Below are 57,671 nucleotides of genomic sequence, written 5' to 3' on the forward strand. Positions count from 1 at the left end.
CCGATGCCGGGACCGCCTCGGCTGCATCCGGAACGGCCCGATCGCTGGAAAGCGTCCAGATGGAGGGGGCTTACCGGAAAGGAAGCTACGACGAATACCGCTCGCAATTTCCAGTAGGAGCGTCGACCGGTCAAGCCGGCTTGACGATTGAAGGCGAAAGCTACATAAAAGCCGAGAATATGCAGGTCTCGCTGGCGGACGACGCGGCCGGGCGGCCAGGGAAGGCGATTGTAACCGGGGAGTCCGGAACGGTGGAATGGCGCTTCGAGGTCCCTGCGGAAGGGCTGTACAATCTGCGGCTGAACTACGATACGCCAACAGGAAAAGAGTCGGATATCGAACGGGAGCTGCTTATCGACGGCAAGCTTCCATTCTCCGAAGCCCGAAGCATCGTACTGGCCAGAAGCTGGAAGAACGATACGAACGACTTTACCCGGGACGACCGGGGCAACGAACTGATTCCCGGACAGCTGGAAGTATCCGGCTGGAGGGAGACGCTTCTCAAGGATACGACGGGTTATTACACCGAGCCGTACTTGTTCTATTTCACGAAAGGGAATCATACCCTCTCGCTGAGATCGGTCAAGGAGCCGCTCACGATCGATTCGATCCAGCTGACAAGCGAAGACTTGCTGCCGTCTTATGAAGAGGCGGCGGCTCAATATAAGGAGGAAGGGCTCCGCAGCGTCCCGGATGTGATGCTTAAGATCCAAGGAGAGCATGCGTCCCTCAAGTCATCGCCGACGCTGCTGCCGTATAACGACCGCTCCAGCCCGCTCGTCGAGCCTTTCCATGTCTCCAAGCTCCGCAACAACGCCATCGGCGCATGGTCATGGAGAATGCCGGGCCAATGGATCGAATGGGAAGTGGATGCGCCTGAGGACGGCCTCTACCAGATCGCGTTCAAGAACCGTCAAAACTATCTGCGCGGCCAATCCGCGCTCCGTACGCTGTCGATCGACGGCAAGGTTCCGTTTGCGGAGGCGAAGAGCGTGGCTTTCCCTTACGGCCGCGACTGGCAAATGAACGTAATCGGGAAAAGCCCCGGAAGTCCGTACTTGTTCTATCTGAAGAAAGGCGCCCACAGCGTCAGGCTCGAGGCGACGCTCGGCGAGATGGCGCCAGTCATACGGGTCGTCGAATCCAGCATTCTCGAGCTCAATGCGATGTACCGGCAGATCATCAGCTTCACCGGCACCGTTCCGGACACGTTCCGCGATTATCAGCTGGAGGAACGGATACCGGACATGACAGCGTTGTTCCGGAAGCAAAGCAAGCTGCTGCGCGAGGTCGCAGCGGTCGTCGAAGGCCCGGGCGGGGAGAGCAGCGAGCGCTCCGCCATGCTCAATACGCTGGCTTACCAGCTTGAAGACATGGCGCGCAAACCGGAGTCTGTGCCCTCCCGGATCGACCGCTTCAAGACGAATGTCGGAGGCTTGGGAGACTGGCTGTTTTCGTTCAAGGAGCAGCCGCTCGCCATCGACTACTTGCTCGTAAGCACGCCGGATGCCAAGCTGCCGGATCCGAAGGCTTCGGCCTGGAAAAAGCTTGAGGCCGGCTTTCAATCGTTCTTCTCTTCGTTTACGGAAAATTATGACGATTTCTCGAGCGAGGATGACAGCAGCGGATCGGTCACGGTGTGGATCACCTCCGCCCGCGACCAGGCGCAGGTCGTCAAAAGGCTTATCGACGACAGCTTCACGGCCAAAACCGGCATTCGCGTCAGCCTGAAGCTCGTCTCCTCCGACGTCGTGCTGCCGGCGACCGTAGCGGGCAAAGGGCCCGATGTGGCGCTGCAGATGGGCAACGAGACGCCTGTCAATTACGCCACCCGCAATGCGGTCCAGGATCTGTCGGCGTTTCCCGATTTTAGCGACGTCCGGTCCCGCTTCCTGGACAGCGCCATGGTTCCGTATGCGTACAACGGCAAGGTGTACGCGCTGCCGGAGCAGATGACGTTCCCGATGCTGTTCTACCGCCGCGACATTGTGGTGGATGAGCTGAAGGAGAGCATTCCGCAAACCTGGGATGACGTGTATGAGCTGATTCCGCGTCTGCAGAAGCATAATCTGGAGTTCGGGCTGCCGCAGAAGCCTCTCAATATGTTCGGCAACGACATTGCGACGACCGACATTATGACGCTGCCGCCGAGCCCGTCTCTGGCCATGCTTCTCTACCAGAATGACGGCCGGTTCTACTCCGAGGACGGACAGGCTTCCGGCCTGGATTCGGAAACGGCGATCCAGGCATTCAAAACCTGGACGGATCTCTATGTGAACTACAAGCTGCCGATCAGCGTCGATTTCGCCAACCGCTTCCGAACGGGCGAGATGCCGATCGGAATCGCGGATTATACGATGTACAACAAGCTGAGCGTGTTCGCTCCCGAAATCAAGGGCTTGTGGGAATTCGCCCCGGTTCCCGGCACTCCGACGGCCTCCGGAGGCGTGCGGCGGGAAACCGGAAGCGGCGGCTCGTCGACGGTCATGTTCAAGCATGCCAAGGACAAGGATGCGGCCTGGACGTTCATGAAATGGTGGACCAGCCCGGATATCCAGCTTGCCTTCGGCAGGCAGATGGAGATCCGCCTCGGCACGTCGGCGCGTTATCCGACAGCCAACATCGAAGCTCTGTCGCAGCTCCCATGGCCGAGCGCGGATTTCGCCATGCTGCAGGAGCAGATGAAGTGGGTGCGCGGAATACCCGAGGTGCCAGGGGGTTACTTGACCGGCCGGCATATCGACAACGCGTTCCGCAGGGTCGTCGTCCAGGGGGATGACGCCAGGGAGTCCATGGACAACTACGTACGCTACATGAACGAAGAAATCACGCTTAAGCGGAAAGAGTTCAAACTTCCCTACAAGGAATGAGGGGATCGTCATAAAAACGGTTGTCGAGCTCAACAACTCCAAGCCTGATGCTGCCTGGCTGGCGCCGTTCAAAAGAACGGCCGTCGAAATGAGGAAAACGAAGCACGCCTATATTTTGATGGCGCCGTATTTTCTCATCTTCCTTACTTTTACCGTCGTTCCCGTCGTCATGTCGCTGGCGCTCAGCTTCACGCATTTCAATATGCTGGAGCCGCCGCAATGGGCCGGCCTCGACAATTACAAGCGGCTGTTCGTCCAGGACGACATCTTTTTGATCGCGGTCAAAAATACGCTGCTGTTCGCGGCGATTACCGGACCGATCAGCTATATGGCCTGTTTTCTGTTCGCCTGGCTGATCAACGAGTTTCCGCCCAAGGTGCGCGCGGTGCTGACGCTGGTGCTGTACGCCCCGTCCATCGCAGGCAATACCTACCTGATCTGGCAGCTGCTGTTCGCTGGAGACTCCTACGGGTTTGCCAATTCATTCCTTATCAAATGGGGCTTCATCCTCGAGCCGATCCAGTGGCTGCAGGATCCGAGATACATGCTCGGCATCCTGATCCTTGTCCAGCTGTGGCTCAGTCTCGGAACGTCGTTCCTGGCGTTCATCGCCGGCCTGCAGGGCGTCGACCGGACGCTGTACGAGGCAGGCGCCATCGACGGCATCCGCAACCGCTGGCAGGAGCTGTGGTTCATCACTCTTCCGGCCATGCGGCCGCAGCTGCTGTTCGGCGCGGTCATCCAGATATCCATGGCCTTCTCCGTCGCGGAGATCTCGATCTATCTGATCGGCTTTCCGAGCGTCGACTACGCCGCGCATACGATCGTCACCCATCTGATCGATTACGGCTCGATCCGATTCGAGATGGGCTACTCTTCCGCGATCGCAACAACCTTGTTCTCGATCATGCTTCTGACGAACCTGGTTACCCAGAGGCTGCTGAGGAAGGTGGGCGAATAGATGGCGATCATCAAAGCCAAGGCGGCCAAGCGGCTGAACCGTTCCTGGGGCGTCGACCTGTTCCTGTTCGCGCTCATCGGCGCCGTAGCCGTGTTCATGTCGCTGCCGCTGGTGTTCACGGTCAGCAATGCGTTCAAGCCGATCAGCGAAATCTACCAGTTTCCGCCGAAGCTGATCGTGCGCAATCCGACGCTCCGCAATTTCAGCGATTTGAGCGGCATTTTCGCGGATTCATGGGTGCCGTTCTCGCGCTACGTGTTCAATACGTTCCTGATCGCCGTCATCGGCACGGCCGGGCATGTCGTGCTGGCATCGGCTGCGGCGTATCCGCTGGCCAAAATCAAGTTTCCCGGGCGGAGCCTCCTGTTCGGCGTCGTCGTTTTGTCGCTCATGTTCACTTCCTATGTGACGCAGGTTCCAAACTACATGACCATATCCTGGCTCGGCTTGATCAATACCTACTGGGCGATCATGCTGCCGGCGTTCGGCATGACGCTGGGGCTGTATCTCATGAAGCAGTTCATGGAGCTCATTCCCGACGCGCTGCTGGAGGCGGCCAAAATCGACGGCGCGAGCGAGTACCGCATATTCTGGCAGATCGTCATGCCGATGGTGAAGCCCGCCTGGCTGACGCTGATCATCTTCTCGCTGCAAGCCCTATGGACGAACGGTTCCGTGACGAGCCACAAATACATCTACAGCGAGCAGCTGAAAACCGTCGATTATGTGTTCAGCCAAATCGCAAGCGGCGGGCTTGTCCGGACGGGGCCGGTGGCGGCGGTCACGCTGCTCATGCTGCTCGTTCCCGTCACCGTGTTCATCATTACGCAAAGCAACATCATCCAGACGATGTCCACATCCGGACTGAAGGATTGACAGGGGGGAGCTGCTTGAGGAGAACAATCGCGCTGCTGTTCATGCTGGCGCTCTTGGCCGGAGCGGCCGCTGCTCCGGTGTCAGCCGAACCGGCGGACAGCTATACGTATGACTATTGGGGGAAGGCCGCCCCTGCGCCCAGCCCTTACGTGCTGCAGCGGACCGTGAGCGGACGCGAGCTCGGCATCGCCTCCTTCTCTTCGCCGAGGGATCTGTTCGCCGGACCGGGAGGTAGGCTCTTTATCGCGGATACCGGGAACAACCGGATCGTCGTCCTGGATGCGGAATTCCGGGTGGAGCGGATCGTATCGTCCTTCGATCGCGGAGGGGCGAAGGATTCGCTGAAGCAGCCGGAGGGCGTGTTCGCGGATGAGAAAGGCCGCATCTACGTGGCGGATACGGGCAATCGAAGACTGGTCGAGCTGACGGCCGAGGGAGCGTGGGTCCGCGAGATCGGGGCGCCGCAGTCGACGCTGCTGCGCCAAGGCTTCCAGTACACTCCCGTCAAAGTGTCGGTCGATCGGGCCGACCGCATCTACGTCGTCAGCCGGGGCTCCTATGAGGGGATCATCGAGCTCGATTCGGACGGCGCGTTCGAAAGCTTCGTCGGAACGAACCGGGTCAAGTTCTCTCCCGCCGATCTGTTCTGGAAGCGGATCTCGACGAAGGCTCAGCGGGATCAAATGGCGTTGTTCGTGCCGCTGGAATTCAACAATCTCGATCTGGACGAGGAAGGCTTCCTGTATACGACGACGTCGGAGGAGAACGCCGATCGGCCGCTGAAGCGGCTGAACCCGGCCGGAGCGGATATTTTGCGGAGCCGGGGCTATTTTCCGCCCAAGGGAGACGTCTATGCGCCGGATGCAGGCAGTACGCCGGGAAGCTCGATCCTCGTCGACGTAGCGGCCGACGAAGGCGGCATGTACAGCGTGCTCGATAGTAAGCGCGGGCGGATATTCGCCTACGACAAGGACGGCAACCTGCTGTATGAATTCGGAGGGCTCGGCAGCCAGCGCGACAAGTTCCGCACCCCGTCGGCGCTGGACATGCTGGGAGACCGGGCCGTGGTGCTGGATCAGGACAACGCCCGCATCTCCGTATTCGAGCCTACGGTGTACGGCAGCATGATCCGAGAAGCCGTCGTCTCGCTCTACAACGGCCAGGCGGAGGCGTCAAGCAAGGCTTGGAGCGAAGTGCTGCGGATGAACGCCAACATGGACGTCGCCTATATCGGACTCGGGAAATCCCTTCTGAAGCGCGACGAGAGCCGTGAAGCGATGGCCTACTTCAAGCTCGGCGGGAGCCGGGACTATTATTCGGAAGCGTTTAAGCGCTATCGTCAGGAATACGTGCTGGATCATTTCGGCAAAATCGTGCTCGGGATCGGCGCTGCCGCCGTCGTCGCGATGGCTGCCATCCGCATCGGACGGCGGCGTTTCGCTGGCCGGCATTACGAGGAAATCGGCATCATCCGCAATCCGTTCTATACGATGACACATCCTTTCAACGGCTTCTGGGAGATGAAATTCGAGCGGAAGGGCAGGGTCAAGGTCGCGCTCGGCATCCTGCTGCTGCTCACCTTTTTTGCGATTCTGAAGGCGCAGTACAGCGGATTTGTCGTGAACGGCAGCAACCCGAGAGAGTTCAACAGCCTGAACGAACTGAAGTTCATCCTGCTCCCGTTCGCGCTCTGGTGCGTGGCCAACTGGTCGCTGACGACCCTAATGGACGGGGAAGGGAAATTCAGGGAAATCGTGACCGCGACAGGTTACGCGCTGATGCCGTTTGTGGTCGTCTACATGCCGCAGCTGCTGTACAGCCGGGTCATCACCGCAGACGAGAGCTCGTTCTATTATCTGCTCGACGCCATCGCGATGATCTGGTTCGTCTGGCTGCTGTTCGTCGGCACGATGACCGTCCATCAATACTCCGCCGCCAAAACGGTCGTGACGATGCTGCTGACGCTGGTCGTGATCGGGATTCTGATGTTCCTTGGCGTGCTGTTCTTCAGCATGCTGCAGCAGATGCTGTCATTCGCCGTGTCGATCTACAAGGAATTGTCGTTCCGCTACTAGCGGTAAGACCGCTGCGCAGGCGGAGTGTTCAATCGCTGCGCAAGCGGAGTGTTCAATCGCTGCGCAAGCAGAGTGTTCTTCCGATCGCTGTTAAGCCCGGATTTCTTGGAACGATTTCCTTGCATGGGAAATCCGGGCTTAAAGGCGAGCGCTGACGCTTCTCCAGAATCACTCCGCCTGCTCCGCATGGTGGTTTTAAATCTAGAAGCAATCCGCTCAACAGCGATCTGAAGAGCCATCCGTTTTTCGATGTTGTTTATGGAAGGAGGGATCGCCGTGACGAAATGGAAACAAACGGCGGCGGGCCTGCTCTGCGCCGGCCAGCTGCTCGGGGGAATCGCCGGGCTGGGGAGCTGGGGACGCGGCACGGATGACAAGCTGCCGGCCGAGTCCGCTATAAGCGCCTCGTCCTCTGCGTCCGTCGGAGAATCGAAGGCGACGGTGCTGAAGGCCGGCAGCGCCTCATCTGCGACATCCGGCCCGGTGCCGGCAACGGCGGCTATTGGAACAGCGGAGGCTGCGCCGGCGGACCGCCGGATGTTGTCGGCGAATACGAAGGAGGAGCTGGCCGCGCTGGCGGCCATGGAGCCGGCGGCGGACAACGGAACGCTGGCGCTCTATGTCAACAGGGCTACCGCCGAAATCGCGGTGAAGGATAAGCGGGACGGCTATGCGTGGTTCTCGAATCCTCCCGCCAGGGACTCCGATCCCAAGGCGTCGGGATTGTACAAGGCCGAGCTGGCGTCGCAGGTGCTGCTGGACTACTACAATGACAAAGGGCAGAGAAACAGCATGAACAGCTTCACGGACAGCGTGCAGAAGAACCAGTTCACGATCGAGAAGACGGATCGGGGACTGAAGATCCTGTACCGGATCGGCATGGTGTCCTCGGATTACGGCAATATCCCCCGCAGAATCGGCAAGGAGCGGTTCGAGCAGGTCATTTTGGCCAAAATCGCCGATGAAGCCGAGCGGAAGGATGTCGGCTACAAGTTCCGCTACATCGAGGCGGAGCAGGTGTACGAAATCCGCAAGCTCCAGGATTACTCGCTCAAGGCCTTGTCGGAGAAGCTGGCCTCGATCGGCTATACCGCGGAGGAAGCGGCGCGCGACAACGGAGAAAGCGCAGGGAGCGCCGCCTCGGCCGACAAGCCGGAATTCACCGTTCCGCTTCACTACGAGCTCGACGGGGAGCATCTGCTCGTGCGCGTCCCCGCCTCGGAGCTTGAGTTCACGAAGACATATCCGATCGCTTCGCTGCAGGTGCTGAAATATTTTGGAGCTGCGGATGAGAAGAAGGAAGGCTATATATTCGTCCCTGATGGCTCGGGCGCGCTCATTCATCTCAACAACGGCAAACTGAACGCCGAGCCGTACATCATGCCGGTATACGGAGAGGACAGCGCGTTCGACGTCGAGGAGAAGGTGCAGCGGAACGAAACGACGCGTCTGCCGGTATACGGCATGAAGCAGAACGACCACGCCTTTCTCGGCATGATTGAAGGCGGGGACGCCATGGCGGACATAACGGCGGATATCGGCGGGCGGAACGACTCCTACAACACGGTGAGCCCGAAATTCCGGATCGTGTCCATGGATTTCTATACGATGACGTCGGGCACGAAGAGCAGCTCGGTGCCGATGTTCCAGCGGGCATCCCATCAAGGGGACTTGCAGGTGCGCTACGGCTTCCTCGGCGGAGCCGCAGCGAGCTACAGCGGGATGGCCGCCCACTACAGGGACTTGCTGGTCAAGGCATACGACCTGAAGAAAAGACCGCAAACGGACGCGCCTTTCCTGCTGGAAGTAGCGGGCGCCATAACGGACCGGCGCTCGTTTCTCGGCATCCCCTATGAATCGACCGTGCCGCTGACTTCCTACCGGGAGGCGCAGAGCATGCTGAGCATGCTGAAGGAGAGGGGAGTGGAGAATATCGCCCTCCGTTATGCGGGCTGGTTCAACGGGGGCATCCGCCACGACTCGCCCTCGAAGATCACGCCGGTCGGCGCGCTTGGAGGAAGCCAAGGGCTCCAGGAGCTGGCGGCCTACGCACGGCAGAACGGAATCGGCTTTTATCCCGATGTCGCGTTTCTGGAAGCCTATGAAAAGCCCGCGAAGGCCGCTTCCTTCCTGGATACGCGGCAGGCGAAAATCTATGACTACGATCCGGTCGCGCATGTAAAGGACATGAGCTCATTTTCCCATTATCTGCTGTCCCCGACGGCGGCAAGCGGGCTGGTCGACCGCTTTCTCCGCGCCTACGGGCGGCTCGGCATCGATGGGATATCGCTGAGGGATCTCGGGGATGAAGTCCATTCGGACTTCAATCCCTCGCATCCGGCCAGCAGGCAGGAAGCGAGGACTGCCGGGACGGAGGCGGTGAAGCGGTTCAAGGAGCAAGCGATAGACGTCATGGTGAACGGGGGCAACGGCTACAGCCTGCCGCTTGCGTCCATCGTCGTCAACGCACCGACCGGAAGCAGCCGCGCGAATATCACCGACGAGGATGTCCCCTTCTATCAAATCGCACTTCACGGCTATTACGATCTCGCAGGAACGCCGTTCAATGCGGACGAGCGGATGGATCCGCGCTTCGCGATGCTCAAGGCGCTCGAAACGGGCTCGAATCTCTACTACCGATGGTCTTACAGCCCGTCTTCCTCGGTCAAAGGGACGCGTTATGACGGACTTTACTCCCTCCATTACGCTGATTGGCTCGAGGAGTCTGCGTCTCTGTATGCGGAAGCGAACCAATTCTTGAAAAATGTTCGGGGCATGGCAATTGCGGATCACCGCAAGCTGGCCGATCAGGTGTTCCGGACGACGTTTGAGAACGGGGTCACGATCATCGTCAACTACAACAAATTCGAGGTTCAGGTCGAAGGCGCGCCAATCGCCGCCCTCGGCTACCGGCAAGGCGGTGGATGACAGCATGCTCAGGAAACCTTTGAAGCTGACGCAGGCCAAGGCGATGTGGGGCTTTGTTTTCAGCCTGCCGCTCCTCTTGGGCATGATCATGCTCTTTATTTTGCCGATGATCCAGTCGTTCCGCTTCAGCTTGAGCTCCATCGAGCTTGTGGCGGAGGGGTTCTCCGTCCGCCACCGAGGCTGGACGAATTACAGCAGCCTGTTCACGTCCAATGCGGATTTCCCCCGTGCCTTGACGGAGTCGGTCGCCAACATGGTCGTCAACGTGCCGGTCATCCTGATCTTCAGCCTGTTCGCCGCCGTGCTGCTCAACCAGAAGTTCCACGGGCGCGCTCTGGCCCGGGCGATCTTCTTCCTGCCGGTCATTCTCGCTTCAAGCGCGATCGCGAATCTCGACATCAGCAGCTTCGTCGGCTCGGCGGCTTCGTCGGCCGGGGACGGGGCTTCCGGACTGCTGGAAAGCTTCGAGCTGAAAAAGACGATGCTGGACTCGGGCTTCGCTCCGTGGATCGTCGATTATATTACGGGCGCCGTCGACCGGATCTATGAAATCATCAGCTCGTCCGGCGTCCAGATCCTTATTTTCCTAGCGGGCCTGCAATCCATCTCGCCGTCGCTTTACGAGGCTTCCCGCATCGAAGGCGCTACCGGCTACGAAATCTTCTGGAAGGTCACCTTTCCGATGATGACGCCGCTCATTCTGACCAACCTGGTGTACTCCATCATCGATTCCTTCAGCAGCAACGACATCAACGTCCTGATCTCCGAGACGGCGTTCCGGCAGTTCGAATTCGGACTGAGCGCGGCGATGTCCTGGATCTACTTCGCGGTTGTCGGCGTCATCCTGGCCGGCTCGACGGCCATCATCTCGAGGAAGGTGTTCTATTATGACTGACGGGAAGCCAAACGCCGTGAAGCGGCCGGCCGCTTACGCCGAACAGCTCGTCATCCGGTACAATCCGCTGGAAAAAGCGAAGAATTGGGTCTGGAAGATAGTCAGGGCGCTGCTCGTGACCGGCTTCTGCTTCATCATCCTGTTCCCCCTGTTCCTCAGGCTCTCCGTCGCTTTCCGCAGCAAGGTCGACATCTATGATCCGACCGTGCTGTGGATCCCGCGCCACTTTACGCTGGAGAACTTCAGAGTGGCGATGGAATCGACCGATTACTTCTCGACGCTGCTCAATACGCTGCTCCTGGCAGGCGGGACGACGATCGTGCAGCTGATGGCCTGCGCGCTTGCCGCATACGCCTTCGCGAGACTGAAATATCCCGGCAGCAGCCTCGTGTTCGGCCTCGTCATCTTCACGATCGTCGTGCCGCCGCAGACGATCATGGTTCCGCTGTACTTGACCTACCGGTACTTCGACGGCTTGGGGCTGGTCGGACTGCTTACGAACAGGAGCAGCTTCAATCTCATCGACACGTTCTGGCCGTTCATCATCTCATCCGCGACGGCTATGGGCTTGAAAAACGGATTGTACATCTACATCTTCCGCCAGTTTTTCCGCGGCATTCCCAAGGAAATCGAAGAGGCTGCGCTCGTCGACGGAGCGGGCGTGGCGAAGACGTTCTACCGCATCATGCTTCCGAACGCCGTTCCGGCGGTCGTGACCGTGCTGCTGTTCTCCTTTGTCTGGCAGTGGAACGACAGCTATTACGTCTCGTTGTTCCTGAGCAAGGTGAAGGTGCTGTCGACCGGCCTAATGGACATGGGCGTGGCGGTCAGCGCCGAGCCGGATCCGGTGTACCAGTCGATGCTCCTCAACACCGGCGTGCTGCTCATGATGGCTCCGCTGCTGATCTTGTATTTGTTCGTGCAGCGTTATTTTGTCGAGAGCGTGGAGCGCACGGGCCTTGTCGGCTGAATTCCAAGACATCATCGATACAACGATAGAATTGAGGTTATTGCAGATGCCGCAGCCAAAAACCGTGCATGTCATTTCCCATACGCACTGGGACAGGGAATGGTACCTGCCGTACGAGAAGCATCATGTCCGGCTGGTCAAGCTGATGGATACGCTGCTTGAGACGCTGGAGCGGGATGCCGATTACCGGAGCTTCCATCTGGATGGCCAGACGATCATGCTCGAGGATTACGTGCAGATCAGGCCGGAAAAGAAGACGCAGCTGGAGCGGCTCATCGCCGAAGGCCGCATCCATATAGGGCCATGGTACATTCTCCAGGACGAATTCCTGACGAGCAGCGAGGCGAATGCGCGCAATCTGCTCATCGGCCACCGCGATGCCCGGACTTACGGAGCCGTCACGAGAATCGGGTATTTCCCGGATTCGTTCGGCAATGTAGGGCAGGCGCCGCAGCTGCTCCGGCAGGCCGATATCGGCAACGCCATCTTCGGGCGCGGCGTCAAGCCTACGGGCTTCAACAACGAGGTGATCGAGACGCAGGCGTACGAGTCGCCTTACTCCGAGATGTTCTGGGAAGCCCCCGACGGATCGCGCGTGCTCGGCATCCTGTTCGCCAACTGGTACAGCAACGGCAATGAGATCCCTGCAGAGGCCGAAGCGGCGCAGCCATATTGGGACAAGAAAATCGCTGAAGCGGCCCGGTACGCGTCGACGCCTCATCTGCTGCTGATGAACGGCTGCGACCATCAGCCGGTGCAGACGGACCTGCCGCAGGCGCTGCGGACAGCAAGCAAGCTGTATCCCGAGATCAGGTTTGTCCATACCGGCTTCGAGGATTATTTGGCTGCCGTCGCCGCAGAGTTGCCGGAAGGGCTGTCGGTCATCCGCGGCGAGCTGCGCAGCCAGCATACCGACGGCTGGTCGACGCTCGTGAATACGGCGTCATCCCGCGTCTACATCAAGCAGATGAACCAGCGATGCCAGGCTCTGCTTGAAAAAGCGGCCGAGCCTCTGGCAGCGCTCGCTCATATGCGGGGAACGCCTTATCCGCATCATTTTCTGACCTACGCCTGGAAAACGCTGATGCAGAATCATCCGCATGACAGCATTTGCGGCTGCAGCGTGGACGAGGTGCACCGCGAGATGGTGACCCGCTTCGATAAGAGCCGGCATGTCGCCGAGTCGGTCATCGACGCCAGCATGGAGGCGCTTGGCGCGAGCATCGATACAAGCATTTTCGAGGCTTACGGGAGCAATCCGCTGCCGCTCGTCGCGGCCAACACGACCGGCTGGAGCCGGACCGGCGTCATTACGGCACAGATGCAGCTGGCAAGGGGCTACTTCCGGGATGGAGACCTGGAGGAAACGAAGTCGAGGCTGAGGGCCGTCCCGCTGGATGGCCTGGCGCTCGTGGACCCTGAAGGGCATGAGATCCCGTTCCGTCTGGAAGACAAGGGAATCGGCTTCGGCTACGATCTCCCGGAAGACCGGTTCAGGCAGCCTTATTTCACACGGAGCGCGCTCTTGACGTTCGAGGCGGACGATGTGCCGGCGCTCGGCTACAAATCGTATGCGCTTGTCCGGCGCGCCGGCGCTGCGGCTGCAGCGGGATCGTCGCTCCTGACCGCCCGCCATACGATGGAGAACGGAGTGCTGTCCGTCAAGATCGAGGAGGACGGCTCGCTGTCCGTGAAGGAAATCGCGACGGGGCATGAATACCGGGGACTTGGCGTATATGAGAATACCGGCGACATCGGCAACGAGTACATGTACCGGCAGCCGCCCGGAGACGTTCGGATCACGACCCGCGGCGTTCCGGCCGAGATCCGGGTTGCCGAGGATACGCCGTTCCGCGCTGCTGTCGAGATCGTTCATCGGCTTGAGATCCCGGCATCCGGAGACGAGCTTCTGGACGAGGAGCGAAGGGAGATGGTGTGGTTCACCAGCCGCCGTTCGGGCCGCTCCTCCCGCATGCTGCCGCTCGTCATCCGCACTCTGGTATCGCTGGAGCGGAGCGGCAAGGGAGTCTCCGTCCAGATCCGGTTCGACAATCAAGCCAAGGACCACAGGCTTCGGGTCTTGTTTCCGACCGGCCTGGCCGCTCAATCCCATTATGCGGACTCGGTCTTTGAGGTTGTCGAGAGGCCTAACAGACCTTCAGCAGAGTGGAGGAATCCGAGCAACTGCCAGCATCAGCAGGCGTTCGTGACCGTAGCCGACAGGGAGCGCGGGATTACGATCGCGAACCGCGGGCTGAACGAATACGAAATTCTGGGAGCGCCGAATGCTGCCACGATTGCGGTGACCTTGCTCCGCGCGACCGGAGAGCTCGGCGACTGGGGAGTGTTCCCGACTCCGGAAGCCCAGTGCATCGGAGAGCAGGCAGCGGAATACTTGATCATTCCCCATTCCGGCAGCGCCAGCGGGTCCGAGCTCGAAGGCGACATGCCCGCCCACATGCATGCCGCCATCATCGAGGCTTACCAGTACCAGGCGCCTTGGACCGTACGCCAGACCGAAGCGCATGCCGGCGAGCTCCCTGCGGCTCATGCCTTCTTCGCCTGGTCGGGAGAAGCCATTGCGTTCTCATCGCTCAAAATCGCCGAGTCTTCGGGCAGCCCGGTCATGCGCTGGTACAATCTGTCCCGCACCAGCCGGGCGCTGGCGGTGCGGGAGCTCGCAGCCGGAGGCGCCGCTTATCGAAGCGATATTCTCGAGCGGCGCGGAGAAGAACTGGGGAACGGAACGATCGACATGCTGCTCCGTCCGGCCGAGATCGTCACGATAGGCTGGGAGCAGCCAGACAAGGAGGACGGGAAATGAGCAACCGCAACCATATGCTCGGGGGTTATGTCGGCTTGTCCTCGCTCTCTCTCGTGACGCGGGAGGATGCGGTCAAGCTGACGCATCTGTTCGTTGCCTTCGGTCACGTCCAGAACGATGAAGTCGTGATGCCGCCATGGGAAAATACCGGCGTGATCGCCAAGCTGAAAAGGGACAATCCGGAGCTGTGCATCCTGCTTTCTGTCGGAGGGTGGGGAGCGGGGGGCTTTTCGGAGGCGGCTGCGACCGGGGAAGGGCGGATGCGGTTCGCGGCATCGGCAGCGAGAATAGCAGTCAAGTACGGCTTCGACGGCATCGACCTGGATTGGGAGTATCCTTGCTACGGCCAGGCGGGCATCGCAAGCAGTCCGGACGACAAAGCCAATTTCACGCTGCTGCTGAAGGAAACGCGGACCGCATTGGACCGCTCGGGCGAGGCTGCGGGCAGACGTTATCTGCTCACGATCGCTGCCGGCGCCGACCAGTATTACGTGGATGGAACGGAAATGGACAAAGCGCATCTCTATCTGGATTTTGTCCAGCTCATGACGTACGACATGCGGGGCGGGTTCCAGACCCTTACCGGACATCATGCCAATCTGTTCACGTCCACCGGGGACCTGTTCCGCATCAGTGCGGATGTTTCCGCCACGATCTTCATGAAAGCCGGCGTACCGCCGGAGAAGCTAGTGCTCGGGGCGGCCTTCTACTCGCGCATGTGGAAAGGAGTGCCCGACCGCAATGACGGCTATTTGCAGATGGCCGCTTCCTCCGGAGGCTACGGTCCCGACTACACCGCCTTGGAGTCGGACTATATCGGCAAAAACGGATTCATCCGGCACTGGGACGACGAGGCCAAGGCGCCTTATCTGTTCGACGGATCCACCTTCATCAGCTATGAAGATTCCGAATCCCTGCAGAACAAAGCGCGATACGTGAAAGAAAAGGGCCTTGCCGGCATCATGTTCTGGGAATACAGCTGCGACCGCACCCATCGGCTGCTCGACACTCTCCACCGCATGCTGGCGGCGGATCCTATGGAGGGCCGGCTGTAAAGGAATTCAACCGAGAAGCGTGCTCGACCTGTTCATCGATTCAGGATGAACCCGGTCGGCACGTTTTTTGGCATTCCGGGAGAACTTTATTTGCATCCGTTGAAATTCAATGCGCCCCGGTTCACATTCAGTTCACATAGACAAAAAAAGCATTACGATTAAGTGTGATTCAGGATACAAAGAAGCTCGCCCATACAGAATGATTCGAGGACTAGACCAGGAGGGAACAGATATTACTGAGTCGTAAAAAAATCGTCTTGGAAGACCCTCCGAGAAGAATATGAAGTGCGTTATATGATGTAGGAGATCAAGGCAGATTTACTGAAATCCATTGGAGACGGCGCGACGATCTGGGGGTAGGCGGAGGCGGTGGAGTTGCGGAAGATCGACAAGGTTCATCCGGGACTGGTTCAATTCCTGACGGTGAAAGAACTGGAGGATAAAACAAAGAGTCCGGTGACTTTTTCCGGTAGCTCGTACTAAGCAGCGGAATAGTCGGAATCGCATCGTTGGAATAAACTCTTCCGTAAATTCTTCATTCGTGTAGAGGAACGGACTTACATCTGTCTATCAGAAGGGCCTTTCAAACTGTTTGCAACTTTCAGAATTTAATCAATTCTTGGCCATCCGAGCCGCCAAATAGATAGACAGCATAATTACGTGTATAATACATCTTAGACATATATTGTTAACTTAAATATAATATAAAAAATGAGAGGTGTATTTATGAAGTCAAAGTTTTTATTAGCTATTGTTTCTTCCGTATTATTTTTTTCCTTAGTGAGTACGATTGAAGCAGAGAGTATTCAAACTAAAAATGAAACGAGTACTGATTTTAAAAACACGATGGTTCTTTCCCTTGACAGTTCCGTGGCATTAATCAATGGGCAAAAGGAATCGGCTGTAAAACCGATCGTTAAAGATGGCAGAACATTAGTGCCGCTTCGTTTGATATCTGAAGGATTTGGTGCAGTAGTAGATTTCAATACAAAAAATCAGAACATTAGCATTCAGTATTCAAATAAAACAATTTTAATGAAAATTAAAAATAAAAACATCACTATAGACGGTAAAACCGTTGTTATGGATGTACCTGCAAACATCTACAATGGTTCAACCTATATTCCTCTAAGATACGTTGGCGAGGCACTGAATAAAAATGTAGTATATCAAAATAGTACAGATACTCAGCCCTATAGACTTATTATTATAAAAGATGTCAGTACTTCAACGATTGAAGAGTTCAAACTAATTCGCGTCTATGGGCTAACCTACGAAGGGGAAAATGTAATTTATAGTGATAGATATATGGTGGTAATAAAAGAGAACGATAAACTACGGGTAAGCAATGATTTCTATACGTTTAAGGACTTTAGTTATCATGTAACAATTGACGACAAGAACACAGTTCATCTTGGAGATATATGGTTCAAAACTGAGAGTAGTGACTTCTATCTGGATTATGACTATAGTACAACACAAAAATTTATTTTATATCAAGTAAATGGGATATCAATTTCAAGAGTAGCTACTGAAAATATGCCTATAAAGTCGGTAAAAACATATTTAAGCAATGTCTATTATCTAACTCAGTATCAGCGTGGCTTGCTAGATGCCGATCAAACAACCAATTTGAAATATGCAACACAAAATAATGGACAATGGTCTTCAGATTATTTAGGTAAGCCTGGATTTTATTATGGGTTTGACACCTTAGGTAAGGTCTATGATTGGACCATTAGTAAAGATGGGATCTCTACATTCGGTTATCAACGCGCTGGAAACTTAAGTTCAGATGAAAGGGAAAAAACGTTTGGACAGTACAAAATTAAGCTGAGTGGGCACCAACATGAGCTTTTGTCGCCATAATGAATTACCATTTTGAGTGAAATTGGTTACCCACGAGTTTGCCGCAAGGGAAGTTACAATTAATTAGGATTCGACGCTCTGCTTTGATTCAACTATGAAGGCTCTCCAATCGGAGAGCCTTTTTCTTTTGACTTGCTGTTTAGCCGCCCAAGGACAGATGCGCCAATTTGATGCACCGAGTCCGGGAGGTCTTTTCTTTTCCGCTCTTTTGATTCGGCCCCGCCGCTGCCTCCTCAGCACTTCACTCAACCCAGCTGAAACCTCTCGCCACGAATTTCACTTGAGCGCCCCGGCAGAATGCGTCTTGGATGCAGATGCCTTTTTAGAAGTGTGGTGAAAAAGTCTCCGAAATCGCAGAACGAGAACCAATCCATGGTTAAATAGAAGAAACAGAATCTACGAAATGAGGACAGGAATGCGAGCTCCTAGACGATCCGGCGTACAGCCTCAACTCTTTCAAGTCATTGATATGGACGCGCTTGTGCCAGAACGGCATATCCTTCGTCGTACTGATGACATGATTGATTGGTCGGTGATAGGGCCGTGGATTGCGCGGTTATACTCGGAAACGAAGGGGCGACCGGCGGCGGATCCCAACTGATGGTACGCCTGATGTTGCTGAGCTACCTGTTCAATCATAGCGAAACGCGCAATCTATGGCGCGACACATGGCGGTTACCGCCACGTCCAGACAAAGAGGGCACGCTGCGAGCATGTATTTGCAGATCCCAAAACAACCATGGACTGGACCGAGCCAGAAGTCGGGGGCTAGATCGCATGCAGGAACAAGCCACTTGGACGGCCATTGTCCAAAATCTCAAACGTCTATGCCGGTTCAAGGCCAGTCGGAGCCACAGTGGCTTTGCACACGCCTCGTTTCTTCAATTTAACATCGGACGGGTCCCTACGGTTTGGCGGTTCCAGCGTCCCAGCGGTTTTCTTGATTCGGGACGACTCTAAGGCTGCGAAGTCCGATACTGGGTTGACTTCTGATATCATGCTCGTCTATTCCGCACCCGGTTCACATTCAGTTCACAGAGATGTTTTATCCTTCATGCAGAATCATTTGGAGGAGGAACCTGCTGTGAACCATAAGGATAGGAAAGAGCCCAAAGGCGAATGGGCTGTCGAGGCCAGGGGGCTCGTCAAGACGTTCGGCGACAACCGGGCTGTGGACGGAGTCGATCTGAACGTGCGGGCCGGGTCGATCTACGGCGTTCTCGGGCCGAACGGAGCGGGCAAGACGACGACGATCCGCATGCTGGCCACGCTGCTTAAAGCCGACGCCGGATCGGCGAAAATATTCGGCCACGATACGGTGAAGGAAGCCCAGATCGTCCGGCAGCTGATCGGCGTGACCGGGCAGTACGCTTCGGTCGACGAGTCGCTCAGCGCGACGGAGAATCTCGTGATCTTCTCCCGCCTGCTCGGACTCGGGCGCAAGGAGGCGAAGCGCAAGGCGGAGGAGCTGCTGGAAGAATTCGGCTTGACGGAAGCCGCCAGAAGGCCGCTCAAAAACTTCTCCGGCGGCATGCGCAGGCGGCTCGATCTGGCGGCAAGCCTCATCGCGCAGCCGCCGCTCATCTTCCTGGACGAACCGACGACCGGCCTCGACCCGCGCACCCGCACGCAAATGTGGGATACGATCCGCCGCCTCGTGAAAACGGGATCGACGGTGCTGCTTACGACTCAATATCTCGACGAGGCCGATCAGCTGGCCGACCGGATCGCGGTCATCGACCGGGGCTGCGTCGTCGCTGAAGGCACCGTCGACGAGCTGAAGGCCTCGGTCGGCACCTCATCGCTGCATCTGAAGCTTGAGAATACGCTCAAGATCGGCAGCGCCCGCAGGATCGTCGACCGCGTGCTCGGCGTCGCATCCGTCCTGTCTTCGGAAGCAGGCAAAATCACCGCGCCGATGGCCAACGCCGATGTCATCACCGACCTGCTCACCGAGCTTCGCGCAGAGGAGATATCGCTGTCGGAGCTCAGCGTGCAGAAACCGACGCTCGACGAGGTGTTTTTGACGATTACAGGCCATGAGGTCAAACAGGAAGCGGAAGCCGCTTCCGCCAAGGAGGCAACGGCATGAGCCAACCAACCGCACGCAGGCTCAAAAACCATACGAGCTTGGGCCAAACGATCCGCAATTCGCTCACGATGGCCTACCGGGGGCTGCTGAAGATCAAGCGCACTCCGGAGCAATTGTTCGACGTCACGCTTCAGCCGATCATTTTCACCCTGATGTTCACCTATATATTCGGAGGCGCCATCTCGGGCGATGTGGCGAGCTACCTGCCGATCATCATTCCCGGCATCCTCGTGCAGACGGTCATCGGCACCTCTGTCGTCACCGGCGTCCAACTGCGGGAGGATATGGACAAAGGCGTATTCGACCGGTTCAAATCGCTGCCGATCGCGCGCATCGCGCCGCTGGCGGGAGCGCTGCTCGCCGATACGATCCGCTATACGATCGCAACCGTCCTTACCTTTACGATGGGCTTCATCATGGGCTACAGGCCCGAGGGCGGCCTGGGGAGCATCGTCCTTGCCGCGCTGCTGGTCATCGCATGCGCCTGGGCAATCAGCTGGATCTTCGCCTTCTTCGGCGTCATCGCGCGCACCGCATCCAGCGTTCAGGGCATCTCGATGCTCGTGCTGTTCCCGCTGACCTTCCTATCCAATGCTTTCGTCCCGGTCGACACGATGCCGAACTGGCTGCAATTTTTCGTGAAGATCAATCCCATCACCCATCTCGTCAGCGCTGTCCGGCAATTGGCCAACAACGGGACCGTGGGCTGGGATCTAAGCCTCTCGCTTATCGGGGCGGCCGTCATCGTCGCCGTATTCGCTCCGATCACCGTCCGCGCGTATATGAAGAGGACCTAAAGGCGCGAGCCGCTTGAATTCCTTTATGGACAGCTTGACATTTAGGACGGCGATTCTTTAAGTGGGAGTAAAAGAGGGACATAAAAACCGCCGCTTGCCGTGGCGGTTTTTTTGCATCCATTTGAATCCATTGGCCATGGAAGACCGGCACAAGCGCAGGAGACATGCCGGATTCACCCATGCATAGCGGCTATCGCGGAGGGCAACCTAGCTGTGTTCGCTATTATAAGATCAAATGGAGGTCAACCAATGAAAAAACTCGCTCTTACGCTCGTGGCTGCAGCCGGCATCGCCGGAACGCTCGCCAGTCCCGCATTCGCCAACAACAACGATATGATGCGGAATACTGAACGGGGAATGAATGCCGATTGTTACCATGCCGCTGGGACGAACATGATGGACGGCAAGGGCGTCAACCGTATGGGCATGAACGACATGGGCATGAAACGTGCAGCCACGAACGGAGTCGGGTTGAACGCCACTCCCTGCTATCCGAGCACTTACGGAACAGGCTTGAACCGCACTGGCACCGGCACTGGCACTAGCACTGGCACTGGCACCGGCACTGGCACTAGCACTGGCACCGGCACCGGCTACGGAATGAATGGCGTCTCCTCGTATGGAACCGGGTTGGACGGCACCCGCATGAATGACTACCGGAACAACAGCTACAACACAAACTTTGCCGCCAGAAATTACACGGCCAAAGCCGCCACCGGCAAAAGCGGCTCCAACTGGGGCTGGCTCGGCTTGCTTGGCCTGTTCGGCCTTGCGGGCATGAGAAGCCGCAATCCGGAACGCCATTAATCAAAAGCAAAGGCCGCAGCGGACGCTGCGGCCTTTTTGGCTGAGTTCATCTGGAACAGAAGGGCAGGGCAAGGAGGACAACCTGCGCGAATGAAAGGCAGAGCAGAGCTCGGAGTCTTTCAACTATTCCACCGGATCCGCTTTTCTTGTAAAGGAAAGAACGATGTCCTGAGCATGGTCTCCAAAGTCCGAGCCGAACAGGTTGAGTCCACGCGCGTTGGCGGCATCCTCGGCGATCTCGAAGCGGATGCGGACGGGCTCGCTGAAGGAAAGCCCCAAGGCATCGATGGAAAGGTCTCCGCAAGGAGCTCCATTGATCAGGCTTCCCGTACGGGTTACTTTCCATTCCGTCAGTCGGCCATACTCGGTATTGCCTCGCCATTTCTCCGGCGTGAACCGGCCTTTGCGGTCGCCGAAATCGCCTGGGCTCGTCCAGGTTCCGACAAGCAGATCATTCATATAGAGCGATATGTCGGAGGGCCATTCTTCGCGGAAGCCCGGCGCCTCCGAACACAGCTCCGCTGTCAGGCTGATTTCCTCCAGCTCGGTACCAGGCGGCATCGGATTGGCGAAGCGGTACTCGAGGCTCCCGCTGCCGGAGAACCATACCACAGAGGCATGAATGCGGTCCGGCATGTAGAAAACCCTCGGATCGTCCGGCGATCCGATTCCGGAGCCGTCGCGTGAAGCCATGCCGCAGGGCGGCTGGACGGAGCAGGCGGAGAACATGCCGATCGGCATGCGGATTTGTTCCGTACGGTGCAGGGCATCGCCGGCTCTGGCAGGCATTTCCAGCAGGATGGAGCGGTAATTGACCGAGCAGATCTTCTCCCGGGCGGAACCTTGGCGGCAAGCGATCAGCTCGGCCTGTTCCAGCGTCTGCACGTTGATGGATATGGTCGGCTGCGCCGCGCCGAGCACCTCCGCCAGCTGGCTGACGCTCATCGCCTTCTCCCCGAGCGCCTCCAGAATTCGCAGCCGGACGTCGCTGGAGAGAGCCTTCGCCACGTCGATCATCCGGGAAGCCGGAAAGCGGATCAGTTCCTGTTTGGTTTCGCTCATGTCAACGCTTCCTTTACATAATTGGATAGCTTCAGTCTACAAGGAATATGATATATTGTAAATCCATAATGTACATTGCCTAATTAATATATACCTGCTAGAATGGGGTCAATTCCCATTCGAAAGGTGTGTGCCGAATGCTTGAATCCTTTACCGCCCATGCAGGCCTCATGATTCCCCGTCCTGAATACCCCCGCCCGGATTGGGAACGGGGCGATTGGCTCAATCTCAACGGATCCTGGTCTTTCCGGCTGGATCAGGAAGGAATAGGCGCATCGGAAGCCTGGCAGTTCAAGGATGAGAGCCACTTCGGCTCGACCATTATGGTACCGTTTTCATGGGCAAGTCCCTTATCCGGAATCGGGGAGAACGTGAAGGGTACCGGATGGTATCGCCGCACAGCAAGCTGGGCTCCCTCGGAAGCCGGCTCCCTCGTGTTCCTCCGCTTCGGCGCGGTAGATTACGAATGCGATATCTGGGTGAATGGGGAGCATGCCGGTTCCCATCAAGGCGGATACGGCACGTTCGAGTTCGATGTTACCTCTGCATGGAAGACTGCGGAAGAGAACGTGATCGTCGTGCGCGCGCAGGATGAGGATCATAACCACCAAGCGAGAGGCAAGCAAGGCTATGGAGAAATTCGCGGCATCTGGCAGACGGTATGGCTGGAAGCACGTCCCGAGGCCTATATCCAGAATGCGGAATTCCATACCTTCGTAGATGGACGCGTGAAGATCAACGCGCGCATCAGCGCCGCACAGGATGGCGAAGCGCGGCTTGCGCTCGATTTCGCGGATGGCTGCGTCACGGCTCAATCGGTGCATCAGCTGAAGAAGGGCGACAATGAAGTCTCGATGTCCTTCCAAGTAGCGGAGCCTCAGCTGTGGAGCCCGGAAACGCCTCATCTGTACGAAGGGGCCATCACCTTGACCTCCCTCTCCGGAGAGGACAGGGTGTCCACGTACTTCGGCATCCGCGAGATCGGAACGGCCCGGTTCGGGGAGCGCGGCTACCGCTGGCTGACGCTGAACGGCAAGCCGGTCTATTTGAACGGAACGCTGGACCAGGCTTATCACAAGAGCGGCTACTTCACCTATCCGAGCGACCAGGACATGCATGACGAGATCTATATGATGAAGCGGCTAGGCCTGAACTTCGTCCGCATCCACATCAAGCCGGAGGAGCCCCGCAAGCTGTATTGGGCCGACAAGCAGGGCATTCTCGTCATGGAGGATATGCCCTGCTTCTGGGGCGATCCGGACGAGACGGCTCGGGCGTCGTATGAGCGCGAAGCGCTGGAGACGATCCAGAGGGATTTCAATCATCCGTCCATCTTCTCGTGGGTCATGTTCAATGAAACCTGGGGGTTGAAAACGGACAGCAGGACGGTATCCGTGACAGGAAACGCGGCGCAGCGGCAGCTGTACCTTCCCGAGACGCAGGAGTGGGTCAGGGAGCTCTACCGGTGGGCCAAAAGCATCGATCCGACGCGCATCGTGGAGGACAACTCCCCGTGCAACTGGGACCATGTGGAATCGGATATCAACACCTGGCACTTCTACATCAACGGCTACCGGCAGCTGCGCGACCACTTGGAGCATGTCGCCGCCGGAACCTTCCCGGGGTCGGAGCTGAACTATATCGGAGGCAACAAGCAGTCGGACGCGCCGCTGATGAACAGCGAATGCGGCAACGTCTGGGGCATCGAGGGAGGGGCCGGGGACAGCGACCTGGCCTGGCATTACCGGTACATGCTCAACGAGTTCCGGCGCCACGACAAGCTGTGCGGCTTCGTGTTCACGGAATTCCGGGACGTCACCAACGAATTCAACGGCTACTATCGGCTGGACGGCTCGGCCAAAGACTTCGGCTATGACGGCATCGTGCCGGGCATGACGCTGCGCGACCTGCATGCGGCAGACTTCATCGTCGTGGATGCCGCTCCGTGCTTGACGGTGGATGCCGGAGCGGAGGCGACGGTTCCGCTGCTTCGCTCCAGCTTCTCGGACCGCTATCATGGCGAGAGGCTGACGCTGGAATGGGAGCTCGCCTATGACGAGCTCGGGGTCCGCCGGGTCGAGAGCAGCGGCGCCGTCCAGCTGGAATGGGACGGCTACGGAACCTCCGAGCTGCAGCCGCTCGTTCTGACGATGCCGCAGCGCGACGCTCTGGCGATCCTTGGCCTGCGTCTCGTGGACGGCCAAGGGACGGTCGTGACGCGGAACTTCACTTCGTTCGACGTCCGGAGCGGGCAGCAGGGCGGCGGATACGGAGCGGACGGCGGCACGCTCAGCATTCCGGTCGGCTCGTTCTCGGAGCACAGCTTCGCTTATCAATGGGAGGCGATCGGCGGCCACAAGCAGAACGGAGGCAAGGAAGGCTCGTTCGTCTTTGACGCGGTGCTGCCGGATTCCGGAGAACAGGCCTTGATCACGGATGTGGACATCTGGTTCGAAGCCAGCTCCAAGCGGCTGCTCGCCCGCAACTGCGAAGGAGACAAGGAGCAGCGGACCGACATCAATTATATGCACGGGGATTCGGCGGACGCCGAATGGAACAAGAACAGCTACCCCATGACGGGAGAACAGAAGCATGAATCCCGGGTCGAGGTGCTGATCGACGGCGAATCAGCAGCGAGCTTCGCGTTGCCGGACGATCCCGCCGACGCGCGCGGCATTCTCTCCTGGCATCATCAGCCCGTTGACAACAAGCTGGACGAAGCCGGTTCTTACGGCTACCTGTGCCGGGCATCACTGCCGCCGAGGCTGGCGGCCAAGCTGAACTCAGCCCGCCGCTTCAAGCTGGAGGTGAGGGCTGCGGAGGGCGGCCTCGCCCTGTATGGACGCAACGCCGGCCGGTATCCGATGGATCTGGTTGTCCGCTATCGTTAAGGATCGGCTGAACCTGAAGGGGCATCCGCCCGAAAAGAGGGGATGCCTCCGTTGAAGGAGGAGACATGCATGAGAGGAATCGTGAACCCGGTCATACCGGGTTATTATGCCGATCCGGAAGCCCGGATCTATGAAGGCAAGTTTTGGATCTACGCGACCCGTTCCTTCACGGCCTACACCGACCAGATGAATCTGGACGCATTCAGCTCCGACGATCTGATCCACTGGCACAAGCATGAAGGCATTGTCGAGATGGAAGGCTTCCCGCATATCTGGAGGGCGGTCTGGGCGCCTACGATCATCGAGCGCGCCGGAAAATACTATCTGATCTTCGCCAGCAACGACATCCAGTCGGACGAGGAGACCGGAGGCTTGGAGATAGCGGTCGCGGACAGTCCGGCAGGCCCGTTCCGGGCCTATCTCGGCCGGCCGCTCGTCGACCGCTTCGTTCATCGGGCGCAGCCGATCGACGCCCATCTGTTCAAGGACGACGATGGAGCGGTCTATCTCTACTACGGCGGCTGGAAGCATTGCAACGCGGCCCGCATGAATGAGGAGATGACCGGCTTCGAGCCGCTTGAAGGCGGGAAGGAGATCCTTTCCATCACGCCGCCGGGGTATGTGGAGGGACCCTGCATGCTGAAGAAGGACGGCCTCTATTATTTGATGTGGTCGATGGGCGGCTGGACCAACGGCACTTACCGCGTCGCATATGGCACGAGCGGCAGTCCGCTGGGACCGTTCGAGAACAAGGGGACGATATTGGAGAGCCAGCCGCCGGTCGCCGAAGGTCCGGGCCATCACGGGTATCTGCATCTGCCGGAAGAGGACGAATGGCTGATCGTGTACCATCGCCGGATCATCGGCAACCGCGATCCCGGCAGCCGGATTGTCTGCATCGACCGGATGCGGGTGGAGGACGGCATCATCAGGCCGGTCGTCATGACGGATGCCTGGCAGGAGGCATGAAGGCCGAAGATCTGACGGCAGCTCGTGTCGATCTTCAGCAGCTTGGTCTCCGTGCAGCGGTCGTAGACCGGAACGAATTCCATCTCGTATCGGCCGTCGTCGCTGGTGGCTCGATTTTCAAGCCGTTCAAAAAAGGTCTGACAGCAGAACGCAGCCCATATAGACGCCAGTTCCCCACATCATCAGCGCGGAAATACGGTTGATCCCCGTCCGCATTCGTCCGGATGAATCCAGCCTCGCCGCCGATCTGCCGGCAACGCCAAGGCCGATGAACCAGAACCAGGAGACGGCCGCGCAGACGAACGTGAAGGCGGCCTTCTCATAACCGGCGTAGCCGAGCGAGCTCGTGCCGACGACGCCCACGGTGTCGAGCAGGGCATGCGGGTTCAGCAGCGAGACCGATGCGGCGAAGGCGATCTGCTTTTGGGCTGGCATCGCGCCGCCGGCTGCCGCGCCTGGGACGGCGGGCTTGGTTCTCCAGGACGCGGCGCCCATATACATCAGGAAGCAAATGCCGGCGAGATAAAGGATGATCTTGATCTCCTGATTGTCGAAAATGATGACGGAGACGCCCCATACGGCGAGCAGAATGAGCATCGTGTCGCATAGTCCGGCGGCGATGATGGCGGGCAGCGCCCGGGCGAACCGGGCTTGAGAGGCTCCTTGATTGAAAATGAACACATTTTGCGGCCCTAAAGGCAGAATGAGCCCAAGCGCCAGCAGAAATCCGTGAATGGCTGCAGTCAGCATATGATCCTCCCGATTGGTGATAGAGCCATTGTAAGAGCAATCCGGCCGGGAGTCTCCATCCAATCGGTTGGCGGCAGAGCCAACCAATTGCTATAATGTCCCCACTGAAGCGGATGGAGAGTGGGGTATTCATGACAGAGGATTGGAAGCTGGACAAGCGCGGGGCCGGGCCGCTCCACCAGCAGATCTACGATTTCGTGAAGGGAAAAATCAGGAGCGGCGAATGGCCGGTCGGGATGAGGATTCCTTCCCAGAGAGAGCTGGCAGCGGCGTTGGCGGTCAATCGCAGCACGGTGGTCCATGCGTTGGACGAGCTGGCGGCCGACGGGCTGGTCGAGTCCGCCGTCGGCCGGGGAACGGTCGTGGCGAACAGCACCTGGAATCTGCTTGCCGGTTCCAGGCAGCCCGATTGGGGGCGCTATGTCCGCTCCGGCGCCTACCGGCCGAACTTGTCCTTGATCCGGCGGATCAATGAAGCCGAGCCGGATCCGGGCCTGATCCGCCTCGGAACCGGAGAGCTGTCGCCGGAGCTGCTGCCGTCGAGCCGGATCGCGGAGCTGCTGGCGGGCAGCGTCTCCGGACCGCTCAGCCTGGGGTATCCGGAGCCGAAAGGCAGCTATCCTTTGAGGCAGGCTTTAAGCTCGTATCTGAAGCGAAAAGGGATCGCAGCCTCGCCATCCTCCATTCTGATCGTGTCGGGGGCGCTTCAAGGCCTGCAGCTGATCTCGCTCGGGCTGCTGCGCCATGGTTCCGTGATATTAGCCGAAAATCCGACCTATTTGAATTCCGTCCATGTCTTCCAGTCCGCAGGCATGGAGCTGAGAACCGTCCCTATGGACGATGACGGCATCCGGCCGGATGCCGTCGGGAGACTGATGCGCCAGCACGGAGCTTCCTTGCTCTATACGAATCCGACTTACCGCAATCCGACCGGCGGCGTGATGACGCAGAAGCGCAGGGAAAGCTTGATGCAGGCATGCGCCGAGGCGCGGCTTCCGGTCGTCGAAGACGATGCCTACGGGGATCTGTGGCTGGACGAGCCGCCTCCGTCTCCGCTCAAATCGCTGGACAGCCAGGGACTTGTGCTGCATATGGGGAGCATGTCCAAATCGCTGGGACCGGGGCTGCGCATCGGCTGGATTGCCGGACCCGAGCCCGTCATCGAGCGCTTGGCCGATATCAAGATGCAGACGGACTATGGATCCAGCACCCTTTCGCAGCATGCCGTCGCAGAATGGCTGGCGGCCGGCTGCCATGAAGAGCATTTGTCCTTCTTGCGCGGCAAGCTGAGGGAGCGCAGGAGGATTGCTTTGGCAGCCCTGGAGGCCTCCTTCGCCGATCTGGCGGATTGGACGATTCCGCGGGGCGGATTCTACATCTGGCTGCGGCTCCGCAAGCCCTTGGACATGAGGCGCCTCTTCGAGCTTGCGCTGCAAGCCGGAGTCCTGCTCAACCCGGGCAGCATCTACGACCGGGAGGACCGGCAGCATTTGAGGCTGTCCTATTCCTATGCATCCTTGAGCCAGCTGAGGGAAGGCTTGGCGGCATTGTCCAGCCTGATCCGATCGTTGGCTGCCGCCGGATAATACAATGCCTGCTCAGCTGTCTATCACCTCGCTGATCGGCGCCAGCTCTTCGGCGGATTCTCCTGCGCCCAGCCGAACCTCGCTTTCCTTTCCTTCCAGGCGGTGGGTCGAATTGGTTTGAAGTCAAACTGTACCTGTACAATCCGACTTGTAAGTGGATACAATAAAAGAACTGCGCGCGGCAAATCTCCATGGATGGAGGAGCGCGCCCGATAGGAGGTGAAGCAGGTGAACCGCGAATTGGCCCATTCTATCGTCAGCCGGCTGCCCATTGCCATGGCTGGCATCGTGCATGATTTTTCCGCGAACGGGATCACTCTGTCCATTTTGCCTTGTATGAACCACCCAATCGCGAGAAGACGCCTGCCCTAACCTCTACGGATCGCCATGCCATCCCGAAGAGCCGCGGCCAGCTGCGCGGCTCTTTTTTTGCGCTGTGGCGCAGCGTCTTCCATAACCAGGAGGATGAATGCCATGATTATCGTCAACGCTCAGAACGTAAGAAAATACCACGCCGCCCATCTTGTGCTGGACGGAGCCGCTTTTCAAATCCAGGATGGAGAGAAGGTAGGCCTGATCGGCCGCAACGGCAGCGGCAAATCGACGCTGCTGCGGCTCATATCCGGCCGGGAGCATGCCGACGAAGGCATGCTGACGGTGCGCAGGGATGCGCGCATCGGATATTTGCCGCAGATTCCCGAAGCGTACGAATCGATGACGGTGTACGAGGTGCTCGCCAGCGGATTCGGCAGCTTGATGAAGGCGAAGGAAGAGCTTGCCGGGCTGGAAAGCCGGATGGCCGATCCTGCTCTGGCTCCTTCCGCGCTGGAGCGGCTGCTCGTCCGCTATTCCGAGGTTCAGGAGATGTTCGAGCAGGGAGGAGGCTATGACATGGATACCTTCATCGATCAGGTCGCGAGCGGCCTGCAGATCGACCGCAGCCGGGACGGGCGGACGCTCGGGAGCTTGTCCGGCGGGGAGAAGACCCGGGTCGTGCTGGCTTCCCAACTGGTGACACGTCCCGATCTGCTGCTGCTGGACGAGCCGACCAACCATCTGGATCTGAAAGGGATGGAGTGGCTGGAGCAGTTTTTGCGAGGGTATGCCGGCTGCTGCGTGATCGTCTCCCATGACCGCTATTTCCTGGATGCCGTCGGGACGAAGATGATCGAGCTGGAGGACGGCGAAGCCCATACCTATCTCTCCGACTACAGCGGATACCTCAAGCAGAAGGAGGAGCTTCTGCTGCGCCAGTTCGCCGAATTCCAGGAGCAGCAGAAGGCGATCAAAAAGATGAAGGAGACGATCCGCAAACTGGAGGAATGGGGACGGATCGGGGACAACGAGAAATTTTTCAAGCGCGCGGCTTCGATCCGCAAGGCGCTGGAGAAGATGGAGGCGGTCAAGCGCCCTGTCCTGGAGCCGAAGACGGCGGAATTCAGCTTGAATCCGCAGGACCGGTCGGGGAAGCAGGTCATCGCCTTCGAGCGGGTTTCGAAGCGGTACGGTGACCGCATCCTTCTGCAGGGGGCCGAAGGAAAGCTCCTCTATGGGGAAAAGGCGGTGCTGATCGGGGACAACGGCAGCGGAAAGACGACTCTGCTGGAGATGCTCCTGGGCCGGGAGTCCGCGGATGAAGGCGAGCTGAAGCTCGGAACCCGGCTGGAGATCGGCTATCTGGCCCAGCAGGAACCTGCCGCGGAGCCGGAGAAGTCCGTGCTGGACTACTTCCGGACCGAAGCGGGCATGGAAGAAGGCGAGGCGCGCCATCTGCTGGCACGTTACCAGTTCTACGGAGCCGCCGTATTCCGTCCGCTCAAGGCTCTGTCCGGCGGAGAATGGTCGCGGCTTCGGCTCGCCTTGCTGGTGCGGAAGCGGCCCAATCTGCTGCTGCTCGACGAGCCGACGAACCATCTCGACACCGCCTCCAGAGAAGCATTGGAGGAGGCGCTCGAGGAGTTTCCGGGCACGATCCTGGCCGTGTCTCATGACCGGTACTTCATCAACCGCATCGCCGGGCGCGTGTGGGAGCTCTCCGGGGGCCGCATCGTTTCCTGGAATGGAAACTATGACGGGTATAAGGCGGAGCAGGTCAAGCTGCAGGCAGCAGGCGATTTGTTCCGGGAAGATAAGGCTCCGCATCGGGGAGAAGGCGCGGCTCCACAGGTCAAGCCGACCCTCTCCGGAGAGAGGATGGCGGCCAAGAGCGGCAGCAAAGAAAACGGAAAGAAAACGGAGCAGCTCGCAAAGCAAAAAGAGCAGCTCGAAAAGGATATCGCTCTTCTGGAAGCCAGGATCGCGGCAGCAGCCGCGGAGCTTGAGCTGCTTGCCGTGAACGGCAGCCCGGCGGAGCTGGAGAAGCGATGGAAGGAGCGGGAGATGGACGAGCAGCAGCTGGCCGGTCTGATGGACCGCTGGCTGGAGCTGGCCGGAGAGTAAGGCGATTGCTGCCGTTTTTGTTTTGGCAGAGAGATACGGCTCCAGGCGTATGGACTCGAGGAGGCAGGCCTGCGCCATGATAGCCGCATCCGCCAGATCGAGGAGTCCCATCCCGAGCTTGGGAGCGTACCCGATGCGAATCGGTCCGCGGTCCCTAATCGGGCAACTCTCTGTACCCGGCGCTCAGACAGGGAATAGACCTGGGAAGGTCCTTCGGGGTGGGGGAGATTCCGAAATCCAACTGCTGCTTGCCAAAGCAACCGGCCATTTCAAGCATGGCAATGAACGCTGATCGAAGGCGCCATTCAAGATGGCGCCTTCTTGCATTCCATTCCCTGAGAATTGACGTATAATAGTGTTCGTTCCAGCAAGTCTTTCAGCAGTAATCGGAAGAGTCGTTCATTTTCGGAGCGGCTCAAGCAAAACGACATTTTAACTTGCATAGCCGCAGAGAGGAATGGATCCAGTGCTTCAATGGGCAAAAGGGAAAATAGGACGGGGAACGGCCGTTCCGCCGGAAAAGAAGCTGAGCCGGGATGCGGTCACCTCGCTGATCATCCACAGCTGCTTCCAGTTCGGGGCTTCGATGTCGGGCTTGTTCCTCAACCTGTACTTGTGGAGGCTGACTCAGGATCTAGCGATCAACGGGCTGTACAACATCATCTGCTTCGCAATAACCCCGGCGGCGTTCGCCGCGGGAGGCTGGCTTGCCAAGCGTAAGGACCGGATGGCGGCCTACAGGCTTGGCATCGTCATGATCGCCGTCTTCTACCTGCTCGTCGTCATTGCTCAGGAGCGGGTGGCGGAATATTATGTCCTGTTCGCGCTGTTGAACGGAATATCGTCCGGCTTCTATTGGGTCGGCTATCTCGTGCTTCAATACGACGTATCTACGGAGACGAACCGAATCCGATATCTGGCGATCAACATGATCGCCTTCAACTCCGCCGGGCTCGCCGGGCCAGCGCTGGCCGGCCTCATCATCCGCCGCAGCGAAGGGCTGCAGGGATACATCATGATCTTTGCGCTTGCTTCCGTCATGTTCGCCGCCGCTGCCGCGATCAGCTTCCGGATCCCGATGCAGACCGTGCGCCACCGAACCTATTATCTGAACCTGATGGGCTTGCTGATGTCCAAGCACAGTCGATGGCGCAGGGCGCTGTACAGCTTCTTCGTCTTCGGCCTGTTCCAGGGAATCATGCTGTTCCTTCCCAATATCCTGCTGTTCCGCACCGTCGGCCGCGAGGATTGGGTCGGCTATCTCGGCGTGCTGTTCTCCGCCTTGACGGTCGCTACCGGGTATGTCATTTCCCGCTCCGCCCAGCAGGAGCATGTGCGCCTCTACCTGCTGATCTCCTCGATCGGAGTCACGCTCGGGGCGGCGCTCTTGCTGCTGGACGTGAAGCTGTGGTCCGTCGCGGCCTTCATGATCCTGTTCTCGGTGTTCAATCCGCTCGCGGTCAACACGCTGACCTCGTATTATTACCGGCTGATCGGACAGCTGCCGCTCAAGGGGCAGCTGCGCGTAGAGTCGGTCATCATGAGGGAGCTGTTCCTCAACGCCGGGCGTGTCGTATCGATCGCGCTGCTGCTCCTGTGCGCGGCCGACATGCGGCCGTCGTTCATGGCTGCGGTGCTGTTCGGCATGGCGGCTCTGCAGTTCACGCTGCTGGGACTGGTGAAGGAGCGTCAATGAATGGAAATGGAAGGGTGTTCGACTATGCCCTTGCTGCATCCGCATCGCGGAGGCGACCGCGCTGCCCCCAAAGCCGTTGTTTTGGAGACAGCGACAGCGGATTGCCTGACAAAAGCGCTTTGAGCTTTCTTTCATCCATAGAAGTCAACATCAATCCATCCGTCCGTAGATGTCTACTTGTCATTCATCCATAGATGTACCTATCAAGGGCAACTCCATCGGGAGGGGCTCTTTTTTTGATTGCCGCTTCTTTTCCCAGCCTGGTGACATGCAAGCGCGCCGCTCCGGTCCAGCCTGCCGTGATGATGAAGAAACCGGAAATGCCTTTTGAAAATGCCGCTCAAACGCATGGCTACTTCCTTTCATCCGGAGCCGTCAGCCGGATAGCTCCATCCGCCAGCTCCAGCTTGACCTTGTTGCGGTCCTTGGCACCGATGGACTCCAGGTAGGAGGCCGGAACCTGCAGCCGTCCGGCTTTGTCGAGGACGGCGTATTCGACATGCGAATCGTCTTCGTCCCGCGCGCCGGGAGGAATGCCTTGCTCCAGCTCCAGCAGCTCCTCGGCATAGGATTTGCGGCGGATCATTTCGGAGGAGGTCTTGCCGTCGCGGATGGCGACGACCCTCTCCACCTTCCGGGCGAGCAGCGGATCATGGGTGACGATGACGATCGTGATTCCCGTCGTCCGGTTCAGGTCGCGGAACAAGTCGAGAATCTGGTCCGACATCCGGGAGTCGAGCGACCCCGTCGGCTCATCCGCGAGCAGCAGCCTCGGTCCGCCTGCCAGCGCGATCGCGACGGCGACCCGCTGCTGCTCGCCGCCGGACAGCTGGTGCAGCTTGCTGCCGCGGCGATGGCCGAGACCGACCGCCTCCAGCAGCTCCAGCGCGCGTTCGCGGCGCGGCTTCCCGCCGAGCAGGAGAGGCAGCTCGACATTTTCCTGAGCGGTGAGGTAGGGAATCAGGTTGCGGGCATTGTTCTGCCAGACGAAGCCGACGCTGCTGCGCTTGTATGCGACGAGATCACGCTCGCTCATCTTGAGCATGTCGCGCCCGTTCACGACCAGCTTGCCTGCAGAGGGGCGGTCCAGTCCGCCCAGCATATTGAGCAGAGTCGACTTCCCGCTGCCGCTGTTGCCGATGATGGCCATCAGCTCGCCGGCCTCGACCTCGAGATCGAGGCCTTGCAGGGCGAATACCTCCAGCTCGGCGGCCTTATAGATTTTGACCAGCCCTTCGCAATGAATCATTCCAATCAATCCTCCCCGAGCTTGAGCGCTTGATGGATCCGGCTTCTGGACAGCATGATCCCGAGCACGGCCAAGCCGATCAGCAGCGTCATGCCGACCATCCCGTACAGCTTGGCGAAATCGCCGGCGGCAAGGATGACCCGGAATGGCGGGACGAGAGCCGCCGGATCGAATGCCAGCTGGAAATTGGGGACGAACAGGCGGCTCGCCGAATAGCCTGCGGCCATGCCGATCAGGACGGCCGTTCCCGAAGTGAGCAGCTGCTCCAGGGCGAGCATGCCGATCAGCTGGCGCAGCGACAGGCCGACGGCGCGCAAAATGCCATTTTGAAGCGTACGCCCTTTCAAGGTCAGAATCCAGTACAGCATGAACCCGGCGAAGGCGACGAGAATCGAGATCAGGAACCCAAGCGTCAGGATGCCGTTGAGCGCCATGAAGAAGGGATCGTTTTTGGCTCGCGCGAGCTCGTCTCTCGTATTGACGATGCTGGTCAAGTTCAGGCCGGCATGGGAAATGCCCTCGTAGAGCCGTGCCGTGGAGGCGCCGGGCTTCATCTTCAGCCAAACCTGATAGGGCTCGAGCGCGAGCTGGAACTGAATGCGCGGCAGATGGCCGACGATGAGCATCGGCGTGCTGCCGGAGGCGGAGTCTTGTGAGGCCTGCCGGCCGCCCGACGCTCCCGGATTGGGATTGAAGGATGGAAAGAAAGGCAGGATGCCGTAAACGACGAACGGCTGCGGATCGATCTTGTCCCAGCCGGCCCAGATCGTGTCGCCGGGCTTCACCTTCTTGTCTTCGGCCAGCGTCTGCGAGATCAGAACCGCGCGCGGATCCGGGGCGATCAGATTGAGATAATCGGCCAGCGGATAACGGAGGATGTAGTCGCCGAACCAGGCCGTCTCTCCGAAATCATCCGTATCGATGCCCATGAGCTCGGCGGTTCCGCCGCTTCCGCCTGCAGTGAAGGCGGCATCCTTCTTGATGAACACTTTCGCCGCGTGCTCGACTCCGGGCAGGGCCGGGTAGGCGTCGAAGGGAGGCTCTGTGTAATGGACGACGGGGGAATCGGCACCGGCAGCCTTGGCTTCTCCGCCGCCAGGCGAGTAAGCCGAAGTGTCTGCCGGCACATCGGTCTGCCATGGGCCGGAGAGGACGAAGTCCGCTCCGTTGCGATACCGGATCTGTTCCTCGCGGTTGTTGTTGATCGTTCTGGCCGCCCCCGCGCTGAACACGCCGGAGGCGATGGTCAGGATGAGGAAGAGCATGAGGAACTGGTACTGGACGAGAGAGCGGCCCACCTGGATCAGGGAAGCGTACCAGGCCGGCGGCCACCAGCGGCGTCCCAGCCTGTAGACGGCGGCGAGCAGCAGCGGATAAAGGCGCAGCAGCAGCAGGCCGGCTCCGATCATGAACAGCGCGGGCACGACGAACTGAAGCGGATCGATCCGCAGGTCTTCCGAGCCGAGGCCGAGCGTCTTCAGGCTGTCCAGCCGTTCCCGGAACGTATAGAGGCCGTAGAAGGAAACGAAGATCAGGATGATGTCCACGAATGCTTTGCGCCATAAAGGCGCCTGGCCGGCTCTAGCCAGAGACTGCTTGTGGCCGACGATCGTGACGCGCGTGGCGCGGATGACGGGCAGCAGCGTCATGGCGAAGGCGATGGCGGCCGCCGCTCCCGAATAGGCGAACGCCTCGGCGCCGACATGGACGGGAAGCCTGGAGCGTTGGACGAATTGCAGGAAGCCGCTCGATGCGCCGAGCAGCTCCGTCAATCCGGCTGCGAGGTACGGTCCGGCCGCGAAGGCGGCTCCGGCTATCATCAGCCCTTCGGCGGCAAACGCAGAGATGATCTGCAGCCTCGAAGCGCCGCGGCTGCGCAGGACGGCGATCTCGTTCCTCTGCCTGCCGGCGATGAGTTCGGACACCATGTACATATAGAAAGCCAGCATGATCAGCACCGGGATGTCGAGGGACCACATCAGCGTCGCGAGGCGCTGCGACCGCTCTCCATAGCTGTCGATCGCCTCGGCTGCCGGGACGTCGAACTTGGTTTGGCTGACCGGGACGAGCTTGCCTGCGGCGCTTCGGATCGCCTGATCGGTGTTCAGGAAAGGCTCGATATCGCGCAGCGTCATCTTCGTGTAGTCCAGCACGAAATACCAGCTGGCGGAGAATAGGGGAGCCTTGCGGGCAGTCAGCATCTCCTTGGCGAACAAGCCTTCATCCATGACGAAGACGCGGTTGTAATCATCGAGCGACGGGTCGCGGAAGAAGAGGTCGCCTTCCTGCTTGACGCCGAAGCTGCCGACGGGCTTCAGGCGCAGATGCAGGTTGCGGCTGTCGTCATCGAGCCTGACGATCCGGCCGAGCACGAAGTCGAGCTCCTGAAGCGTCCGCTGGTTGACCATGACCTCATAGGCGCCGTCCGCATCCGGCTGTGGTGAAGGCAGCCGGCCGTCGATCAGGCGGATATGATCCTGGATGCCGCTGACGGAGCGGATGGCACCGGTAGGCTTGAGCTGCTTGGGATCGGCGGCGGAGCCTTCCACCTCCAGCACGAGCTGTTCGGTCTGCAGCTCGTACGCAGCCTGCTGGAGCGGAAGTCCGAAGCCGGGGACAGCCTCTTCATTCATGAAGCGCTCCAGACTGGAGACGGCCTGGAGCTTCTTGTCCGCCTTCATGTCCATCAAGGTGATTTTGGAGAAATAGGTGCCGGAATGCATGCCCGAATCCTGCTGCCGCCTCTCCAGGTCCTTCACGAGCATGCGGGAGAGGATGGCGTCGGAGTAGACCGGCATCGTGCTGACGAGGCCGGTCGTCAGCACCATGCCGAGAAGCAAGCTGACGGCCAGCCATTTGTTGTTCGCCATCTTGCGGAAGATCATCGTCAGCAGGGCCATGTCCAGGCCTCCTCTATGAGCGGGGTGAGAGAGCGGTTATTGCAGGACAATGACCTGCCCCTCCTTCAGGCCTTTCAAAATCTCGACGTCGGTGGAGCTGGAGATGCCGGCCTCGACATCGGCTTCCCGCAGCCGCTTGCCGTCCTCCAGCAGCCGGACGAACGTCCGTCCCTGGTAAGTCCGCAGGCCGCTCTTCGGAATGACGAGCGTATTTTTGCGCTGCTCGGTGATGATGAGGATGCTTGCCTGGGTGCCGATCTCAACATTGCCGGGCAAGCCCTGGACGCTTAGGTACAGGGTGGAGGCGTATTTGTCCGCCAGCGCCTTGTTCGGCGTCTGCGGAGCCGAATCCGGCGTCTGCACGACTTTGGCGGCATAGGTCTTGTCCTCGATCTTCACTTCGGCCGGCGAGCCGAGCTTGACGCCGCCGAGATCTCCTCCTGAATCGAATCCCATCGCGAGCCGCAGCCTGGACGGATCCGAGACGACGGCCAGCGTCTGGTAGGGCGCGACGAGATCTCCTTCCTGGAGCGAATCGGCAAACGTGACGATGCCGCTGAGCTTGGAGCGGATGACGGTATGGTCCAGCTGCTCCTTCAATCTCGCGTATTTGAGCCTTTCGATATCCAGCTGCAGGCTCGCCAGCCTGCGCCCTTCCTTGTCGGACGAGGGCATCCGCTTCAAGGCATACGAAGCGCGCTCCGCGGCAAGCTCCTGCTCCTTCACCTGCAGATCGAGGCCGTCCACAAGCAGCCGGGCGAGCACATCTCCGGCTTGGACGCTGTCTCCAGCCTGGACCTCGATCTTCTCCAGCCTGCCTCCTTGGCCCGACAGCTGGGCCCGGTCGGTTCTCAAGGATTCGAAGGATCCGGTGCCGCTGACTTCTTTCTGGACGGTGCCTTTGGCGGCTTCGGCCGTCCGGTAATTTTCCGATGCGGGCTTGACGAGCGGCGGCTTCAGCTCCGCTTCCTCGCGCGGAAGGAGGGAGCAGCCCGATGCGGCCAGAGACAGGACGAGAAGAGCGGCTGCAGCGGACAAGCTAACGGACTTCGGCAATGTGGCCATCCTCCAATTCGAATACGAGATCGACGATTTCCATGACGGCGGGGTCGTGGGTGGCGAGCACGACGGTCAGGCCTTGCTGGACAAGCTCGCGAAAGGCTTTCATGATCGTAAGCCCGGTGCGGCTGTCGAGCTCGGCCGTCGGTTCGTCGGCCAGCACGAGCGCGGGCCTGCGGGCGATCGCCCTGGCGATGGCGGTGCGCTGCTGCTCGCCTCCCGACAGCTCGAACGGACGGTGATGCATGCGCTCCGCGAGGCCGACCTGCTCGAGAGCGGCGATGGCGGCTGCCTGGCGTTCCTTGGCGGGCACTCCCGCTACCCGGAGCATGAACTCGACGTTCTCGTAGGCGGTCATGAGCGGCACGAGGGCGAAGGACTGGAAGATGAGGCCGATCTCGGTCCGCCGGAGCTCATCCCGCTGGCGGCCGGTCAGCTTCGTCAGGTCGCGGCCGCCGAGCTCGATGATGCCTTCGGTCGGCGTATCCAGCGCTCCGAGCAGATTGATCAGGGTCGTCTTGCCGGAGCCAGATCTTCCCTTGAGCGCGACCAGCTTGCCTGCGGGAAGCGCGAGATCGATTCCCTTGAGCACGGCGACGGAGTTCTTGCCCCTGCTGAAGATGCGGGTAATGCCGGAAGCCTGGAGAATAAGCGGGGAAGCTGCGGGCATGGATCGTTCACCTCCCAATGTTCAATTCCTTTACCATTAATTTACTGCATCTGGGAACAGTTACAAGGTCTGGATCCACCTTGGTTATGTCTGATCTTATGATCTTGGCCTGTGGCCTGCTGGTTCGCGACATCCCTAGCGGCAGGAGGTGCGAGATCGCGACAACATGGTCCTGAACGTACTAAAGGGCCAAGTCCGGCCGTATGTTGGTATTGGCATTTCGTAAGCGCATTCATCGTGAAGCGGATATCGGGAGGGGATTCCATGAGGCCAGGCAATCGGAAGCTGCTGTCTGCCGGAGCAGTCGTCATGTGCACGGTGATGGCGATAGGCTGCAGCAGCCAGTCCGGGGACGGCGGCAAGACCAGTTCCGGCAAGACGACGGTGACCATTACGTACAGGGATGACGGAATCGGAGAGAAGGGCGTTCTCTACAAGTGGATCAAGGAGGTCGCATCCACGTTCCCGGACAAAAGCATCGAGATCAAGCCGACTCCGATCCAGGCGTCGGAGGGCGATTATTTCGCAAAGATCGCGCTCGCGCTGAAGTCCAAGGACACCGCCCCCGACATCGTGACCGAGGATACGTTCATTCTCAACTCCGACGCCGCGGCGGGTTATCTGGAGCCGCTGGACGAGAGGCTGAAGGGCTGGGAGGACTGGGGCAACGGCTCCTTCATCGAGGCGATGAAAAAAGGCGTGACGGCCAGCGACGGCAAGGTGTATGGGGTTCCTTACAATACAGATTCACGCGGGCTTTGGTACAACAAGGAGCTGTTCAAGAAGGCGGGGCTGCCGGAGGACTGGAAGCCGAAAACCTGGGATGAGGTGCTGGACGCCGCCAGAGCGATCAAGGCCAAGGAGCCGGATGTCGTGCCGATCTGGATGAACATGGGCAAGGCGACGGGCGAGGCGACCTCGATGCAGACGTACGAGATGCTGCTCTACGGAACCGGGGAGAGGCTCTACGACGACGCGAGCGGCAAATGGGTCACCAAGAGCCAGGGAATCAACGACGCGCTCTCCTTCATCGATACGGTCAACAAGGAAAAGCTGGGCCCGCCGCTCTCCAAGGTGTTGAACGGGCAAGCGGGCAATACGGCGACGCGGGAATACTTGCCCAAGGGCAAGCTCGCCATCTCGCTGGACGGCTCGTGGATTCCGGGCAACTACCTGGACGGCGGAGCCGCTCCATGGCCGGAATACAAGGATGTGCTCGGCTTCGCTCCGATGCCGACGAGCAAAGGGCAGTCGCCGGGCTCCATCACGCTGGCCGGCGGCTGGGCGCTCTCGATCCCGAGCAACGCCAAGCATAAGGATGCGGCATGGTCATTCATCAAGTACGCTCTGAATAAAGAAAACACCGCCAAGCTGGTCATCGCTTCAGGCAACATCACCGTTCGGGCGGACGTGTCCAAGGACCCGGCATACACGAAGATGCCGTTCAACGAAATCGCCACCGATTACCTGAAAAACGCGGAGTTCCGCCCTGCGCAGGATAAATATCCGGAAGTATCCACCCAGATCCAGGCGATGGTGGAATCGGTCGCGACCGGCACCTCGCCGGCGGACGCTGCAAGCAAGTACGCGCAGGACGTATCGAGAATCGTGGGGGCCGACCATACGATGGAGAAATAGCAGCACGGCCGCGGCCCCGGACTGAAAGGCGGTCCGGGGCATACCGGCGAAGCGGGAAGCGGGACGCCTGCGCATATCCGATAGGAGGGATCGACCATGAGCTCCATAGCGGCCGCCGTGCCGGGCAGGACGCGCAAGAACCGTACGTGGATCTACTTTCTGCTTCCGTCCGTCGCCATCATGCTGCTCTTCTTCATCTATCCGATCCTGCTGACCTTCTTCTATTCCTTCACGAATCTCGCGCTGACCGGGGAATCGGCCAAGGAGCTCAAGTTCATCGGCATCGACAATTACACGCATATGTTCAAGGATCCTACGGTGAGGACGGGCATCTGGAACACGATCGTGTTCCTGCTCGGATCGGCGGTCATCGGCCAGCAGGTGCTCGGCTTTCTGATCGCGCTGCTGATGAAGCACAAGAACAAGACGTTCCGGCGCATCATCGGCACGGTCGTGCTGGCGGGATGGGTGACGCCGGAGATCGTATGCGCTTTATGCCTGTACAGCTTTTTCGGAGACGAAGGGACGCTCAACGCCATTCTCGGATTTGTCGGAGCCAAAGGTGTCGCCTGGCTGTACACGATGCCCATGTTCACGGTCATCCTGGCGAACATCTGGCATGGCACGGCCTTCTCCATGCTTGTATTCCAGGCTGCGCTGGACGATGTGCCGAGCGAGATCGAGGAGGCTGCCGTCGTGGACGGCGCTTCGAGATGGCAGATTCTGATCCGGATTACGATTCCGTACATCAAGGATTCCATTACGACGAATATGATGCTCGTGACGCTGCAGACGCTGGGAGTGTTCGGCCTCATCTACGCGATGACCGGAGGCGGGCCCGGCACGGCGACGACGACGCTGCCGATCTTCATGTACAATCAGGCCTTCGTCAATTATCAGCTCGGATACGGTACCGCCATCTCGCTGCTGCTCCTGCTGATCGGAATCGTGCTGAGCCTGTTCTACATCCGTTCGATGAAGTCTTAAGGAGAATCCGCCCTATGAAGAGGATGAAACGCAAGCATGCGGGCCGGATGGTTCCCTATGCCATCCTGGCCGCCATTGGCCTTTGCTTTGTTCTGCCCCTTTTGTGGGTGCTGGTCGCGTCCGTGGATCCCAATGCGATGCAGACGCTGAAGATGCCAAGCCGCCTGACCGGAGGGAATTACGCGTCCGTGCTGTCGGACAGCGGCAACCAGCGCGCGTTCGCGATCGGACTGCTGATGTCGCTCGGCCAAGCCGTGCTCGTCGTGCTGCTGGCTCTGCTGGCGGCATATCCGCTCTCCCGGTATCAGCTCAAATACAAGAAGCCGTTCATGCTGACGGTGCTGTTCATGACCTCGCTGCCGATCACGGCGGTCATGGTGCCCGTGTATCAACTGTTCCTGAGCCTCAAGCTCTACGACAACGTGATCGGCGTCGTGCTGTTCTACGTAGCCTCTTCGATGCCTTATGGAATCTGGATGCTCAAGAACTTCCTCGATGCCGTCCCGGCGGATCTCGAAGAGGCGGCTTGGGTAGACGGCGCTTCCGTGTTCGCCGGCATCCGCAAGGTCGTGGCGCCGCTCATGGTGCCGGGCATTTGCACCGTCGCGATCTTCACCTTCTCCGGCAGCTGGGGGAACTTCTTCGTGCCGTACATCCTGCTGCAGTCGCCGGGCAACTTCCCGGCCTCGCTCAAGCTGTACCAGTTCTTCGGCCAGTATGGAATGGCGGATTACGGCAAGCTGGCCGCCTTCTCGGTCATGTACGCCATGCCGTCCATCGTGCTGTACGTCCTGTCCCAGCGCTTCATGTCCAAAGGGTTCGGCTTGCAGGGCGGGACGAAGGGGTAGGATGAAGCGGTAGGATGAAGCGGGGGAGAGAAGAGAACGCGAAAAAGGGGCGGCTGCCTGCGGCGAGGCCACTGAAAAAGTAGCGTAAGGCGCGAAATCGTTCTGGAGAAACGGATGTGGTCGCCTTTGTCCCCGGATTTCAACCGCTAAAAGCGGCAGAAATCAGAGAAATCTGGGGACAACAGCGATCGGAAGAATGATTTCCGTCTGCAGCGACACATTTTCAGTGGCCTCGCCTGCGGCATGCCCCCATTTTTATTTTCCGTATGGGACATGGCAGGGAATACCAACCTAGGAAGCCGCGAAGTGATAATGGAGAGCCGATGGGGTAATTTGTGCTTCAATCGATGAAAAAAGAGGAGATACATCCCCGCAAAAACTACAATCGATAGATAGCAAAGAGGCTGCCCATAAGCTCTCTTATGGGCAGCTCATGCTCTATCTCGAACAAAACCACGAAAGGAGCTCTCGGATGAGGTGCAGGCCAAGCTGATGAGGCGGCGCTACTTCAAAATCTTCTTGATCCACTTCAGTTTATCTCCATAAGGCGGATACAGGAAGCTGGAATTGAACTTCGTACTGCGCTTCAAGATGCTCTTCTTGTGGGAGAACAGCTCGTAGCTGTGGCGCCCGTGGTAAGCGCCGATCCCGGAATTGCCGACGCCTCCGAACGGAAGCTCGGGATTGACGATATGGGAGATCGTGTCATTGACGCTGCCACCGCCGAACGGCACGCGGGCCAGCACTTCCTGCTCCGCCTGCTTGCTGGAGGTGAACAGATAGAGCGCCAGCGGCTTGGGGCGGCTGTTGATGAGGCGGACCGCTTCGTCCAGGCTTTCGTACTCGAGAATGGGAAGCAGGGGACCGAACAGCTCCTCCTGCATGGAAGCCGAGCGGTGGAAGTCCGCCTCCAGCAGCGTCGGCTCGATATAAAGCCGGTCGCGGTCCATTTTGCCGCCGTGCAGAATGCCTTCCTTATCCTTCTCCAGCACGCCGGCAAGCCTGTCGAACTGGCGGACGTTCACGATTCGGCCGAAGTCAGGGCTTGCAGAGGCATCCTCCCCATAGAAGCGGGTGAAGGCTTCCTTCAGCCGGGCCACCAGCTCCTGCTTGATCGATTTATCCACGAGCAGATAGTCCGGAGCGATGCAGGTCTGGCCGGCGTTCATCAGCTTACCCCAAGCGATGCGCATCGCCGCTGTCTTCAGGTCGGCCGTCCGCTCCACGATGACAGGGCTTTTGCCGCCAAGCTCCAGCGTCACGGGAACAAGGTTTTTCGCCGCGGCCTCCATGACGATGCGGCCGACGGGCACGCTGCCCGTGAAGAAGATGTAATCGAACGGAGCCGCCGTCAGAGCGGCCGTCGTTTCCTTCTCGCCTTCGATCAGGCGGATATAGGAAGGGTTGAACGTGTCCCGGATGAGCTCCGCGATGACAGCCGACACATGCGGCGTATTCTCGGAAGGCTTGAGCACCGCGCAGTTGCCGGCGGCGATCGCCCCGAGCAGCGGCTCGATCAGCAGCTGGAACGGATAGTTGAACGGGCCGATGATGAGCACGGTGCCGTACGGTTCCCTGTGAATGCGGCTGCTGGCCGGCATTTGGAACATCGGGGTGCCGGTCCGTTCGGGCTTCGCCCAGCGCTTCAGCTTGCGCGTCATGAGGCGCAGGCTGCTGAGCGTGTATCCAATTTCGGACATATAGGCTTCGGTTTCGCTTTTGTGCAGATCCAGGTAGAGAGCCTCGCTCAGGCGCTGCTCGTAGCGGCGTATCGCATCGCCAAGCCGGTTCAGCTGCTCGATGCGGTAGGCGATCGGAAGAGTGGCTCCGGCGGCGAAGAAGCGGCGATGCTCTTGAAGAACGGCTTCGACATCAGCGGGGGTAACGGTATTCATCCAGCGTCCTCCTCGACAAAAATGATGGCTTACAGGCAGTGTTCTTCCAATGCGGCGAGAAGCTTCTTCAACAAAGCGGCTGAAGCCTCCAGGGTGATGGAGTAATGGCGCTGCGTGCCCTGCTGCTCGCAGGCGACGAGGCCGGCCTGCAGGAGCAGCTTCAGGTGGTGGGAGACGGCGGGCCTCGATAGATGGAGCTTGTCGGTCAGCTCGTTCACGGTCAAGGTTCCATGCTCATGCAGCAGCATCAGAATTTCCTGACGGTTGGAATCTCCCAGCGTCTGAAAGACAGGAAGGCATTCCCGCAGATGCTGAAGCGTCAGCTTGCCCATGGGAATCTCCTCCTTTTATCTATAGTCCAAAGGTTTAAAAATTTGAACGGATCTAGTGGAATTATATCATGATGGCCTGAATGATCCAAACGCTGCGGCGCAAGCCGGCGATACAGGCCTCCGTAGGGATTCCGGCATTTCGGAGCCATACCAAAGGAAGCCCGGGATCGCTCCCGGGCTTTTTCCTTATCCATCGAATTCGTCAAACGGTTTTGACAGTGCCTTCTCCGCTGCGAGGGTTCCTGGACGCAAGGCAGTACCAGGCCAGCACGGCCGACGAAATCAGGCTGACTCCCAGCAGGACGGCATAGACCTTGGAATAGCTGTCGGCAGCGGGCAGAGCGGAATAATGATGCAGCAGCAGGCCACATACGGCGGTGGAGACCGAGCCTCCGAAAAACTGCATCAGCTGCATGAGCCCCATGCCTGAGCCGAGGGATTCCCTCGGCAGCAGCTGCGAAGTCTCGTTGTTCAGCGATGCGGTCGAGGCTGATATGGCAGGCGAGAACAGCATATATCCGCACAGGATGAAGGCCGCCGAATGGGGCAGGCCGAGCATCTGGGTGAGCAGAACGCCGGCGAGCACGCCATGCCCGATGAGCAGGAACAGCCGGTTCCCGAAGCGGTCGATCCAGCGGCCGACGAACGGCGTCAGAATGGCGGACAGGACCGCTCCCGGAGCGATCGTGAGGCCGATCGCCAGCGGAGAGCGCCCATACAGGTCGGCCAGGGCGAGCGGCATCAGGAACAGATTGCCGAGGTTCATGACGAGCACGCACCAGCCGACGGCCAGCAGCTTGCAGTAGCGCCGGTTTTTCAGCAGTCCGGAATCGAGGAACGGAGCCGGGCGGCGGCGGATATGCCAGACATGGGCGGCGAGGGACAGCAGGCTGACGGCAAGCCACCATGGCGACAGCCTCGTGATTGCTAGCAGCAGCGAGAGCGCGTTGACGACGGTCAGCGCCGCCCCGGCCTTGTCGAAGCCGCTGGACGGCGGCGCATCCTTCGGCAGCAGCCGGAGCAGGAAGGGCATGACGAGCAGCACGAGGCATGTAAAGCCGAACAAGCCGTTCCAGCCCCAGTACTCGGTGATCAGGCCGCCCACGATGGGACCCATCCCGAAGGCCATGGCGCTTCCTGCCGAGATCATCGCAATGGCGCTGCCTCTGCGGCGGGCCGGGACATACCGTCCGGCGATGATCAGGCCGAGGCCGGCCATGACGCCCGCGCCGGCCGATTGCAGCAGCCTGGCTACGAGCAGGATCGCGAAGTTGCGTGCGAACAATCCGGTCACAGAGGCGATGCCGAGCACGGTCAGGCCGATGACGAGCAGCCGCCGGAGCGGCACGGAATCCGAGAGCCGGCTGTAGATCACGGTCGAGAGGGCATAACCGATGGAGTAGCCGGAGATGATCCAGGAAGCGAGATCGGCGGTGATATGAAGATCCCGGATGATGCTCGGCATCGAGACGTTGAACATCGTTGTGTTCATGATGACGACGAAAAGGCCGCAGGTCCAGACCGCCATGATCAGACGATCGTTGACGGGCCGCGGCGATGAAGCGGAAGCGGATGACAAGGCGAAGGATTCCTTTCCAGGCTTTCTATAATAGCTTACTATATCATAGTTCAGAAGTGAGATTTATTCCGGCGGAGATATTGCATAAGGTTATTCTGGCTGCGCTTGCCGCCGCCGGTGTCATCTTCATCCCGCAAGCGTTCGTCAGCAACCCTTGGGAGCTGATGGGGCTGCGGTTTCTGCTCGGCTTGACTGCGGCGGGGCTGACCCCGTCCGTCAACGTCCTATTGAAAAAAATCACGAAGGCGTCCCTGACGGGCAGGATGCTCGGATTCTCGATGTCCTCCAGCCGGCGGATCAGTGGGATGACCGGATGACCTGATGAAGCAATACGCAGGAGACAACAAATAAAGCCGCCCGGATGCTCCCGGGCGGCTTCGCGGTCGGGACGGTCCATTTGGATCGTCCCGTTTTCATTGATCACGCTTTTTTGAGCAGAAGATAGATGAAGTAAGGGGCTCCGATGAACGCGGCCACGGTTCCGGCCGGGATGCCGGCCGGATCGGCCATGTTGCGGCCGATCATGTCGGCCGCCATCAGCAGCACGCCGCCGGTAAGGATGGCGATCGGCAGCGACAGCTGGTTGCGCGGTCCGACTAGCGTCTTGGCGATATGCGGCGCCATCAGCCCGATGAAGGAGATGCCGCCGGTCACAGCGACCGAGGAGGCCGCCAAGGCGACGGCGGCGATGAGCAGCTTGATCCGCTCCCGGTTCACGGGCAGGCCGATGCCGACGGCTACCGGCTCGCTCAGCTCCAGCAGATTGAGCTGGTTGGCCTTGTAGAGGGTGAACGGAATCAGGATGATCAGCCACGGCAGGAGAGCCCAGATGAAGATCCAGTCGGTTCCCCAGATGCTGCCCGCGAGCCATTTGGCGATGAAGTCCACCTTCTCGCGCGTGGCGGAGGAGATGATCACGACCATGATGCCGGAGAGGGACAGGGAAAACCCGACTCCGACCAGCACAAGCCGGACAGGCTGGAGGCCTTCTCCTCTTCGGTAGGAGAACAAGTAGATGAGCAGGGCCGTGGCCATCGCGCTGGCGAAGGAGACGAACGTGATCAGGTACACGAACGAGCCGGGCTCGATGGGGGCGAACAGGAAGAAGAGCGCGACGCCGAGGCCGGCGCCGGTATTGATGCCGATAATGCCGGGATCGGCCAGATCGTTGCGGGTCACCCGCTGCAGGATGGCACCGGAGAGGGCCAGGCCCATGCCGGCCAGGAACGTAATGAAGATTCTCGGGAGCCGGATCGACAGGATCAGATCCTCCTTGCCGGTTCCGTGGCCGAACAGCACGGGGAGCAGGCGCTTGTAGCCGAGGCTGGAGTAGCCCCATCCGGCGCTGATGAACATGAGGGCTGCGGCGAGCGCGATCAGGACAGCGACGATGATGCGCTGCCGGCGGATAATCGAAGAGGCGATCATTGGAAGGCACGCCCTCCTTTCTTCACGATCCAGAGGAAGAACGGCAGGCCGATCATGGCGACGATAGCCGTAATCGATGTTTCGTACGGAGCGTTGATCGTACGGCCGAGCGTATCGGCGACCAGCATCAGCGCCCCTCCTCCGACAGCTGATACCGGGATGACGAACCGGTAATCGGGTCCGACGATCTTTCTCGCGATATGCGGCACGAGCAGCCCGAGGAACGCAAGGTTGCCTGCCAAGGCGACCGACGCGCCCGCCAGGATGATGACGACGACATACAGCAGCATTTTGATCCGGGCGATGTTCTGGCCGAGCCCGGTCGCCACGTCTTCATTCAGGCTCATGATCGTCAGATGCCTGGAGAACAGCAGCGCCAGCACGATGCCGGCGGCGATTAAAGGCGTAATGGCGCCGAGCTGCTTCCAGGTCGTGCCGATGACGCCGCCGGAGTTCCACAGGGACACTTGCTGCGATATTTTGAAATAAAGGCCGACAGCTTCGGCGACCGCGTAGAGAAGAGCCGATACGGCCGCTCCCGCAAGCACGATGCGCAGTGGCGAGAAGCCGCCCTTCTGCACGGCTCCGATTCCGAAGACGACGAGCGCGCCGAAGGAGGCTCCGGAGAAGCAGCTCAGCATGATGCCGAAGTAGCCGGCCTGGGGGAACAAGGCGATCGTGATGGCCAGCATCGCGTTGGCTCCGGCCGTCAGTCCCAGCAGGCCCGGATCCGCGAGCGGATTGCGGGTCATTCCCTGCATGACGGCGCCGGAAACGGCGAGCGCGGCTCCTACGGCAAGCGCGGCCAGCTCGCGGGGAAGGCGGAATTCGCGGATGAGCACTATTTTTTTGCTCGTTTCGCTGGAGGTCATGGCCAGCCATACTTCGCGGAAGCCGATGTCGGCCGCTCCGAGCAGCATCGAGGCGAGGAAGGCGGCGGCAAGGACAAGCAGGGACGCGGCAAGCTTATACCCGAAGGGAAGCCTGCGGCGGATTGGACTGGACATCGTTGATCATCCCTTTACCCGAAATAGCGGAAAGGAATCCAGATAGAGTTCCTTTCCGGCACGGATTAGTTTCCGAGGAAATGCTGCTTGAAGAATTCAAGCTGGTATTCGAGCGAAACCGGGTCGTTGAAGTAGAACTCTTTGCGTTGGCTTTGTACACCCGGTTGTTCTTGACGGCCGGAATGTTTTTGTACGTTTCGGATTCCTGGTAGGAGTTGTCGGTGTCCGGTTTTTGCTGATGATCATATAGTTGTCCTTGAAGCGGGGATTGTCTTCGGACCAGCTTTCCACTCCGACCAGGTTGACGCCAAGCGTTCTTTATAAATGATAATGATTATCAATATTAGTTGGTTCCCACTATAAAACGAGCAGGAGGAGGTTGTCAATACAAAATAAGGATGAGAAACAAACGATCGAGGCAGGACTGAAGTCCTTCTCCGGAAGTCCCAACGTTAACAGGGAGTTGATGAAAATCATCATGTTCGTTAACTTTCCTCTGCTAGGATAGATGCTGAACTAGCACAAATTGGCATCATGCGGGGGTTGACGAGATGAAGAAGATTAGCGCGGTTGCAAGGTCCATGAAAATGAAGCTGGCTGCAAGCTTCCTCTTTATTGCCCTCTTTTTCCTGGCGGCTGTCCTCTATCAGGGCGGCATGCAGGGCGGCGTCAGGAATTCCATGACGCAGCTGAAGACGGAGATGGAGAAGCGGATAACGACGGCCAAGATCAACCAGTTCCTGCAGGAGATGAACGCAGCCGAAAGCCTGCTGAAGCAGACAAGCGACACGGAAACGGCCAAGTCGTTCGAGACGATGAGCGCCGCCCTGCATAAGGAGCTGGACAAGCTGTCGTTTCCGGAAGGAGGGACGGCTGCGGAGGATCTCGCCAATCTGAGAAGCAAGGTCGGCGAATATGAGAAGGATTTCGCCGGCATGGTCGAGGTACTCGACGATGAGGACATGGATCCGCTCGCCGTCCTGGACAAGGTCGATCAGCTCCATACGCACGCCTCGGCGGAAAGCCAGAACATGCTGGACATCACCTCGCGGCTGGGAGCGGCAGCAGACCGGAACGCGCGGTCGGCGCAGGAGCATTCGTTCGAGCTGCTCAGCCAGACTTCAGATGCATCGCTTTACGGTCTTGCTGTCGTCCTGATCTTCACGGTTATCGTGGCTTTCGTCCTGATCCGGTCGTTTGCCGCTTCGGTGAGCCGGCTGCAAAAGGCGGTCGCGGCGCTCGCTTCGGGAGATATGCGCGTGCGGATCAATTCCCGCAGGCGGGACGAGCTGGGAGAGCTCAGCCGGCACTTCGACGATATGGTGTCCAAGGTCCGCAGCATGCTGGGACAGACACGCGGAGTGGCCGCCTCGATGACGGACTACTCCGAGTCTTTCCGCTCCTCTGCCGGCGTGACAGCCAAGGCCAACGAGGACATTCTCGTCTCCATCGGGGAGATCTCCGCCGGAGCGCAGCAGCAGTCCGGATTGTCGGAGCATAGCGCCCTGCTTATCGGGCGGCTGGAGCATGAGCTGGATGAGATGCTGAAGGCGATGGACGCCGTCATGTCGGCAAGGGAGCAATCCGGCGCCAATATCGGCAGCGGGCTGTCGGCGATGGGCGAGCTGGGCGGTTCGGCGAAGCGCTCCGGCGAATCGATCGAGGGGATGTACCGGCAGCTGGATACGCTTAGCCGCCAGTCGGAGGAAATCAGCGGCGTTACGCGTCTGATCGCGCAGATTTCGGCCCAGACGCAAATTCTGGCCTTGAACGCCTCCATCGAAGCGGCTCAAGCCGGCGTTCATGGCAGAGGCTTCGCCGTCATCGCGGAGGAAGTCCGCCAGCTGGCATCCCAGACGAAGCAGTCCACCTTCCATATCGGCGGCCTGATCGAAAGGCTTCAGGAAGGGATGGCAAGCTTCCGGGAATCCATGCTGGAGACGAAGCGCGGACTTGACGAGCAGGAAGGACAGGTCGCGGTCACGCTCGACGCCTTTGAATCCATCAGCCGTTCCATGGAAGACATCGGCACCCGCATCCATCATGTCCACGGCCAGGTGCAGCGCACGCGCAGCAGCAACGAAGAGCTGGCCGGAGCGGTCCGCAGCGTCGCCGCCATAGCGGGACAGACCGCGGCGGGAGTAGAGCGGATGAGCGCCTTGAGCACGGAGCAGCACGAGGCGATCCGGGGAATCGCCGGCCAGGCGGGAGATATCCACGATCTGTCGGGCCGGCTGTTCGGGGAGATCAGCGTGTTCGTCCTTGAAGACGAGGATTCCCATCCTCGATCCTAAATGAAAAAACGCCTGCGAAGGCGTTTTTTTCTTGTTCTTATTTGGCGCCCGGAATCTCGACCTGAGGGTCGACATCCTGATCGTAATCGACGCCTTCCGTCTCGAATCCGAACAGCTGGAAAAATTCGCGGCGGTAGCCTTCGAGATCCGTCAGGCTGTAGATGGAATCCGTGTCGACACGGTTCCAGACGGCATCCACTTCCTCCTGCACGTCGGCTCGCAGCTCCCAGTCGTCGATGCGGATGCGGCCTTTCTCGTCGACCGGCGTGCCTGCCGGATTGTAGAGGCGGTCGGCGAAGAGGCGGTGGGTCTGCTGGATCGTGTTCTCGTGCAGCCCCTTCTCCTTCATGATCTTGTAGAGAGCCGAGACATAGAGGGGAACGACGGGTATCGCCGAGCTCGACTGCGTCACGAGCGCCTTGCTGACCGATACGTAAGCGCGTCCTCCGATCGGGGAGAGCTGATCTCCGAGGCGCAGCGCCGTTGCTTCCAGGTCGTCCTTGGCCTGGCCGATCGTGCCGTCGCGGTAGATGGCTTGCGTAATTTCGGATCCGATGTAGGAATAGGCGATCGTCGCGGCTCCTTCGGCGAGCAGGCCGGCGTCCTGAAGCCGGTCGATCCAGCGCTGCCAGTCGGCTCCGCCCATGACGGCTACAGTCTGGGCGATGTCGTCGCCTTCGGCCGGCTCGATCGTCACGTCGGTCACTTCGCCGGTATGGAAGTTGACGGTCTTGTTGCTGTACGGAGCGCCGATCGGCTTCAGGACCGAGTTGAACGTCTCTCCCGTATCGGGATCGGTACGGCGGGGAGCCGCGACGCTGTAGACGACGAGATCCACCTGGCCGAATTCCTTGGCGATGACGTCAACGACGCGGTCCTTGGTCTCGTCGATGAAGGCGTCGCCCGTCACGCTGATGGACTTCAGTCCCGCTTCGGCCGCCTTGCGCTCGAATGCGGCGGAGTTGTACCAGCCGGCGGATGCGGTGCGCTTATCCGTCGCGGCGCTCGGGCGGAAGACTCCGATCGTGTCGGCGCCGGCTCCGAAGGCGGCGGCGATGCGGGCGGACAGGCCGTAGCCGGTCGAGGCGCCAAGCACGAGCACGCGCTTCGGCCCCTCCCATCTCGGCTGGCTTTTTATGTAGTCGATCTGCTCCTGGACCTGCTTGGCGCAGCCTTCCGGATGGGCTGTCGTGCAGATGAAGCCGCGGGTTCTTGGTTTGATGATCATGAAACGCTTCCTCTCTGTACCGATAATGATTGCTGTCTATATTTTAACGAGTTTGGCGCCAAAAGGGAAACAAAAGGGCTGAGGCCATCATGACTTCCGGCATGCAGGGGCATTCTAAGCAGGCTTCGCTGCCTGGACGGAAGCCTGCCTGGCTGTCTGCTTGGCCGCCTGCCTGGCTGTCTGCTTGGCCGTGTCAGTCTGCCTGTCTATCCGGCTGTCTATCCGGCTGTCTGCCTGGCCGGCTGCCTGCCAGCGGAGCGGGCGCATGTTCAGGAGAGAAAGGAGGCATGAGCCATGTCGCGCAACAAAAAGCATTCGTTCGAAGACAAGCAGAAGGGATACGCGGAGCGGAGCAAGGAAGCCGAGAACAACCTTGCCGCTTCCACGAACGAGAACAGGAACCAGAAAGGCCATGTGCCGAACAGCCCTTCGACAGGCTGATCGGGCAAGAGCCAAGCGTGAGGGGGCCGGACCGGGCGGAAGCCGGGTCCGGCTTTTTTTGGAGGTTTGACGGCGGCTCCCCAAGGTAAAGTATGATAGGCAGGGAATGAACGCCGAAAGGGGAGGATGCAGGGTGAGATTCAAAGGAAAAACGGTCGTCGTGACCGGAGCCGGTTCCGGAATCGGACGGGCCGTCGCGCTCGGATACGCTGCGGAAGGCGCGGATGCCGTGCTTGTCGACCGGAATCGGGATGGAGCCGATGAAACCGCGTCTCTGATACACGCAAGCGGAGGAAGCTGTTCGGCATGGACGGCCGATCTCGGCAAGCCCGAGGACATCGGCGCATTGTTTGCAGGCATAAAAGAACGTTATGGAAAAGCGGATATTCTGATCAACAATGCCGGCATCAGCGCGTTCAAGTCCATCTGGGAGCTGGAGGTGGAGGAATGGGACGAGGTGCTGAACACCAATCTGCGCGGCGCCTTCCTTTGCAGCCGAGCAGCGGCACTCCTGATGAAGGCGAACGGCCGAGGAGGCTCCATCGTCAATATGGCCTCGACGCGCGCGTTCATGTCGGAGCCTTCCTCCGAAGCCTATGCCGCCTCCAAGGGCGGGATCCTGTCGCTTACCCACGCTTTGGCGCTGTCGCTGGGCGAGGAGGGCATTCGGGTCAACTCCGTGAGCCCGGGCTGGATCGAGACCGGCAGCACGGCCAGGCTGAGCGAAGCCGACCACAAGCAGCATCCGGCAGGACGGGTAGGACTTCCGGAGGATGTCGTCCGGGCCTGCTTCTACTTGACCGACCCGGACAACGATTTCGTCACGGGAACCAATGTGACGGTCGACGGGGGCATGACCCGCAAAATGATCTACATCGACTGACGAGCGGCCGCGGCCGCCCTTCGATGATGCTCCAGCCGGATGCGGCAGAGCCATCATCAAGGGCGGCTGTTTTCGTTTTGCTCCTGGGAGAAATAAGCCCAATGCGAGCAGCGGCGAAGTCAAAGGGCTCGAGCGCGGATCGGGATAAGATGGATAAAGTTTCCGCCGCAGGGCTAATCTATCCTCGAAAGAGAAGCGGCTGGCCAAGAGCGGGGAATGGCATCCGCGTTCCGAGCAGCTGAAGGTCGCGTTCATTTCGACCTGGTCCACACCGGCAAATTACATCTGACCTGAACCTGGCTCGCGTTGAAAATGCGGACAACCATCACATTCCCCTTCTATCGGCATACGATAGTCTATCAAATGCTGATAGAGGGGGGTAACGGGGATGAAAGATGCGTCCACGGGCTCGTTTGTTGCGATCATCGGCTTGATGATCGGGTTTGCGTTCGGCGCCTGGCATCAATCGCTGACGCTGCTGCTCGTCTGCATGGCGGTCGATTATATTTCCGGAATGGCGGCTTCGCTGCGCGAAGGGAGACGTCTGAGCAGTCTGGTCGGCTGGTGGGGGCTGGCGCGCAAGGGACTTACGCTGCTCGTCATCCTCATCGCGCACCGGATCGACGAGCTTATGGGAGGCAACGCCGTCATGACGACTGCGATTTTCTTCTATACGGGCAACGAGCTGTTGTCCATCACGGAGAATTACGGCCGGGTCGGCTTGCCGCTGCCGGGAAGGATCAAGGCGTTCATTGAAATCTTCCGCAAAAAAGATTCATGATCGCCACGGAATGTTCATGAATCTGTCAAACATTTCGGGATAAAATAAAATTGAAAACGGTTAAAGCTTGTGATCATTTCCTATTCTTAGGTATTATAGAAGCAGTCATGGTCAAATATGGGCATCTCATCTAAGCATGAAGGGGAGCAAGGAACGCATGAAATACGTAATGTCTACAATGCTGATTATCGCAGCCCTGCTGGGTCTGTACATGCTGACGATCGGACTTCCGCTGCCGCCGAAAGACGAGAGCGCTGGACTGCCCGAGGGCGTCGAGCTGCTGAAGGTAACTGCGTCGCAGGACTTCGTGTTCGACCAGAAGGAATACAAAGTCAAGGCCGGCCAGAAGTACAAGCTCGTCCTGCACAACAAGAGCGGCATGCACGGTCTGGCCATCGAGGATTTCGGCATCGACCTGCAAGGCGACAAGATGGAGCAGGAAGTCACCTTCGACAAGCCGGGCCGCTACAAAATGCACTGTTCCGTCATGTGCGGAACCGGACATGCGGACATGGTATCCGAGCTCGTCGTCGAGTAGCATCTGCATCGGAAAGCGTTTCTCCTTTTTGAGGAGAGACGCTTTTTTTGCGTTTCAGCGCGTTTTTTGCGATCGCTCATGCCGCCTGAGATGCCGTCGGCGCAGTCGCTGCGTCTCCAGCGCCGGATTCGATCGGCCTGCCGAGCAGGCGTGACGTCCGGCTGCTCCTGTCAGAAGCCATGCAGCCGCTTGTAATCTCCGGTTCACGCTCCGTTCACGCAGCATCTCTAAGCTGAAGGCATGAGAAGGAGGAGATGTTCATGTTTTTGGCTTTGCGGGAAATCAGGCATTCCAAGCTGAAGTACGCGCTGATCGCGACGATCATGCTGCTCGTGTCTTTCCTGGTGCTGTTCGTGACCGGGCTGGCGCAAGGATTGTCCTATGCGAACGCATCCTCGGTCGTGAATATGAAGGCCGATTACTTTATTGTCCAGAAAGGCTCGGACAGCCGGCTCGCCCGCTCCGCGATAACGCCGGAGCAGGGGGCCGCGGCCAAGGAGGCAGCCGGGGAGGAAGCCGTCCAGCTGCTTGGCGTGCGCATGGCTTCGCTTCAGAACGAAGCGACGGGGGCCCAGTTTGACGCCGCGCTCATGTCGGTGCAGCCGGATGGCTGGCTGGCGCCGCCCGTTGTCGAGGGAACGAAGCCGGCCGCAGGGACGGATGGCGCCATCGTCGTGGACCGTAAGCTGGCGGAATCGGGAGTCGGGCTCGGGACGAAGCTTACCGACACGGTCACAGGCCGCAGCTGGACCGTCGCCGGCTTCGTGCAGGATGAATCCTACAGCCATACGCCGGCGGCATTCGTCAGCCCCGCGGAATGGAGCAAGCTGCAGCAGTCCGGGCGGGCAAGCGGCTACAACGCGATCGCGTTCCGCGGCAGCCAGGCCGACGCGGAAGCGCTGCAGGGCAAGCTGCCCGGCACGGAGCTGCTCTCCAAGAAACAGATCATTCAGGCGATTCCCGGCTATTCCGAGGAGCAAGGCACGCTGGTCATGATGATCGCATTCCTGTTCGTCATCTCGGCATTCGTCCTGGCGGTGTTCTTTTATGTCATGACCATCCAGAAGACGAGCCAATTCGGAATCTTGAAGGCGATCGGCTCCAGAACCGGCTATTTGTCGGCAAGCGTCCTCTGGCAGGTGCTCCTTCTGGCCGCGGCCAGCTTGACGGGGAGCCTGCTGCTCATCTGGGGCATGCGCGCGGCGATGCCCGCCACGGTTCCTTTCCAGCTTGATGGCGGAACGGCGGCCTTCACCTGCGCCTTGTTTCTGCTTACATCGATAGTCGGCTCGTTGTTGTCTGTCATTAAGGTAGCGCGCACCGACGCGCTGGATGCGATAGGGAGGACGCCATGATGAAACCGAGACTGATCATGGAAAATGTGACCCAGAAGTTCCAGGACGGCGAATCGAGCGTGACGATTCTGGACGGCTTGTCGCTGGAAGTCGGAGAGGGGGAGCTGGTCGCCGTGACCGGACCTTCCGGTTCCGGCAAAAGCACCTTCCTCTCGATCGCCGGAGCGCTCCTGTCTCCGACCGGAGGCGAGGTGAGCGTAGACGGACAGCCGCTCGTCGGCATGGATGCCGGACAGCTGGCGGATCTGCGGCTCACCAAGCTGGGGTTCGTGTTTCAGTCCGCGAACCTGATTCCTTATCTGCGCGTCGAGGAGCAGCTGCTGCTAGTGGCGAAGCTGTCCGGAACTCCTGCCGCCGCGGCATCGGAGCGGGCGAAGGAGCTTCTTGAGCGGCTTGGGCTTGGCCATCGCAGAAGATACTATCCCGAGAATCTGTCCGGAGGCGAGCGGCAGCGCGCGGCCGTCGCGAGGGCATGGATGAACGATCCGTCGGTCATCTATGCCGATGAGCCGACGGCAAGCCTGGATGCCGAACGAGGCCGGGATGTTGTCCGCATGCTCCGGGACGGCGTGAAGGCGCAGAAAAAAGCGGGCGTCATGGTCACGCATGACGATCGGGTTCTGGAGTTTTGCGACCGCGTGCTGAAGCTGGAGAACGGCCGGCTGCAGCCGGCTTGAGCCCGGCCACGGCAGGAAACGGAAAAGCCCTGGCGGACATCTGCTCGAAGCAGGTGTCCGCCAGGGCTTTCCGGTTGATCAGGCGTTGCTTTTGCGGCGCTCGGCCTGGATGATCCGGTCGCATGCGTATCCGATGGCCGCATAACAGGCGATCGTGAGCGCGTACATGATCCAGACCGGCGTGGCATGGATGTCGTAGAATACATCCGAGATCCAGGCGACAGGGCTGAACATGAAAAAGAGGAAGTTATGGGGGTCATACCCCGTCGAGCTGAAAAGGCATAGGGCAAGGCTGATCAGGACCGCGGCGATCGTGACGGGATAACGCACCTGTTCTTGCTCCCTTCTGCTGGCATTGCCGAATGCTGCGGCTTGAGTTATTATGGGTCAAAAGGGCTCGGGACATGCAGATGACGCAAGTTCCGCGCCGATTCATGATCAAGAGGGAGCGTTTTCACTACCATGCTGACCCATATCGTGTTCTTCCGCCTCAAAGACCGCAGCGCAGACAGCGTCGAGCGCACGGCCTCCGTCCTGCGGGACATGGAAGGCCGCATCGAGGTGCTCCGGCATCTGGAGGTAGGCGTCGATGTCGTCCATTCCGAGCGTTCGTACGATATCGCTCTCGTGACCAAGTTCGATTCCCTGGAAGCTCTTGGAGAATACCAGGTGCATCCGGTCCATCAGAAGGTCATCGAGCACATGAACGAGGCCCGCGAATCTTCCGTGAGCGTGGACTACATAGGCTGAACCAACAAGCAGGAGGAGCTCCGGCTTCTTAAGGAAGGTGCGTAAGTATGCAGGAAGAATCGCTTGGGGAAGATTTTTATCAGATGATCGTCTATCTGTTCGTCGTCATCGTCAGCAGCATCATCATGATAGTCTGGCTGAAGCGGCGCGGCAGAAAAAAGAATAACCGATAACGGAGGCGCTTCATGTATTACGTCAATGTGCAAGACATCCGTCTCAGGCTCGGCGCCATGCCGGAGCTTGAGCAGGCGCTCAGGGAGCTGGCGGCCGGCTGGCAAGGAACGCTGCTTCAGGGGCTCGCGCAGGAGAGAGCTCTCCATCTGGCGATCGAGACCGTGACGGACGTAGGCAGCTGCCTCATCGACGGCTATATCATGAGGGATGCGAGCAGCTACGAGGATATCGTCGAGATCATCGGCGGCGAGGAAGTCATCGATGCCGGGCTTGCCCGCAGCTTGTCGGAGCTGGCATCGCTGCGCCGCAAGCTCGTCCAGGAATATTATGATTGGCCGCGAAGCGAGCTGCATCCTTTCACGACGCGGCTGCCCGGCTGGCTGGCAAGCTTCCGGGATCAGGTGGAGACCTATCTCGCCAAGGAACAATGACAGCACGACTTCAAGTTCGAAAGCCGCCCTCCGGAGGGCGGCTTTTTTATTTTTAGATTGAAGTGTCAAGCCAAGCCCACGCCGCATCTACTGATCTCAGGCAATGGGCTCCCGC

At 59.3% G+C, this 57,671-nt stretch carries 47 protein-coding genes and 1 pseudogene (1 of these 48 only partly in view); 34 read left to right on the forward strand and 14 right to left on the reverse strand.

What is annotated here, in order from left to right:
* The 14 genes from AC06G8_RS07995 to AC06G8_RS08060 all read left to right on the forward strand — a co-directional run.
* On the forward strand, nucleotides 1–2,870 hold the 3' portion of the coding sequence (locus AC06G8_RS07995) for an extracellular solute-binding protein (RefSeq protein ID WP_480284958.1). It extends 85 nt beyond the left edge of the window; only the last 2,870 of its 2,955 coding nucleotides appear in the window; the start codon falls outside the window, past its left edge; the stop codon is at nucleotides 2,868–2,870.
* Nucleotides 2,871–2,958: 88 nt separating this feature from the next.
* Nucleotides 2,959–3,831 carry a carbohydrate ABC transporter permease gene (locus AC06G8_RS08000; RefSeq protein WP_447662068.1) on the forward strand — a complete coding sequence of 291 codons (873 nt, stop codon included), beginning with the start codon at nucleotides 2,959–2,961 and terminating at the stop codon, nucleotides 3,829–3,831.
* Nucleotides 3,832–4,707: a carbohydrate ABC transporter permease gene (locus AC06G8_RS08005; RefSeq protein ID WP_447662067.1), complete on the forward strand. Its 876-nt coding sequence runs from the start codon at nucleotides 3,832–3,834 to the stop codon at nucleotides 4,705–4,707.
* A 14-nt stretch (nucleotides 4,708–4,721) separates the two neighbouring features.
* Nucleotides 4,722–6,782: a YIP1 family protein gene (locus tag AC06G8_RS08010; RefSeq protein ID WP_480284959.1), complete on the forward strand. Its 2,061-nt coding sequence runs from the start codon at nucleotides 4,722–4,724 to the stop codon at nucleotides 6,780–6,782.
* A gap of 276 nt (nucleotides 6,783–7,058) precedes the next feature.
* Entirely contained in the window at nucleotides 7,059–9,710 is a 2,652-nt protein-coding gene (locus tag AC06G8_RS08015) for a DUF5696 domain-containing protein (protein WP_480284960.1), read from the forward strand.
* A 4-nt stretch (nucleotides 9,711–9,714) separates the two neighbouring features.
* On the forward strand, nucleotides 9,715–10,605 hold the full coding sequence (locus AC06G8_RS08020) for a carbohydrate ABC transporter permease (RefSeq protein WP_447662064.1): 891 nt from the start codon (nucleotides 9,715–9,717) through the stop codon (nucleotides 10,603–10,605).
* Entirely contained in the window at nucleotides 10,598–11,575 is a 978-nt protein-coding gene (locus AC06G8_RS08025; protein ID WP_480284961.1) for a carbohydrate ABC transporter permease, read from the forward strand. The genes AC06G8_RS08020 and AC06G8_RS08025 overlap by 8 nt, the downstream gene beginning before the upstream one ends.
* A gap of 46 nt (nucleotides 11,576–11,621) precedes the next feature.
* On the forward strand, nucleotides 11,622–14,399 hold the full coding sequence (locus AC06G8_RS08030; protein WP_480284962.1) for an alpha-mannosidase: 2,778 nt from the start codon (nucleotides 11,622–11,624) through the stop codon (nucleotides 14,397–14,399).
* Nucleotides 14,396–15,454, forward strand: a complete 1,059-nt coding sequence (locus AC06G8_RS08035) for a glycoside hydrolase family 18 protein (protein ID WP_480284963.1) — start codon at nucleotides 14,396–14,398, stop codon at nucleotides 15,452–15,454. Before AC06G8_RS08030 ends, AC06G8_RS08035 begins: the two co-directional genes overlap by 4 nt.
* 726 nt (nucleotides 15,455–16,180) lie before the next feature.
* On the forward strand, nucleotides 16,181–17,323 hold the full coding sequence (locus AC06G8_RS08040; protein ID WP_480284964.1) for a copper amine oxidase N-terminal domain-containing protein: 1,143 nt from the start codon (nucleotides 16,181–16,183) through the stop codon (nucleotides 17,321–17,323).
* Nucleotides 17,324–17,792: 469 nt separating this feature from the next.
* Complete coding sequence (locus AC06G8_RS08045) at nucleotides 17,793–17,924, forward strand: transposase (protein ID WP_480285402.1); 132 nt, start codon at nucleotides 17,793–17,795, stop codon at nucleotides 17,922–17,924.
* Nucleotides 17,925–18,377: 453 nt separating this feature from the next.
* Nucleotides 18,378–19,415 (forward strand): ATP-binding cassette domain-containing protein, encoded by a 1,038-nt coding sequence (locus AC06G8_RS08050; protein WP_480284965.1) that lies wholly within the window; start codon nucleotides 18,378–18,380, stop codon nucleotides 19,413–19,415.
* A complete protein-coding gene (locus tag AC06G8_RS08055) occupies nucleotides 19,412–20,212 on the forward strand; it encodes an ABC transporter permease (RefSeq protein WP_480284966.1) in 801 nt (266 codons plus the stop codon). Before AC06G8_RS08050 ends, AC06G8_RS08055 begins: the two co-directional genes overlap by 4 nt.
* Nucleotides 20,213–20,461: 249 nt before the next feature.
* Nucleotides 20,462–21,019 carry a WGxxGxxG family protein gene (locus tag AC06G8_RS08060; RefSeq protein WP_480284967.1) on the forward strand — a complete coding sequence of 186 codons (558 nt, stop codon included), beginning with the start codon at nucleotides 20,462–20,464 and terminating at the stop codon, nucleotides 21,017–21,019.
* A gap of 123 nt (nucleotides 21,020–21,142) precedes the next feature.
* Here the strand turns inward: AC06G8_RS08060 and AC06G8_RS08065 are convergent, their stop codons facing one another.
* Entirely contained in the window at nucleotides 21,143–22,081 is a 939-nt protein-coding gene (locus AC06G8_RS08065; protein WP_480284968.1) for an ArsR/SmtB family transcription factor, read from the reverse strand.
* A gap of 137 nt (nucleotides 22,082–22,218) precedes the next feature.
* Here AC06G8_RS08065 and AC06G8_RS08070 point away from each other — a divergent pair, with 137 nt between their 5' ends.
* Nucleotides 22,219–24,972: a glycoside hydrolase family 2 protein gene (locus AC06G8_RS08070; protein WP_480284969.1), complete on the forward strand. Its 2,754-nt coding sequence runs from the start codon at nucleotides 22,219–22,221 to the stop codon at nucleotides 24,970–24,972.
* Between the two features lie 69 nt (nucleotides 24,973–25,041).
* Complete coding sequence (locus AC06G8_RS08075; protein ID WP_480284970.1) at nucleotides 25,042–25,941, forward strand: glycoside hydrolase family 43 protein; 900 nt, start codon at nucleotides 25,042–25,044, stop codon at nucleotides 25,939–25,941.
* A gap of 126 nt (nucleotides 25,942–26,067) precedes the next feature.
* On the opposite strand, the gene AC06G8_RS08080 is transcribed toward AC06G8_RS08075, so the two are convergent.
* Complete coding sequence (locus AC06G8_RS08080; RefSeq protein ID WP_480284971.1) at nucleotides 26,068–26,691, reverse strand: LysE/ArgO family amino acid transporter; 624 nt, start codon at nucleotides 26,689–26,691, stop codon at nucleotides 26,068–26,070.
* Nucleotides 26,692–26,822: 131 nt separating this feature from the next.
* Between AC06G8_RS08080 and AC06G8_RS08085 the strand changes: the two genes are divergently transcribed.
* The 4 genes from AC06G8_RS08085 (at nucleotide 26,823) to AC06G8_RS08100 (ending at nucleotide 32,412) form a co-directional block, all read left to right on the forward strand.
* Complete coding sequence (locus AC06G8_RS08085; protein ID WP_480284972.1) at nucleotides 26,823–28,277, forward strand: aminotransferase-like domain-containing protein; 1,455 nt, start codon at nucleotides 26,823–26,825, stop codon at nucleotides 28,275–28,277.
* A gap of 228 nt (nucleotides 28,278–28,505) precedes the next feature.
* Nucleotides 28,506–28,649 carry an RAxF-45 family protein gene (locus AC06G8_RS08090; protein WP_480284973.1) on the forward strand — a complete coding sequence of 48 codons (144 nt, stop codon included), beginning with the start codon at nucleotides 28,506–28,508 and terminating at the stop codon, nucleotides 28,647–28,649.
* A 102-nt stretch (nucleotides 28,650–28,751) separates the two neighbouring features.
* Nucleotides 28,752–30,716 carry a ribosomal protection-like ABC-F family protein gene (gene abc-f, locus AC06G8_RS08095; RefSeq protein WP_480284974.1) on the forward strand — a complete coding sequence of 655 codons (1,965 nt, stop codon included), beginning with the start codon at nucleotides 28,752–28,754 and terminating at the stop codon, nucleotides 30,714–30,716.
* A 466-nt stretch (nucleotides 30,717–31,182) separates the two neighbouring features.
* On the forward strand, nucleotides 31,183–32,412 hold the full coding sequence (locus AC06G8_RS08100) for an MFS transporter (protein WP_480284975.1): 1,230 nt from the start codon (nucleotides 31,183–31,185) through the stop codon (nucleotides 32,410–32,412).
* 352 nt (nucleotides 32,413–32,764) lie between these two features.
* Here the strand turns inward: AC06G8_RS08100 and AC06G8_RS08105 are convergent, their stop codons facing one another.
* The 4 genes from AC06G8_RS08105 to AC06G8_RS08120 are packed head-to-tail and all read right to left on the reverse strand — an operon-like array spanning nucleotide 32,765 to nucleotide 38,290.
* Entirely contained in the window at nucleotides 32,765–33,661 is an 897-nt protein-coding gene (locus AC06G8_RS08105) for an ABC transporter ATP-binding protein (RefSeq protein ID WP_480284976.1), read from the reverse strand.
* Nucleotides 33,662–33,666: 5 nt separating this feature from the next.
* Nucleotides 33,667–36,561, reverse strand: coding sequence for an ABC transporter permease (locus AC06G8_RS08110; RefSeq protein WP_480284977.1), 2,895 nt, complete (start codon nucleotides 36,559–36,561; stop codon nucleotides 33,667–33,669).
* A 36-nt stretch (nucleotides 36,562–36,597) separates the two neighbouring features.
* Nucleotides 36,598–37,617 carry an efflux RND transporter periplasmic adaptor subunit gene (locus AC06G8_RS08115; protein WP_480284978.1) on the reverse strand — a complete coding sequence of 340 codons (1,020 nt, stop codon included), beginning with the start codon at nucleotides 37,615–37,617 and terminating at the stop codon, nucleotides 36,598–36,600.
* Nucleotides 37,601–38,290, reverse strand: coding sequence for an ABC transporter ATP-binding protein (locus AC06G8_RS08120; protein WP_480284979.1), 690 nt, complete (start codon nucleotides 38,288–38,290; stop codon nucleotides 37,601–37,603). The genes AC06G8_RS08115 and AC06G8_RS08120 overlap by 17 nt, the downstream gene beginning before the upstream one ends.
* A gap of 264 nt (nucleotides 38,291–38,554) precedes the next feature.
* Between AC06G8_RS08120 and AC06G8_RS08125 the strand changes: the two genes are divergently transcribed.
* The 3 genes from AC06G8_RS08125 to AC06G8_RS08135 all read left to right on the forward strand — a co-directional run bounded on the left by AC06G8_RS08125 (nucleotide 38,555) and on the right by AC06G8_RS08135 (nucleotide 41,763).
* Entirely contained in the window at nucleotides 38,555–39,928 is a 1,374-nt protein-coding gene (locus AC06G8_RS08125; protein WP_480284980.1) for an ABC transporter substrate-binding protein, read from the forward strand.
* A gap of 96 nt (nucleotides 39,929–40,024) precedes the next feature.
* Complete coding sequence (locus AC06G8_RS08130; protein ID WP_480284981.1) at nucleotides 40,025–40,915, forward strand: carbohydrate ABC transporter permease; 891 nt, start codon at nucleotides 40,025–40,027, stop codon at nucleotides 40,913–40,915.
* 23 nt (nucleotides 40,916–40,938) lie between these two features.
* Nucleotides 40,939–41,763 carry a carbohydrate ABC transporter permease gene (locus AC06G8_RS08135; protein WP_480285403.1) on the forward strand — a complete coding sequence of 275 codons (825 nt, stop codon included), beginning with the start codon at nucleotides 40,939–40,941 and terminating at the stop codon, nucleotides 41,761–41,763.
* A gap of 503 nt (nucleotides 41,764–42,266) precedes the next feature.
* Here AC06G8_RS08135 and AC06G8_RS08140 read toward each other — a convergent pair.
* From AC06G8_RS08140 to AC06G8_RS08150, 3 genes are all read right to left on the reverse strand, one after another.
* Entirely contained in the window at nucleotides 42,267–43,658 is a 1,392-nt protein-coding gene (locus tag AC06G8_RS08140) for an aldehyde dehydrogenase (protein ID WP_480284982.1), read from the reverse strand.
* Between the two features lie 29 nt (nucleotides 43,659–43,687).
* The gene (locus tag AC06G8_RS08145) at nucleotides 43,688–43,990 is read right to left on the reverse strand and encodes an ArsR/SmtB family transcription factor (RefSeq protein WP_447662040.1); all 303 of its coding nucleotides are present in this window, start codon (nucleotides 43,988–43,990) and stop codon (nucleotides 43,688–43,690) included.
* Nucleotides 43,991–44,192: 202 nt separating this feature from the next.
* Nucleotides 44,193–45,569 carry an MFS transporter gene (locus AC06G8_RS08150; protein ID WP_480284983.1) on the reverse strand — a complete coding sequence of 459 codons (1,377 nt, stop codon included), beginning with the start codon at nucleotides 45,567–45,569 and terminating at the stop codon, nucleotides 44,193–44,195.
* Between the two features lie 80 nt (nucleotides 45,570–45,649).
* Between AC06G8_RS08150 and AC06G8_RS08155 the strand changes: the two genes are divergently transcribed.
* Complete coding sequence (locus tag AC06G8_RS08155; RefSeq protein WP_480284984.1) at nucleotides 45,650–45,886, forward strand: hypothetical protein; 237 nt, start codon at nucleotides 45,650–45,652, stop codon at nucleotides 45,884–45,886.
* Nucleotides 45,887–45,989: 103 nt separating this feature from the next.
* Here AC06G8_RS08155 and AC06G8_RS08160 read toward each other — a convergent pair whose 3' ends face one another.
* From AC06G8_RS08160 to AC06G8_RS08170, 3 genes and pseudogenes are all read right to left on the reverse strand, one after another.
* A complete protein-coding gene (locus tag AC06G8_RS08160; RefSeq protein ID WP_480284985.1) occupies nucleotides 45,990–46,997 on the reverse strand; it encodes a FecCD family ABC transporter permease in 1,008 nt (335 codons plus the stop codon).
* Complete coding sequence (locus tag AC06G8_RS08165; RefSeq protein WP_480284986.1) at nucleotides 46,994–48,004, reverse strand: FecCD family ABC transporter permease; 1,011 nt, start codon at nucleotides 48,002–48,004, stop codon at nucleotides 46,994–46,996. Before AC06G8_RS08165 ends, AC06G8_RS08160 begins: the two co-directional genes overlap by 4 nt.
* 65 nt (nucleotides 48,005–48,069) lie before the next feature.
* Nucleotides 48,070–48,271, reverse strand: a pseudogene (locus AC06G8_RS08170) (ABC transporter substrate-binding protein); the annotation flags it as partial.
* A 284-nt stretch (nucleotides 48,272–48,555) separates the two neighbouring features.
* On the opposite strand from AC06G8_RS08170, the gene AC06G8_RS08175 reads away from it, so the two are divergent.
* Entirely contained in the window at nucleotides 48,556–50,298 is a 1,743-nt protein-coding gene (locus AC06G8_RS08175) for a methyl-accepting chemotaxis protein (protein WP_447662035.1), read from the forward strand.
* Nucleotides 50,299–50,335: 37 nt separating this feature from the next.
* Here the strand turns inward: AC06G8_RS08175 and fabV are convergent, their stop codons facing one another.
* Complete coding sequence (gene fabV, locus AC06G8_RS08180; protein WP_480284987.1) at nucleotides 50,336–51,526, reverse strand: enoyl-ACP reductase FabV; 1,191 nt, start codon at nucleotides 51,524–51,526, stop codon at nucleotides 50,336–50,338.
* Nucleotides 51,527–51,820: 294 nt separating this feature from the next.
* On the opposite strand from fabV, the gene AC06G8_RS08185 reads away from it, so the two are divergent.
* The 6 genes from AC06G8_RS08185 to AC06G8_RS08210 all read left to right on the forward strand — a co-directional run bounded on the left by AC06G8_RS08185 (nucleotide 51,821) and on the right by AC06G8_RS08210 (nucleotide 56,201).
* Nucleotides 51,821–51,967 (forward strand): hypothetical protein, encoded by a 147-nt coding sequence (locus tag AC06G8_RS08185; RefSeq protein WP_164762954.1) that lies wholly within the window; start codon nucleotides 51,821–51,823, stop codon nucleotides 51,965–51,967.
* A gap of 106 nt (nucleotides 51,968–52,073) precedes the next feature.
* Complete coding sequence (locus AC06G8_RS08190) at nucleotides 52,074–52,850, forward strand: SDR family NAD(P)-dependent oxidoreductase (protein ID WP_480284988.1); 777 nt, start codon at nucleotides 52,074–52,076, stop codon at nucleotides 52,848–52,850.
* Nucleotides 52,851–53,238: 388 nt separating this feature from the next.
* Nucleotides 53,239–53,631, forward strand: coding sequence for a phage holin family protein (locus AC06G8_RS08195; RefSeq protein ID WP_480284989.1), 393 nt, complete (start codon nucleotides 53,239–53,241; stop codon nucleotides 53,629–53,631).
* A 157-nt stretch (nucleotides 53,632–53,788) separates the two neighbouring features.
* Complete coding sequence (locus tag AC06G8_RS08200) at nucleotides 53,789–54,169, forward strand: cupredoxin domain-containing protein (RefSeq protein ID WP_447662031.1); 381 nt, start codon at nucleotides 53,789–53,791, stop codon at nucleotides 54,167–54,169.
* Nucleotides 54,170–54,429: 260 nt separating this feature from the next.
* Nucleotides 54,430–55,524, forward strand: a complete 1,095-nt coding sequence (locus AC06G8_RS08205) for an ABC transporter permease (protein WP_480284990.1) — start codon at nucleotides 54,430–54,432, stop codon at nucleotides 55,522–55,524.
* Nucleotides 55,521–56,201 (forward strand): ABC transporter ATP-binding protein, encoded by a 681-nt coding sequence (locus tag AC06G8_RS08210; RefSeq protein WP_480284991.1) that lies wholly within the window; start codon nucleotides 55,521–55,523, stop codon nucleotides 56,199–56,201. Before AC06G8_RS08205 ends, AC06G8_RS08210 begins: the two co-directional genes overlap by 4 nt.
* Before the next feature lie 78 nt (nucleotides 56,202–56,279).
* Here AC06G8_RS08210 and AC06G8_RS08215 read toward each other — a convergent pair whose 3' ends face one another.
* Nucleotides 56,280–56,531: a hypothetical protein gene (locus AC06G8_RS08215; RefSeq protein ID WP_447662028.1), complete on the reverse strand. Its 252-nt coding sequence runs from the start codon at nucleotides 56,529–56,531 to the stop codon at nucleotides 56,280–56,282.
* A 132-nt stretch (nucleotides 56,532–56,663) separates the two neighbouring features.
* Between AC06G8_RS08215 and AC06G8_RS08220 the strand changes: the two genes are divergently transcribed.
* From AC06G8_RS08220 to AC06G8_RS08230, 3 genes are read left to right on the forward strand one after another with little or no spacing between them, the layout of a single operon-like run.
* Complete coding sequence (locus AC06G8_RS08220; protein WP_076358198.1) at nucleotides 56,664–56,951, forward strand: Dabb family protein; 288 nt, start codon at nucleotides 56,664–56,666, stop codon at nucleotides 56,949–56,951.
* Nucleotides 56,952–56,998: 47 nt separating this feature from the next.
* Nucleotides 56,999–57,124 (forward strand): hypothetical protein, encoded by a 126-nt coding sequence (locus tag AC06G8_RS08225; protein ID WP_021880370.1) that lies wholly within the window; start codon nucleotides 56,999–57,001, stop codon nucleotides 57,122–57,124.
* A gap of 12 nt (nucleotides 57,125–57,136) precedes the next feature.
* Nucleotides 57,137–57,556 (forward strand): DUF86 domain-containing protein, encoded by a 420-nt coding sequence (locus AC06G8_RS08230; protein ID WP_480284992.1) that lies wholly within the window; start codon nucleotides 57,137–57,139, stop codon nucleotides 57,554–57,556.
* The last annotated feature ends 115 nt before the right edge of the window (nucleotides 57,557–57,671 follow it).

It is taken from the genome of Paenibacillus sp. SJS-P3 (assembly GCF_056711585.1).

Excerpts from the sequence above, each read along its gene's own strand:
- AC06G8_RS08000 (WP_447662068.1), top strand. The coding sequence starts at position 2,959 with ATGAGGAAAACGAAGCACGCCTATATTTTGATGGCGCCGTATTTTCTC.
- AC06G8_RS08005 (WP_447662067.1), top strand. The coding sequence starts at position 3,832 with ATGGCGATCATCAAAGCCAAGGCGGCCAAGCGGCTGAACCGTTCCTGG.
- AC06G8_RS08020 (WP_447662064.1), top strand. The coding sequence starts at position 9,715 with ATGCTCAGGAAACCTTTGAAGCTGACGCAGGCCAAGGCGATGTGGGGC.
- AC06G8_RS08025 (WP_480284961.1), top strand. The coding sequence starts at position 10,598 with ATGACTGACGGGAAGCCAAACGCCGTGAAGCGGCCGGCCGCTTACGCC.
- AC06G8_RS08030 (WP_480284962.1), top strand. The coding sequence starts at position 11,622 with ATGCCGCAGCCAAAAACCGTGCATGTCATTTCCCATACGCACTGGGAC.
- AC06G8_RS08035 (WP_480284963.1), top strand. The coding sequence starts at position 14,396 with ATGAGCAACCGCAACCATATGCTCGGGGGTTATGTCGGCTTGTCCTCG.
- AC06G8_RS08040 (WP_480284964.1), top strand. The coding sequence starts at position 16,181 with ATGAAGTCAAAGTTTTTATTAGCTATTGTTTCTTCCGTATTATTTTTT.
- AC06G8_RS08045 (WP_480285402.1), top strand. The coding sequence starts at position 17,793 with ATGGACGCGCTTGTGCCAGAACGGCATATCCTTCGTCGTACTGATGAC.
- AC06G8_RS08050 (WP_480284965.1), top strand. The coding sequence starts at position 18,378 with ATGCAGAATCATTTGGAGGAGGAACCTGCTGTGAACCATAAGGATAGG.
- AC06G8_RS08055 (WP_480284966.1), top strand. The coding sequence starts at position 19,412 with ATGAGCCAACCAACCGCACGCAGGCTCAAAAACCATACGAGCTTGGGC.
- AC06G8_RS08060 (WP_480284967.1), top strand. The coding sequence starts at position 20,462 with ATGAAAAAACTCGCTCTTACGCTCGTGGCTGCAGCCGGCATCGCCGGA.
- AC06G8_RS08065 (WP_480284968.1), bottom strand. The coding sequence starts at position 22,081 with ATGAGCGAAACCAAACAGGAACTGATCCGCTTTCCGGCTTCCCGGATG.
- AC06G8_RS08070 (WP_480284969.1), top strand. The coding sequence starts at position 22,219 with ATGCTTGAATCCTTTACCGCCCATGCAGGCCTCATGATTCCCCGTCCT.
- AC06G8_RS08075 (WP_480284970.1), top strand. The coding sequence starts at position 25,042 with ATGAGAGGAATCGTGAACCCGGTCATACCGGGTTATTATGCCGATCCG.
- AC06G8_RS08080 (WP_480284971.1), bottom strand. The coding sequence starts at position 26,691 with ATGCTGACTGCAGCCATTCACGGATTTCTGCTGGCGCTTGGGCTCATT.
- AC06G8_RS08085 (WP_480284972.1), top strand. The coding sequence starts at position 26,823 with ATGACAGAGGATTGGAAGCTGGACAAGCGCGGGGCCGGGCCGCTCCAC.
- abc-f (WP_480284974.1), top strand. The coding sequence starts at position 28,752 with ATGATTATCGTCAACGCTCAGAACGTAAGAAAATACCACGCCGCCCAT.
- AC06G8_RS08105 (WP_480284976.1), bottom strand. The coding sequence starts at position 33,661 with ATGATTCATTGCGAAGGGCTGGTCAAAATCTATAAGGCCGCCGAGCTG.
- AC06G8_RS08110 (WP_480284977.1), bottom strand. The coding sequence starts at position 36,561 with ATGGCCCTGCTGACGATGATCTTCCGCAAGATGGCGAACAACAAATGG.
- AC06G8_RS08120 (WP_480284979.1), bottom strand. The coding sequence starts at position 38,290 with ATGCCCGCAGCTTCCCCGCTTATTCTCCAGGCTTCCGGCATTACCCGC.
- AC06G8_RS08125 (WP_480284980.1), top strand. The coding sequence starts at position 38,555 with ATGAGGCCAGGCAATCGGAAGCTGCTGTCTGCCGGAGCAGTCGTCATG.
- AC06G8_RS08130 (WP_480284981.1), top strand. The coding sequence starts at position 40,025 with ATGAGCTCCATAGCGGCCGCCGTGCCGGGCAGGACGCGCAAGAACCGT.
- AC06G8_RS08135 (WP_480285403.1), top strand. The coding sequence starts at position 40,939 with ATGAAACGCAAGCATGCGGGCCGGATGGTTCCCTATGCCATCCTGGCC.
- AC06G8_RS08140 (WP_480284982.1), bottom strand. The coding sequence starts at position 43,658 with ATGAATACCGTTACCCCCGCTGATGTCGAAGCCGTTCTTCAAGAGCAT.
- AC06G8_RS08145 (WP_447662040.1), bottom strand. The coding sequence starts at position 43,990 with ATGGGCAAGCTGACGCTTCAGCATCTGCGGGAATGCCTTCCTGTCTTT.
- AC06G8_RS08160 (WP_480284985.1), bottom strand. The coding sequence starts at position 46,997 with ATGATCGCCTCTTCGATTATCCGCCGGCAGCGCATCATCGTCGCTGTC.
- AC06G8_RS08165 (WP_480284986.1), bottom strand. The coding sequence starts at position 48,004 with ATGTCCAGTCCAATCCGCCGCAGGCTTCCCTTCGGGTATAAGCTTGCC.
- AC06G8_RS08175 (WP_447662035.1), top strand. The coding sequence starts at position 48,556 with ATGAAGAAGATTAGCGCGGTTGCAAGGTCCATGAAAATGAAGCTGGCT.
- fabV (WP_480284987.1), bottom strand. The coding sequence starts at position 51,526 with ATGATCATCAAACCAAGAACCCGCGGCTTCATCTGCACGACAGCCCAT.
- AC06G8_RS08185 (WP_164762954.1), top strand. The coding sequence starts at position 51,821 with ATGTCGCGCAACAAAAAGCATTCGTTCGAAGACAAGCAGAAGGGATAC.
- AC06G8_RS08190 (WP_480284988.1), top strand. The coding sequence starts at position 52,074 with ATGAACGCCGAAAGGGGAGGATGCAGGGTGAGATTCAAAGGAAAAACG.
- AC06G8_RS08195 (WP_480284989.1), top strand. The coding sequence starts at position 53,239 with ATGAAAGATGCGTCCACGGGCTCGTTTGTTGCGATCATCGGCTTGATG.
- AC06G8_RS08200 (WP_447662031.1), top strand. The coding sequence starts at position 53,789 with ATGAAATACGTAATGTCTACAATGCTGATTATCGCAGCCCTGCTGGGT.
- AC06G8_RS08205 (WP_480284990.1), top strand. The coding sequence starts at position 54,430 with ATGTTTTTGGCTTTGCGGGAAATCAGGCATTCCAAGCTGAAGTACGCG.
- AC06G8_RS08210 (WP_480284991.1), top strand. The coding sequence starts at position 55,521 with ATGATGAAACCGAGACTGATCATGGAAAATGTGACCCAGAAGTTCCAG.
- AC06G8_RS08220 (WP_076358198.1), top strand. The coding sequence starts at position 56,664 with ATGCTGACCCATATCGTGTTCTTCCGCCTCAAAGACCGCAGCGCAGAC.
- AC06G8_RS08225 (WP_021880370.1), top strand. The coding sequence starts at position 56,999 with ATGCAGGAAGAATCGCTTGGGGAAGATTTTTATCAGATGATCGTCTAT.
- AC06G8_RS08230 (WP_480284992.1), top strand. The coding sequence starts at position 57,137 with ATGTATTACGTCAATGTGCAAGACATCCGTCTCAGGCTCGGCGCCATG.